This is a genomic window from Streptomyces sp. 4N509B (genome assembly GCF_052245655.1).
Classification (GTDB): domain Bacteria; phylum Actinomycetota; class Actinomycetes; order Streptomycetales; family Streptomycetaceae; genus Streptomyces.
The window spans coordinates 1-57,671 of sequence record NZ_JBQQBZ010000033.1 but is presented as its reverse complement, the minus strand read 5'-3'; the positions used below and the strand labels follow the sequence as shown (position 1 = coordinate 57,671).

Here is a 57,671-nt window from a genome sequence, read left to right as displayed (position 1 = left end):
TGGTGGGCGCGGGCCAGCACCGGCGGCGCTCCGCGAGCCGCGCCCGAGCCGCCCATCAGCTCGGCGGGGGAGTGCTCCTCGGGGAGCGGCTCGCCCGTGGCGCGCTCGTGGGCGATCTCGTTCATCCGGTTGCACAGGCGTTCGGCGAGGCGACGGGAGTTGACGAAGACGATCGTCGAGCGGTGGGCCTGGACGAGGTCGACGATCCGCTCCTCCACCGGGGGCCAGATCGACGGCCGCTCCGGCGCCTCGCCCGGGGTCTGCGGCATGACGTCCCGCACGGGGGAGCCGCCGAGCTCGCCCATGTCGGGCACCGGCACCTCCACCGACAGCCGGAACTCCTTCTCCGAGGGCGGCTGGACGACCTTCGCCGTGCGCTGCGGCGACAGGAAGCGGGCCACCTCGTCCACGGGCCGCACCGTGGCCGACAGGCCGACGCGCCGGGCGGGCCGCTCCAGGAGGGCGTCCAGCCGCTCCAGGGAGAGCGCCAGGTGCGCGCCGCGCTTGGTGCCGGCCACCGCGTGCACCTCGTCGAGGATCACCGTCTCCACGCCGGCAAGCGCCTCCCGCGCCGCGGACGTCAGCATCAGGAAGAGCGACTCGGGCGTGGTGATCAGGATGTCCGGCGGCCGGGTGACCAGCGCCCGGCGCTCGGCGGCGGGCGTGTCCCCGGTGCGGATGCCGACCCTGACCTCGGGCTCCGCCAGGCCCAGCCGCACCGACTCCTGGCGGATGCCGATCAGCGGACTGCGAAGGTTGCGCTCCACGTCGACGGCGAGGGCCTTCAGCGGCGAGACGTACAGCACGCGACAGCGGCGGCCGCGCTCGGCCGGAGGCGGCGTGGCGGCCAGCCGGTCCAGCGAGGCGAGGAAGGCCGCCAACGTCTTGCCCGACCCCGTCGGCGCGACCACCAGCACGTCCGACTCCTCCGCGATGGCCTGCCAGGCGCCCCGCTGCGCCGGCGTCGGCGCGCGGAAGGCGCGGGCGAACCACGCGCGGGTGGCCGGGGAGAAGCCGGCGAGCGCCGCGTCGGGCGCCCCACCGGGCTCGTCGGACGTGTCGGGGGTGGTCATACGCCCATCGTGCACCTCCGCACTGACAGCGGCCCGCCGCGGGGTCTGAGCGCCGCCGCACCAAGGGTTCCGCGGGGTTCCGAGGGGTTCCGTGGGGTGCCGCGGGGTTCAGAGCCTGCCGTAGGCGCGCAGCGTGCGCAGCGCCTCGACGGTGACGATCGCCCGCCGGGTGGCCGTGCTCCCCGGCGGCCAGGCGCGCCGCCCGAGCGGCCAGCCGCCGTCGTCCTGCTGCTGCGCGGCGAGCAGGTCGAGAGAGCGCTCCAGCTCGCCGTCGGTGAACCAGCGCCTGGCCAGGGAGGTGGGGCTGCGGGCGACGGCGCAGGCGAGGGGGTGGCCGCGACGGTCCTGGCCGGTCACCACCAGCCTCCGGTGGCGCACCGCGCGGCCGAGGCGGTCGCCCAGGGCCTCGGCGCGGGGACGGTCGGGCGCGCCGTCGAGGAAGGCGAGCGCCGCCAGCACCCGGCGTGGGTCGCGCGCCTCGCGCGCCTGGCGTTCCACAGCCGCCCAGGCGAAGTCCGTCGCCCGGAACAGCCAGGCGTGCCAGACACCGTTGCGGTGGAGCAGGCCGGCGACGGGTCCGGTGGCCAGCAGGTCGCCGGTGACGTGGCCGGCACCCGCCGGGGAGGCGTCCGCCCCGCCTCCCTGGCCGGTGGCGGAGCCGGCGAGCCAAGGGGCGACGGGGGCGTCCTCCCGCGTGGGGTGGAGGGTGGGCAGGGCGCCGTCGGGGGCGGAGACGCCGGTGAGGTAGTGGCAGATCCGCTCGGTGCGGCGGGCGTCGCAGCGGCCGATCTCGTCCAGGGCGCGGAGCGCGACGACGGCGTGCAGGGGTTGGCTCGCCGGCTCGCGAACGTCCGGGTCGAGGGCGTGGCCGAAGCCGTGGTCGGGGTTGCGGTAGGCGCCCAGCGCGGACTCGACGGAGTCGGGGTCGCCGTCGCGGAAGTGGTAGGCGAACCGCCGTCGTTCCAGGACGCGGGCGGTCAGCCACAGGAAGCGTTCGGCGCGGGCGAGGAGGGACGTTCGGCTGGCAGGCATCAGCCGACCGTAGGGCCGGGACGGGCGGGTGGGCAGGGGATCGGGCCGGGTTGCACCCGCGCGGCGGGATACTGGGGGCATGCGGTTGACGGACTTCTGGGAGCGGATGGAGGAGCACTTCGGCGGTGCGTACGCCGACTCCTTCGCCCGGGACCACGTCATGTCCGAGCTCGGTGGACGGACGGTGTACGAGGCGCTGGAGGCGGGCTGGGACGCCCGGGAGGTCTGGCGGGGGGTGTGCGCGGCGGTCGATGTGCCGGAGCACCTGCGGTAGCCGGGTGCCCGGGTAGCCGGGTGGCCCGGGTGGCTGCCGGGCCGTTCGCTTGACACGAAAATCGAACAGCCTTTCTCATGGTGGGACGCGAGACGGCGCCCTGTTCGGCTGATCGCCGCTCGGCGGCCGGTGGTCGGCGGTCGATTGTCAGTGGGGGGCGCTAGCGTCCCTGATTGTGAAGCGAACGAACCAGACGGACCGGGTGGCACCCATGGCAGGTACGGACCGCGAGAAGGCGCTCGACGCCGCGCTCGCGCAGATCGAGCGGCAGTTTGGAAAGGGCGCGGTGATGCGCCTGGGCGAGCGGCCGAATGAGCCGGTCGAGGTGATTCCCACCGGCGCCACGTCGTTGGACATCGCCCTCGGCGTCGGCGGGCTTCCGCGCGGGCGGGTCGTCGAGGTCTTCGGGCCGGAGTCCAGCGGCAAGACCACGCTGACGCTGCACGCGGTGGCGAACGCTCAGAAGGCCGGCGGCACGGTGGCCTTCGTGGACGCGGAACACGCGTTGGACCCCGAGTACGCCAAGCGGCTGGGGGTCGACGTCGACCAGCTGATCCTCTCCCAGCCGGACAACGGCGAGCAGGCGCTGGAGATCACGGACATGCTGATCCGCTCCGGAGCGCTGGACCTCATCGTCATCGACTCCGTCGCCGCCCTGGTGCCGCGCGCGGAGATCGAGGGCGAGATGGGGGACTCCCATGTGGGCCTGCAGGCGCGGCTGATGAGCCAGGCGCTGCGGAAGATCACGGGCGCGCTCAGCCAGTCGAAGACCACCGCGATCTTCATCAACCAGCTCCGGGAGAAGGTCGGCGTGATGTTCGGCTCCCCCGAGACGACCACGGGTGGGCGGGCGCTGAAGTTCTACGCCTCGGTGCGGTTGGACATCCGCCGCATCGAGACCCTCAAGGACGGCACCGAGGCGGTGGGCAACCGCACGCGGGTCAAGGTCGTGAAGAACAAGGTCGCCCCGCCCTTCAAGCAGGCCGAGTTCGACATCCTCTACGGCGTCGGCATCAGCCGCGAGGGTGGACTCATCGACATGGGCGTCGAGCACGGCTTCGTCCGCAAGTCCGGCGCCTGGTACACCTACGAGGGCGACCAACTCGGCCAGGGCAAGGAGAACGCGCGGAACTTCCTGCGGGACAACCCCGACCTGGCCAACGAGATCGAGAAGAAGATCAAGGAGAAGCTGGGCGTCGGGCCCAAGCCGGCGCCGGAGGCTGAGCCGGGCGCCGACGCGGCCGGAGCGGGCGCCGGATCGGCGGCCACACCGGCTGGAGCCACGAGCACCGCGGGTGCGGCGGCGGGCCGTGCCACGGCGAAGACGTCCGCCGGCTCCGCCCGTGCCACCGCCAGCAGGGCGGCCGCGGTGGCCAAGAGCTGACCGTGACCCGTCGCAGCGAGTGGCCCGAGGAGTCCTCCGAGACCTCCTTCGATGACTGCGGTGGCCTCGCCCCGTCGAGGGCCGGGGCGGGGTCGCCGCGCAGCCGGGAGGTCCCGCCGGAGGAGCGGGCTCGGGCGATCTGCCTGCGCCTGCTCACCGTGGCGCCGCGCACCCGGCGCCAGCTCGCCGACGCGCTGCGCGCCCGTGAGGTGCCCGAGTCCGCCATCGCCGAGGTTCTCGACCGCCTTCAGGAGGTCGGGCTCGTCGACTACGAGGTCTTCGCGGCCGCATGGGTGGACTCCCGGCACCACGGGCGAGGGCTGGCGCGCCGCGCCCTGGCCGGGGAGCTGCGGACCCGGGGGGTCGACGCCGCCATCATCGAGCGGGCCGTGGAGCGCCTGGACGGCGAGCAGGAGGAGGAGACCGCGCGGGCACTGGTCGCTCGCAGGCTGCGCGCGACGCGAGGGCTTGAGGAGGGGAAACGCGTGCGGCGGCTGGTCGCGATGCTGGCCCGCCGGGGGTACGCGGAGGGCACGGCCCGGCGCGTGGTCCGTGAGGCGCTCCGCGAGGAGGGCGAGGACCCCGAGATACTCGACCGGCACCTCCCGGACGCCGCGGGCTGACCCGCCACGGCGCCGCCGCACCAAGGCCCGCCCGCGTTCTCGTGGTGCGTCGCGCCCTCGGGGTCACCACGCGCCCGGTCCGTCCACTGCCGGTTCCTGGGTAGTAGGCAGCAGGCAGCAGGCAGCAGGCGACTGGCGGTCCCGGGGTGTGTCCGCACAGTCGGGTGGCGTTGGATCGGGCCACGGAGGGGACGCCGTCAGTGGCTGCCCGGGCTCTCCGTCGTGTCGGAGGCGGCTCCCGCGGGTGGCGTGTCCGGCGCGGCGGCGCCGCGCAGGGCGTGGACGCAGGCCCGCAGCCCGTCCCGCTCGGTGCCGGGCAGCGCGGCGGCCAGGTGCCCGTCCGGGCGCACCACCAGCAGGGTGTGGGGTCCCGCGCCGGGGTAGTCCTCGGTCACCAACACGTCGGCCGGCATCGGCAGCCCTCCGGCCGTGGTGGCGAGCGCGGGCATCAGTCCGGCGGACAGCCAGTGCCGGGCGTCCCACACCCGGGCACCGGGCGCGGTCAGGAGGAGGAGCACGCGGCCGCCCAGCAGCTCCCGTAGGCGGCCACGCGAGCCGTCGAGCGCCGTCACCGGCACGTCGGCGACGGCCGCCCCCGGCGGCGTCCCCGTGGCCGCGGTGCGCGCCGGAGCGGGCGCCAGGGGAGAGGTCGTGTACCGGGCGGGCGCCCCGAGCGTGCCCCGCCCGAGGTGGCCGTCGTCGATCAGCGCCAGCCAGCCCTGGCTCCGCCCGGCGAGCCGCGACGCGAGCCCGCCGCGCCCCCGCACCACCGGCAGGGCCTGGTCGACGGCCCGCAGCCGTTCGCCGACGGCCGTGCGACGTTCGGCCTCGTAGCTGTCCAGCAGGGTCTCCGCGTCCCCCTCGTGACAGGCGACGGCGAGCTTCCAGGCGAGGTTGTCCACGTCCCGCAGCCCCTCGGCGACCTGCTGGGTGCCGAGCGCGCCGAGCAGGTGCGCGGCGTCACCGGCGAGGAAGACCCGCCCGTCCCGCCAACGACGCGCCAGCCGCTGGTGGCAGATGTGCACCCCGGTGTCGAGCAGCTCGTAGGCGGGCACGTCGCCGTCGTGCCACGCGGCGAGCGTGCCGTGCAGCCGGTCCAGCACCGTCTCCGGCGTCACCAGCCCGCCGTCGGCGGGCAGCGGCCAGTCGAGCCGCCACCGCCCCCCCACGAGGGGGCGGACGGTCACCTCGCCGTGGGGCAGGCCGCGGTGCACCCCGCCCTCACCGGCCGGCCAGGGCAGCTCGGCCCCGAGCGCCGCCACCGCGTACCGCTCGACGGCCGTGCGGCCGGGGAAGGCGACGCCCAGCAGCTTCCGGACGGTCGACCGGGCGCCGTCGCAGCCCACCGCGAAGCTGCCGCGCCACCGCCGCTCCCGCCCCTCCGGCGTGTTGGTCTCGGCGGCACGCACCAGGACGCCGTCCCCCTGCTGCTCCAGTCCCGCGAGCCGGTGGCCGGCGACGACCCTGACCAGCGGCTCCTCCCCGACCACGGCGCGCAGCGCCGCCTCCAGAGCGTGCTGCGGCACGTGGAGCGGCGAGTCGTGCGCGGCGTCGCACTCCACACGCCGCACCGTCCGCCCCCGCCGCGTGCTGTGCCACGCCGTCCACCCCGTGGCCTCCGCGGCCACCCCCGGCAGTCTGGCCCAGTGGGCCAGGTCTGGTGGCAGGACACAACTGCGGGCCCATCGCCGGGGCGATGGGCCCGCCTGGTTGTCGAGCACGAGGCTCGGGACGCGGTAACGGGCGAGGGCGACCGCCAGCGCCAGCCCGGTGGGCCCCGAGCCGGCAATGATCACGGGCAGCACAGCACGTATGGAACCCAGCGGGTGTTCACCCGTCAAGTCAGCGCTGGTGGACGGCACCGAGTCCGGTCAGCCCGCCCGGTCCTCCTTGTCCTCGTCCTGTGCCCCCACGCCCACGGCGCCGCCGCCGACAGCCACCACGCCCTGGCCTGGGCGCTCCGCGTCGAGAGCGTCCCCGACACCCGCCACCAGCACGGTGCCGGTGGAGCGCTTGCCGCGCCTGATCCGGCCCTCCAGCCAGCTCGCGAAGCTCGTGAGCAGGAAGTTCACCAGGATGTAGATCAACGCCACCACGGTGACGGCCGCGATGAGGTTGGCGTAGTTCGCGCTGATCAGGGAGACGGTGCCGAGCAGTTCCGTGGTGCTGAGCATCGCGCCGCCGAGCGCGGTGTCCTTGAGGATGACCACCAGCTGACTGACGATCGCAGGCAGCATGGCGGTGACCGCCTGCGGCAGCAGCACGCTGACCATGGTCTGGCTCCTGCGCATGCCGATGGCCATCGCCGCGTCGCTCTGGCCCCGTGGCAGTGCCAGGACGCCGGCCCGCACCACCTCGGCGAGCACCGAGGCGTTGTAGAGGACCAGGCCCGTCACCATGGCGTACATCGGCCGCGACGCGGGGTCGAGGTCGGTCCACATGGCGTAGGCCTCGTTGGCGAAGAGCATCAGCACCAGGACGGGGATGGCGCGGAAGAACTCGACGACGACGCCGGCCGGCAGCCGGATCCACCGGTGCTCCGACAGCCGCCCGATGCCGAGGACCGCGCCCAGCGGCAGGGCGATCACCATGGCGAGGAACGCGGCGACGAGGGTGTCCCACAGGCCCGGCAGCAGGAAGGTGGTCCAGATGTCGGAGTCCGTGAAGAACGGCTTCCACAGGTCCCACTCCAGCTGCCCCTTGTCGGACAGCACCCCCCACACCCACCAGGCACCGAGCGCGAGGAGGCCGAGGAAGACGACGGTGTACAGCGTGTTCCGCGCGCGGGCCCTGGGGCCGGGGGCGTCGTACAGAACGGAGAGGTCACTCATCGCTTCACCGCCGCGCGCTTGGCGACCAGGCCCAGGAGCAGGCCGGTCGGGAGGGTCAGGATGATGAAGCCGAGGGCGAAGATGCTGACGATCGGGATCAGCTGCGCCTCGTTCTCGATCATCTCCCGCATGAGGAAGGCCGCCTCGGCGACGCCGATCGCGGCGGCGACCGTGGTGTTCTTGGTCAGCGCGATCAGTACGTTGGCCAGCGGGCCGATGACGGAGCGGAACGCCTGGGGCAGCACGATGAGGGTCAGCACCTGGAAGAAGCTCAGCCCCAGCGCACGGGCCGCCTCGGCCTGGCCGACCGGCACCGTGTTGATGCCGGAGCGCAGCGCCTCGCACACGAAGGTCGAGGTGTAGAGGACGAGACCGAGCACCGCCATCCGGAACGCGAGGGTGTCGGTACCGAAGTCGGCCCACATCGTCATGCTCAGCGTGTACGCCAGCAACTGGGCGCAGGCCACCAGGACGAGGGTGAGGGGGGTGTTGCGGAAGACGTGCACGTAGATCGTGCCGAACGCCCGCATCACCGGGACGGGACTGACCCGCATCGCGACCAGGATCGTTCCCCAGATCAGCGAGCCGATCGCGGAGAAGACGGTGAGCTGCACCGTCGTCCAGAACGCCCCGAACAGGTCGTAACGGTCTAGATCAAGGAAGTCGAACACGAGTTCTCGCAGGTTCGCCTAGGGGATCTCGGAAAAAGGAACGTGGCGCGCCCGCCACACGTCGGGCGGTGGGCGCGCCACGCGTCATGCGCCGCTCTTCAGCCGCGCCTCAGGTCACTCCTCCTCGAGGAAGGAGAAGTCCCCGATCGTCGGCGGCTGCTCGTACTCGTAGTTCGCCGGGCCGAAGTTGGCCTCGACGGCCTCCTCCCACGCGCCCTCGTCGATCATGGTCTGGAGCGCGGTGTTGATCTCCTCGACCAGCGCCTCGTCGTCCTTCGCCACACCCACGCCGTAGTACTCGTCGCTGAGGCTGAAGCCGGCCAGCTTGAACTGGCCCTCGTACTGGTCCTGTGCCGCGTAGCCCGCGAGGATCGAGTCGTCCGTGGTCAGCGCGTCGAGCGTGCCGTTCTGCACGGCCGGCAGGCACTCGGAGTAGGTGTTGTACTCCTGCAGGTCGGCGTCCGGCGCGATGGAGTCCACGACGTTCTGCGCCGAGGTGGAGCCGGTGACCGAGCACAGCGTCATGTCGTTGATGGCGTCCTCGCTCACCTCCTGGTCGGTGCGGACCAGGAGGTCCTGGTGGGCGAGGAAGTACGGGCCGGCGAAGGACACCAGGTCCTGCCGCTCGGTGGAGATGGAGTAGCTCGCGACGATGAAGTCCACGTCGCCGCGCTGGAGCATGGACTCGCGGTCCGGGCTCGGCGCCTCCACCCACTCGATGTTCTCCGGCTCGACGCCCATCTCGCCCGCGATGAAGGTCGCGACGTCGACGTCGAAGCCGGAGTAGCCGCCGCCGGGCTCCTGCAGACCCAGGCCCGGCTGGTCGAACTTGATGCCGATGCGGAGCTCCTCGGCGCCCCCGCCGCCGGAGCCGCCGTTCCCGCCGCCACCGTCGCCGCCGTCGTCGTCGGAGCCGCAGGCCGTGGCGGCCAGCGAGAGAGCGAGAACGGCGGCGGCCAGGGCGCCAGCCTTGCGGATTCTCATGCGTTAGTCCTTGTGGTTGAGGTCTGGTCTTCAGCTGTGGTCACGGACGAGAAGGTCACGGACGAGGCTTTGCCGACCAGTCCGGCGTACTAGTGCTGAAGGATCTTCGACAGGAAGTCCTTCGCCCGGTCACTGCGCGGATTGTCGAAGAACTGGTGGGGGTCGGCCTCCTCGACGATCCGGCCGTCGGCCATGAATACCACGCGGTTGGCGGCGGAGCGGGCGAAGCCCATCTCGTGGGTGACGACCACCATCGTCATCCCCTCCCGCGCCAACTGCTGCATGACCTCCAGCACCTCGTTGATCATCTCGGGGTCGAGCGCCGAGGTGGGCTCGTCGAAGAGCATCACCTTCGGCTCCATCGCCAGCGCGCGGGCGATGGCGACGCGCTGCTGCTGGCCACCGGAGAGCTGCGCGGGATACTTGTCCGCCTGGTTCCCGACGCCCACCCGGTCCAGCAGGCCGCGGGCCCGCTTCTCGGCCTTCTCCTTGGGCTCCCGACGGACCTTGACCGGGCCGAGCATCACGTTCTGCAGCACGGTCTTGTGCGCGAAGAGGTTGAAGGACTGGAAGACCATGCCCACGTCGGCACGGAGCCGGGCCAGCTCCCTGCCCTCCTGCGGCAGCGGTTCGCCGTCGATGCGGATCGTGCCCGAGTCGATGGTCTCCAGCCGGTTGATGGTCCGGCACAGGGTGGACTTGCCGGAGCCCGAGGGGCCGATCACGACGACGACCTCGCCCCGCTTGATCGTGAGGTCGATGTCCTGCAGCACGTGGAGCGCACCGAAGTGCTTGTTCACGCTGTCCAGGACGACCAGGTCCTCCGCCGTGGGCTTGGCGTCCTCCGGGTCCTTGGTCAGCGATGCGTCGCTCATCGTGGGGCTGCTCCATCCTCGTTGGTTGCAGGGACCTTAACGACGGTGCCATACCGCGTCAGCAGAGTTGAGCGGAAATTGAGGATAACGATCTGGTCGAGCGCTGCTGCGTTCGGTGAGTGTGCCGGGGATCCTCGGAGGACCACGGAAGGACGTGGGGCGAGGAAGAATAGCCCGAGAGTGCCGAAGAAGCCCGAAAACGGAAGATCACCCGAAGAAGGGGGTGAGGAGTGCGCCTGCTCCTGGTCGAGGACGACGAGCACGTCGCCGCCGCCCTGGTCGGCGTGCTCGGCAAGCACGGCTTCGAGGTGGTCCACACCTCCTCCGGCGAGGAGGCGCTCGACCTGCTCCGTGAGGGCCCCTTCGCCGTGGTGCTGCTGGACCTCGGCCTGCCGGACGCGGACGGCTTCGAGGTGTGCGGCAGGATCCGTCGCGCCAGCCAGGTCCCGGTGATCATGGTCACCGCACGCGCCGACGTCAGGTCCCGCATCCACGGCCTGAACCTCGGCGCCGACGACTACGTGGTCAAGCCCTACGACACCGGCGAGCTGCTGGCCCGCATCCACGCCGTCAGCCGGCGCACCGGCGGCGGACACGCGGGCGGCCACCCCGCCGAGACCGCCGCGGGCGCGCCCACCGGCAACGGTGCCGGCCGCGTCGACGGCGTGCTGGCCCTCGGCCCGGTCACCGTCGACCTCGCCACCCGCCGGGTCCGCGTCGACGGCGACCCCGTGTCGTTGACCCGTAAGGAGTTCGACCTGCTGGCCCTGCTCGGCCAGCGGCCCGGCGTCGTCTTCCGGCGCGAGCAGATCATCAGCGACGTCTGGCAGACCAGCTGGGAGGGAACGGGACGCACCCTGGAGGTCCACGTCGCCTCGCTCCGCGCCAAGCTGCGCCACCCCGAGCTCGTCGAGACCGTCCGTGGCGTCGGCTACCGGCTGGCGCCGCCCCCCGCCCCCTGACCGCCCCCCGTCCCTCGCCCCCCGACCGCACCCGGCCGCGCCCACCCGCGCCCGGACCCGAGGCCCACCCATGCACTCACGCCTCCTGCCCCTGCTGACCTGCCTGCTGACCGGCGTGCTCCTCGCCCTCGGCGTCCCGCTGGCCATCAGCCTGGCCGGCTCCGAGCAGCAGCGGGTCGTCGTCGACCGGATCGACGACAACGCCCGCTTCGCGTCCCTGGCGCAGTTCGCCGCCGACGCCAGGCCCGGCACGGTCTCCGCCGGCACGGGTGACCCGCTGACCACGCTCCGCCAGGAGCTGGAGCGCTACCACGAGGTCTACGGCATCCGTGCCGGCGTCTTCTACCGCGACGGCCGCCCGATGACCACCGCCCCCCACGGCTGGGCGGTCCCCGGCGGGGTGACGGGCAGGGACTTCGCCGAGGCCCTCGCCGGCCGCCGCAGCCACCAGCCGGGCCAGATCTGGCCCTGGGACACCGACCGGCGGCTCGTCGTCGCCTCCCCCGTGATCCGGGACGGCGACGTGATCGCCGTCGTCGTCACCGACTCGCCCACGGGGCCGCTGCGCTCGCGCATCCTCGCCGGCTGGCTGCCCATCGCCGCGGTCGAGGCCGGCGCCATGCTGATGGCCGTGGGCGCCGCGTTCCGCCTCACCCGCTGGGTGCTGCGGCCGGTCCGCGTGCTGGACCGCGCCACCCACGACATCGCCACGGGCCGGCTGACCTCGCGCGTCGCCGCCGCCGGCGGCCCGCCCGAGCTGCGGCGGCTGGCCCGCTCCTTCAACGAGATGGCCGACCACGTCGAGGCCGTGCTGGAGCAACAGCGCGCCTTCGTCGCCGACGCCTCCCACCAGCTGCGCAACCCGCTCGCCGCGCTGCTGCTGCGCATCGACCTGCTGGGCATGAAGCTGCCGGAGGACGGCGAGGCCAGCCGCGAGGTCGCCTCGGTGCGGGCCGAGGGCAAGCGGCTGGCGCGGATGCTGGACGACCTGCTCGACCTCGCGCTCGCCGAGCACAGCCGCGCCGATCCGCGCGTCACCGACGTGGCGGCGCTCGCCGCCGACCGCATAGCCGCGTGGCGGCCCGTGGCGGAGCGCCGTGGCGTGACGCTGCGGCGTTCGGGCCCCGGGGCCGTGACCGGCTGGGCCGACCCCGTGGCCCTGGCCAGCGCCCTGGACGCCATCGTCGACAACGCCGTGAAGTTCACCCCCGGCGGTGGCCGGGTGACCGTCACCGTGACCTCCGAGGGCGGCCGGGTGGCGATCGAGACCGTCGACGACGGCCCCGGACTCACCGACGAGGAACTCGGCCGCATCGGAGACCGCTTCTGGCGCAGCGGCCGCCACCAGAACGTCTCCGGCTCCGGCCTCGGCCTGTCGATCGTCGCGGCGCTGCTGGCGGCCGGCGGCGCCACCATCTCCTACGCCCGCAACGAGCCCCACGGCCTGAGGGTGACCGTGCGGCTGCCCCGCGAGCCCGCCGACGACCCGCATCCGCCGCCCCCGGCCGAGCGCCGGGCGCTCACAGCTTGACCGAGCGGTAGTACGTCACCGCGCCCGGATGCAGGTCGAGCGGCTGGGTGTGGATGGCGGTGCGCAGGTCCACCCGCTGCGCGGCGTGCACCTCCCCGCCGATCCGGTCCCGTCCGTTGATCACCGACCGCGTGACCCGTTCGATCAGCGCCTCGTCGGCCGCGGCCGTCGTCACCAGCAGGTTCGCCACGGCGATGGTGTCGACGGCCTGGCCGCCGGCGATCCGGGGGTAGGCGTCGGGCGGCATGACCGCCGCGCGGTAGTACATGCGGTGGCCGCCGCGTTCGCGCAGCTCGGGCAGCAGGTCGCCGAGCGGCACCAGCCGGACGTCCGAGAGCCGGGAGAGGTGCTCGACGCTGGTGGTCGGCAGCCCGCCCGACCAGAAGAACGCGTCGAGCCGTCCCGCCTCCAGCATCCGCGGGGTCGCGTCGATGCCCTTGCGCACGGCCGTGAGGTCCCTGTCCATGTCGAGCCCGGCGGCGGCCAGCAGCTCCCGGGTCACCAGCTGCACCCCCGACCTGTCCTGACCGACGCCCACCCGCAGGCCGGCCAGGTCGGCGGCGGTGCGCACCGGGGAGTCCTCGGGGACGACGAGCTGGAGGTAGTCGTCGTAGAGCCGGGCGCAGGCCCGCAGGCGGTCCGCCCCCTCGCCGCCCGAGCGCTGGTAGGCGGCGAGCGAGTCGGCGGTCGCGATGGTGACGTCGGCCTCGCCGGCGACCAGCCGGGCGATGTTGTCCACCGATCCCTCGCTGTCGCGCAGCGTCACGGTGAGCTCGGGCTCCTCCCGCGCCAGCTGCTCGCGCAGCAGCTGGCCGTACCGGGTGTACACGCCGCTGGAGGTGCCCGTGCTGACGACGATCTCCTCCGGCAGCCGGGGCCCGCCCCCGAACAGCGGCCGCCACAGCAGCGCCCCCAGCACCACGAGCATCACGCCGACGCCGAGCGACACCAGCAGGCGCCGGCGGCGCGGCGGGGACAGGGAGAACATGCCGTCGATCCTGCGGGCAGACCACCAGCCTGGGCAAGCCACGGCGGCCACGTAGACTTTCCAGACGACCGGTCGCGCTCCGCCGCGGCCGTTCGCATCTGATCCCGGATCGACACGGATTGAGCCTCACGCCATGCCGGAAGCCGCGCGCACGTACCAGCTCAGGACGTTTGGCTGCCAGATGAACGTCCACGACTCCGAACGCATGGCCGGCCTGCTGGAGCAGGCCGGGTACGTCCGCGCCGAGGCCGGAGCCGACGAGGCCGACGTGGTCGTCTTCAACACCTGCGCCGTCCGGGAGAACGCCGACAACCGCCTCTACGGCAACCTGGGCCAGCTCGCCCCCCGCAAGGCCGCCCACCCCGGCATGCAGATCGCCGTCGGCGGCTGCCTGGCCCAGAAGGACCGCGACGCCATCGTGCGCCGCGCCCCCTGGGTCGACGTCGTCTTCGGCACCCACAACGTGGGCCGCCTGCCGGTGCTGCTGGAGCGCGCCCGCGTCCAGCGCGAGGCGCAGGTCGAGATCGCCGAGTCGCTGGAGGCGTTCCCCTCCACGCTCCCCACCCGCCGCGAGAGCGCGTACGCCGCCTGGGTCGCGATCTCCGTGGGCTGCAACAACACCTGCACCTTCTGCATCGTGCCGGCGCTGCGCGGCCGGGAGAAGGACCGCCGTCCCGGGGACATCCTCGCCGAGGTCGAGGCCCTCGTCGCCGAGGGCGTCATCGAGATCACCCTCCTCGGCCAGAACGTCAACGCCTACGGCTCCGACATCGGCGACCGGGAGGCGTTCTCCAAGCTGCTGCGGGCCTGCGGCCGGGTCGAGGGCCTGGAGCGGGTCCGCTTCACCTCCCCGCACCCGCGGGACTTCACCGACGACGTGATCGAGGCGATGGCCCAGACGCCCAACGTCATGCCGCAGCTGCACATGCCCCTGCAGTCCGGCTCCGACACGGTGCTGCGCGCCATGCGTCGCTCCTACCGCCAGGAGCGGTACCTCGGCATCATCGAGAAGGTCCGCGCGGCCATCCCCGACGCCGCCATCACCACCGACATCATCGTGGGCTTCCCCGGCGAGACCGAGGAGGACTTCGAGCAGACGCTCCACGTGGTGCGCGAGGCCCGCTTCGCGCAGGCCTTCACCTTCCAGTACTCCAAGCGCCCCGGCACGCCGGCCGCCGAGATGGACGGGCAGGTCCCGAAGGAGACCGTCCAGCACCGCTACGAGCGGCTCGTCGCGCTCCAGGAGGAGATCTCCTGGGCGGAGAACCGGCGCCAGGTCGGCCGGACCGTCGACGTGCTGGTGGCCGAGGGGGAGGGCCGCAAGGACGAGGCCACCCGCCGCATGTCCGGTCGCGCCGCGGACAACCGCCTGGTCCACTTCACCCGCCCGCAGGACCCGGGCCTCACCCCACGCCCCGGCGACGTCGCCACCGTCACGATCACCTACGCGGCGCCGCACCACCTCCTCGCCGAGGGCCGGGTCGACGCGGTGCGCCGCACCCCGGCCGGCGACGCCTGGGAGCGGCGCACCCAGGCACCGCGGCAGGACAGCGGCCCGGGTGTGATGCTCGGCCTGCCGACCGTCGGCGCCCCACCGCCCCAGCCCCAGCCGGCGCACGGCGGCTGCGCGCTGTCCTGATCCCGTGCTCACCGCCGCCGCCGTCTGTCCCTGCCCGCCCCTGCTCGTTCCCCAGGTGGCGCGGGGCGCCTCGCCCGAGCTCGACGAGGCACGCGCCGCCTGCCGCGACGCGCTGGCCGTGCTCGCCGACGCCCGGCCCGACCGGCTGGTCGTCGTGGGCCCCGCGGAGGGGCCCGGCCGGAGCGTCTTCCCGGCCGGCACGCGGGGCTCGTTCCGCGGCTTCGGGGTCGACCTCGACGTCACGCTGGGCGGGGTCGGGCCGGGCCGGCAGGGCGAGCCGGCCGGGTCGGAGGAGCACCCGTTGCCCCCGTCCCTGGCCGTCGGCGCCTGGCTGCTGGCCGACGCCGGCTGGAGCGCGGCCCCCGTCGAGGGCCTCGCCCTCGGCGCGTCGCTCGACCCGGCGCGGTGTCTCGCCGCGGGCCGCGAGCTGGCCGCCGGCAGGCGTCGCCTGGCGCTGCTGGTGATGGGCGACGGCAGCGCCCGTCGCTCCCCCCGCGCCCCCGGCGCCCACGACGACCGCGCCGCCGCGTTCGACGCCGCCGTCGCCCGCGCGCTCGCCACGGCCGACAGCGCGGCCCTGGCCGCGCTCGACGCGGAGCTCGCGGCGGAGCTGATGGTCGCGGGCCGGCCCGGCTGGCAGCTGCTGGCGGGCGCCGCCGAGGACGTCACCCTCCGCGGCCGGCTGCTGCACGACGACGCGCCCTACGGCGTCGGGTACCTCGTGGCCTGCTGGTCCTGAGTCCCGCGGCCCCCCGGGCGGCTCCCGGTCGGCCGGCCCCCGGCGAGAGCCCTCCGACGCACCGGGGTCTGCGAGACTGGCCGCGTGTCCCCCCGTACCGCCGCCGCCGCGCGGCTCGTCGCCGTCGTCGGCCCCACCGCCGCGGGCAAGTCCGACCTCGCCGTGGACCTCGCCGAGCGCCTGGGCGGCGAGGTCGTCAACGCCGACTCCATGCAGCTCTACCGCGGCATGGACATCGGCACCGCCAAGCTGACCGAGGCCGAGCGCCGTGGCGTCCCGCACCACCTCCTCGACGTGTGGCCCGTCACCGAGACCGCCAGCGTCGCCGAGTACCAGCGCCTGGCGCGGGCCCGGATCGACCAGCTGCTGGCGGCCGGCCGCACCCCCGTCCTCGTCGGCGGCTCCGGCCTCTACGTCCGCGGCGCGATCGACGAGCTCGACTTCCCCGGCACCGACCCCCAGGTCCGGGCCCGCCTGGAGGCGGAGCTGGCCAGCGAGGGCAGCGGCGCGCTCCACGCCCGCCTCGCCGCCCTCGACCCGCCGGCCGCCCGCGCCATCCTGCCGAGCAACGGCCGCCGCGTCGTGCGGGCACTGGAGGTCATCGAGCTCACGGGCCAGCCGTTCACCGCGCGCCTGCCCGCGCCGGGCGAGGACCGCGCCGTCTATCCGGCCCTTCAGCTGGGCCTCGCCGTGGAGCGCCCCGAGCTCGACGAGCGGATCGCGCTGCGGGTGGACCGGATGTGGCGCGCGGGTCTGCCCGAGGAGGTACGCGCGCTGGAGCGCGTCGGCCTGCGCGAGGGCCGCACCGCCTCGCGCGCCCTCGGGTACCAGCAGGTGCTGGCGGCGTTCGCCGGCGCGTGCACCCTCCAGGAGGCGCGGGAGGAGACCGTGCGGGCCACCCGTCGCTTCGCCCGGCGCCAGGAGTCGTGGTTCCGTCGCGACGACCGTGTCCACTGGCTGGACGCCGAGCAGGCCGCCTCGGGCGAGGCGACGAAGCGGGCCTGGGAGCTCGTCGAACGGACGGTCACATCCTGATCACGTGATGGCATCGGGACGCTCCTGGCGGGCGGTGCCGGGGGCGGAGCGTGCCATCATCGACCAAGGCTGCGGCCGTAGGGCGTTCACAAAGGAGGGCGCGTGGCGATGGAGGCCGGCCCTCGGGAGAGCGACGGCAGGACGGATGGCATTCCGGGGCGGCGCCTGGAACGCGATCCGCTCGACGACGCGCCGTCACTGGACACGACGCCCCTGGACAGCGCCCGGCTCGACGGCGAGGCCGCCCTCGCGGGCGAGGGCGCCGGGGAGTCCTACGGCGAGCTCCGCCCCTCGCGCCGGCTGCGGCTGACACAGCTCGCCCCCATCGTGCTCCTGGGCCTGCTCGGCTCCCTGATGTTCGCCTTCCCCCTCGCCTTCGCGTTCGACGAGACGGGCGCCGTGGTCGCCATGCTGGGCCTGCTGCTCGGGTGCAGCGCCGCCGGCTGGGGCATGATGGCCGCCCGCCGCGTCGGCCACACCTGGCCAGGGCTGCCGGCACGCGGCTCGGACGCCCGCCCCGACTGGCGGATGGTCCTGCTCTACGCGGCGATCGTGGGCGTTCTCGCCGCCCTCGCCGTCTGGCGCGTCGCCGCCCTCCGCTGAGCCGGAGCCCACGGACGGCCGCTCAGACCACCTTCTTTCAGCCAGCTTTGATGGGACATTCGTCACTCACAAGGGTGATGTGCCGCGAGACGGGCGGGAGTTGGACGGCGGCACCTCGCGCGCTCGGTAGCATCAAGCACCGGCGCCGCTGCGGGGACCACCCGGGGACCATCTGACACGGGACTCACGGATGCCACGGGGAAACGGCCGCGGTCCGGTCCACGACCGCGGGAGGTGCCCCCCATGACCGCAGAGGCGACCACGCCCAGCGACGCCGCTCCCGGCCGCGCCACCAGGCGACGCGGCCACCGCCGCGACGTGCTGGGACTGCGCAAGCTCGGCCGCGCCGCGTTCCTCCGCGCCGGCACGGCGACCGCGCGGGACCGGCTCCCCGACGCCATCGAGCACGTCGCCCAGGTCCACCGGCGTCACCACCCCCGCGCCGACCTCGACGCGCTGCGCCGCGCGTACGTGCTGGCGGAGGCCGCGCACCGGGGCCAGATGCGCAAGAGCGGCGAGCCGTACATCACCCACCCGCTGGCCGTGACCCTCATCCTCGCCGAACTCGGCGCCGAGACCACGACCCTGACCGCCTCCCTGCTCCACGACACCGTCGAGGACACCGAGGTGACGCTCCAGCGGGTCCGTGCCGACTTCGGCGAGGAGGTGGCCCACCTCGTCGACGGCGTGACCAAGCTGGAGAAGGTGGACTACGGCGCCGCGGCCGAGCCGGAGACCTTCCGCAAGATGCTCGTCGCCACCGGCAGCGACGTGCGGGTGATGTCGATCAAGCTCGCCGACCGGGTCCACAACATGCGCACCCTCGGCGTCATGCGCCCCGAGAAGCAGGCCCGCATCGCCGGGGTCACCCGCGACGTGCTCATCCCGCTCGCCGAGCGGCTCGGGGTGCAGGCGGTCAAGACCGAGCTGGAGGACTTGGTCTTCGCCATCCTCAACCCCGAGGAGCACGCCCGCGCCGAGGAACTGCTCCGGCTCCACCAGCGGCGGCCCGACCCGCTGCGGGAGGTCGCCGAGGAGGTCCGGGCCGTGCTGCGGGAGGCCGGGATCGCCGCCGAGGTGAAGATCCGGCCCCGACACGTGCTCTCCGTCCACCGCCTCCGGCTCAAACGCGGCGAGCCCGGCCCGTGCGACTTCGGCCGGCTGCTGATCCTCGTCGCCGAGAACGCCGACTGCTACGCCGTCCTCGGTGAGCTGCACACCTGCTTCACCCCGCTGACCGCGGAGTTCAAGGACTTCATCGCGGCCCCGAAGTTCAACCTCTACCAGTCGCTGCACACCGCCGTCGCCGACGCCTCGGGGCGCGTGGCCGAGGTGCTCGTCCGCACCCACCGCATGCACCGCGTGGCGGAGCACGGCGTCGTCGCCCTCGGCGACCCGCACCGGGCGGGCGACGCCGAGACGGGCGAGTCGGCGGAGGGCGCCGACCCCACCCGCCCCGGCTGGCTGTCGCGCCTGCTGGAGTGGCAGCGGCAGGCGCCCGACGCCGACACCTTCTGGACCGAGCTCCGCGACGACCTCGCCAGGGACCGCGAGATCACCGTGTTCGCCGAGGCCGCCGAGGCGACCGAGGCCCCCGAGGAGGGGCCGCTGCACCTGCCGGCCGGCGCCACCTGCGTCGACGCGGCCTACGCGCGCCACGGCCACGCCGCCCACGCCTGTGTCGGCGCCCGGGTCAACGGGCGGCTGGCGACACTGCGCACCGTCCTGCGCGACGGCGACACCCTGCGGCTGCTGCTCGCTCCGGAGGGCACCTCGGGACCCTCGCCCGAGTGGCTGGAGTACGCCACGACGCCGGCCGCGCGGATCCCGATCCGCCGCTGGCTGGACGCGGAGCAGGCCGAACGGGCCGAAGAGGCGGCGAGGGCCGGGGAGACCGGGAAGGCGGGGAAGGGCGGGGAGCGTGCGGCGCCGCCCGCCGGCAGGGCCACGGACGGTGCCCCCACCCCCGTTGGCCAGGACCGCGCCCGTCCTCCCGCCGGCACACGGAGCGACGCAGACGGGCGCGATGCCGACGCAGACGCCGACCAGGCGGGTCACGAGCCGGCGGCCGAGGTCGCCGGCGTGCCCGACGCGCGCGTGCGGCTCGCCGGCTGCTGCACCCCCGTGCCGCCCGACACGGTCCGTGGCTTCGCCGTGCGCCGCGGCACGGTCACCGTCCACCGCGACGGCTGCGCGGCGGCCGTGCGGATGGTGGCCTCCGGCCGCCCCGAGCTGCCGGTGAGCTGGCGCTCGGCCTCAGTCGGCTGCCGGGTCACCCTGCTGGCCGAGGCGCTGGGCCGGCCGCACCTGCTGGCGGATCTCACCGAGGCCCTGGCCGTCCACGGTGCCGCCGTGCTCCACGCCGAGGTCACACCCCCCCGCCAGCAGCGGGTCCGCCACACCTACACGTTGCGCCTGCCCGACGCGTCGGGCCTGCCCCGGCTGATCCGCGCCATGCGCAGCGTGCCCGGGGTCTACGACGTCACCCGCGCCTCGCAGGCCACCGGCTGACCGGCGCGCGCCGGCGGCGCGAGGCGCTCCTCCTCGCGCTTCGGCGCGCTAATCGACGTGACCTCGCCGTGGGCCCGTGCCACCATGGGCGTGCGTGCCGAGCGCGACCTGCCGGCGCCCCGCTCGGAATCTTCCACGCCCCTCGGGCGTTGAACGGGACAGCCGGAATCCCCTCACCCTTAAGGACCGCATTGACCTTCTCTTCCCTTCCTCAGGACACACAGCGTCCCGTCGTGAGCCGCCGGGCCGACGCCCTGATGGATGAGGACGCGGCCATGACCGACCCCCAGGCTCCGCAGACGCCGGACGGCGAGCAGTTCGACCGCGAGGAGCGCGCGGCGCTGCGGCGCGTAGCGGGCCTGTCCACGGAGCTCGCCGACATCACCGAGGTCGAGTACCGGCAGCTGCGCCTGGAGCGCGTGGTGCTCGTCGGTGTCTGGACCTCCGGCACCGTCGACGACGCGGAGAACTCCCTGGCGGAGCTCGCCGCCCTGGCCGAGACCGCGGGCGCGCTCGTGCTCGACGGCGTGATCCAGCGCCGGGACAAGCCGGACCCCGCCACGTACATCGGCTCCGGCAAGGCCCAGGAGCTGCGTGACGTCGTGCTGGAGACGGGCGCCGACACGGTCGTCTGCGACGGTGAGCTCAGCCCGGGTCAGCTGATCCACCTGGAGGACGTCGTCAAGGTGAAGGTGGTGGACCGCACCGCCCTGATCCTGGACATCTTCGCCCAGCACGCCAAGTCGCGCGAGGGCAAGGCACAGGTCTCCCTGGCGCAGATGCAGTACATGCTGCCGCGGCTGCGCGGCTGGGGTCAGTCCCTCTCGCGCCAGATGGGTGGCGGTGGCTCCAGCAGCGGAGGCGGTGGCATGGCCACCCGCGGCCCCGGTGAGACCAAGATCGAGACGGACCGGCGTCGGATCCGCGAGAAGATGGCGAAGGTCCGTCGCGAGATCGCGGAGATGAAGACCGGCCGCGAGATCAAGCGCCGCGAGCGACGACGCAACCGCGTACCGTCCGTGGCCATCGCCGGATACACCAACGCCGGGAAGTCCTCCCTGCTCAACCGCCTCACCGGCGCGGGCGTGCTCGTGGAGAACGCCCTGTTCGCCACGCTCGACCCCACCGTGCGGCGCGCGGTGACGCCCGGCGGTCGGGCGTTCACGCTCACCGACACCGTCGGGTTCGTGCGGCACCTGCCGCACCACCTGGTCGAGGCGTTCCGCTCCACGATGGAGGAGGTCGGCGACGCCGACCTGATCCTGCACGTGGTGGACGGCTCGCACCCGACTCCCGAGGCGCAGCTGGCGGCGGTGCGCGAGGTCGTCCGCGACGTCGGCGCCCAGAAGGTGCCCGAGATCGTCGTCGTCAACAAGGCGGACGCCGCCGACGAGCTGACGTTGCAGCGGCTGCTGCGCGCCGAACAGCGCGCGATCGTCGTCTCGGCCCGCACCGGGCAGGGCATCGAGCAGCTGATGGAGTGGATCGACCAGGAGCTGCCGAGGCCGGGCCACGAGGTCGAGGCGCTCGTGCCGTACACGCAGGGCGCTCTCGTCTCGCGCGTGCACGCCGAGGGCGAGGTGCACTCCGAGGAGCACACCGAGCAGGGCACCCTCCTGAAGGCGGAGGTGTCGCAGGAGCTGGCGGCCCTCCTGGAGCCGTACGTGCCGGCGCGTCCCTGACGCACGGCCCACGGCCGCCCTGATCCGGTCTCCTGACCCGTGCCCTGGGCCTGCCCCCCTGCTGGGGCAGGCCCTAGCATGGGGCAGGCCCGTCGGCGCGCATCTCCACGGAGAGCGCGACCTTTCGTCACAGGGAGTACGTGCATCGTGTTGCGCACCATGTTCAAGTCGAAGATCCACCGTGCCACCGTCACCGAGTCCGACCTGCACTACGTGGGCTCGGTCACCGTCGACGCCGCGTTGATGGACGCCGCCGACCTGCTGCCGGGCGAGCTGGTGCACATCGTGGACATCGACAACGGCAACCGGCTGGAGACGTACGTCATCGAGGGCGAGCGCGGCTCCGGCGTGATCGGGATCAACGGCGCCGCCGCCCACCTCGTCAAGCCCGGTGACCTCGTCATCCTGATCAGCTACGCGCAGGTGGACGACGCCGAGGCACGCCGCCTGCGCCCCACCGTGGTGCACGTGGACGAGCACAACCGCGTCGTCGGGCGCGGCACGGACCCCTCCGAGCCGGTCCCCGGCGCGCCGTTCACGCGCGGCCCGCACGCCGTCGCCCGCTCCTGACAGCCGTTCCCGACGGCCGCACACGCCAGGCGGCCCGGCACCCCCGCGAGGGATGCCGGGCCGCTGTTCGTGGCGCGTGCCGTGGACGTGCCGCGGGACCTGGGACCTACTGGCTGCTCACGTCGTCGAAGACGCCGCGCGCCTCGTCCTCCAGCCGCGGGCCCGCCAGGTAGGTGGACTCCATGTCGCCGATCGAGTTGACCGAGATCAGTTCGAGGCCGCCGCCGTCGCCGGTGCGCAGCCACGGGCCACCGGAGGAACCACCGGTCATCGAGCAGCCGGCCCAGTACATGACGGGCATGGTCGCGTCGAGCGACAGCCGCGCCGGGGTGCCCGCGCAGCTGTACATCAGCTCACCGTCGTACGGCGCGGCCGCGGGGTATCCGTAGAGGGTCACATCGCCGAGGCCGGAGACGGCCGGGGCGTCGAAGTTGACCGGCACGGAGCCGCCGACCAGCTCCTCCAGGGACTGGTTGCCGCCCTCCTCGGGCTGGACCGACATGACGGCGAAGTCGCCGTGGGCGCCGCCACCGCCGACCGCCGCGCCGTTGTCCACCCAGTACTGCGTGGTCGACACGTAGTCGGCCCACCAGATGCCGTGGGGCGCGACCTCCTCGAAGGGGGCCTGCGCGAGCTCCTCGGCGGAGAGGGCACCGGGGTTGTAGTACGGGACGAAGATGACGTTGCGGTACCAGCCGCCGCCGGTGCCGGCATGCACGCAGTGGCCCGCCGTCGCGACGAGGTTGGACTGGCCGGGATTGGCGGGATCCGAGACGACCGTGCCGGAGCAGACCATCGGGCCCTCCGGGGTGTCGAAGAAGACCCGGCCCGCGGGCACGCCGAGGTCCTGGTACGGGGCCGGCACGGCGGCGGCCTCGACGTACTCCGGCTGCGGGTCGGTGATGCCGCGGTCGTCGTCGGGGTCGTCCGACTCCGGCGGGCTCGGGTCCTCCTCGATCTGCTCGTCGTCGATGTCCTGGTCGGGGTCCTCCGCCTCACCGAAGCGGTCGGGGTTCCACAGGTCCTCGATGATCGGGTTGATGAAGTCGCCGAGCTCGCTCAGCCACCGGTCCTCGTCCCAGTTCCGCCACTCGCCCTCCGTCCAGGCGTCGAGGTCCACCTCGAACGGCAGGTTGTCGAGAATGTCCTGGACTCGGTCGTCTGCCGCGGCGTCGTCACTCGGATCCGTGACGTCTCCGCCGCCACCGGGTTCGTCATCGCCGCTGCAGGCGGTGGCGGTGAGCGCGAGGCAGGCGGCCAGCGCCGTGGCTGCCATGGCGGCGCGGCGGCGCCCTGGCCGCCTGCGAATCGATGACATGGGTGAACTCCCCCTGATTGGTGCTTGTTGGGTTGGGACGTCCTGGCACGCGCTCCACCGGGGCGGAGCGCCCTCCACTATGCCGTTGACCATCCAGACGGCCGTGGCGGGGTCCCCGGTTCCGGCCCGGGCCGCGAAGGATCTTGCCACGGGGCCGTGATCCCGGAGGCGCGGTGTCGTTAACACGAATGGCGGCACGCCCTGGGTGCGCCGCGACCAGCAACGTCAGGGAACGACCAGGCGACGAAGGAGGCAGGCACCGCGTGGCCGCGCCGACCGGGCGCGCCGAGCGCAGGTGCCGTATCCCGCATGACCGCATCCTCCCGCCGCGACCGCGGCCCAGCCCGTGAACGCCAGCCGTCGCGCCACCGGTTGACCCGGCTGGCGGAGACCGCCGGCCTCCGCCAGCCGCGGCACGCCGCCGTCACCACGGCTCCCGAGCCCGCCGCCGCGGGCGCGCACGCGCGGGAGGGAGCGCACGAGCCGGCCGACCCGTTGGACCATCCCGACGCGGACCGCGCCGCCGACGCCGCCGGCGTGGAGAACCTGCTGCGCTGCTGGCTGCGCGAGCGCGGGATCGCGCGGCCCGCCGACGGGTGTCTGCGGCTGGCGCTGGCGGCCTCGGGCGTCACCCTCCTGGTGCCGGTGCTCTACTGGTCGGCGACGGGCTGGCACCGCTTCGGTCGTCCCGTCCTGGCGGGTGCCGCCCCCCGGGCCGCCGCCGTGGACGCCGTCACGCTCGCGGTGCTCCTGGCCCGCGAGGCCGCCGCGCCGTCGGACGTCGGCGGTGGCGGTGGGGGTACGGCTGGCGGAGGCGGCGGGGGAGGCGTCGTCGACCTGGCCGGCCGGGTCGCCGACTCGGTGCGCCGCACGGGCGTCTTCCTCGCGGCACGTCGCACCGCCGACCTTCCGACGGCCGGCCGTCCCCCGTTCCTCCTCGCCGAACAGTCCCTGGTCCTCGGCCACCCCCTGCACCCCACGCCCAAGAGCCGCGAAGGGCTCGCCGGCGCCGAGGCCCGCAGCTTCTCACCCGAGCTCGGGGGCGCCTTCCGGCTCCACTGGATGGCCGTGCACCGCTCGGTGCTCGCGGCCGACTCGGCCTGGCGCGAGGACGGCGCGACCGTGCCGGCGCCCGCCCTCGCCGCGCGGCTCGCGGGTGGCGAACTCGCGCTCCCTCCGGACACCGTGCCCCTGCCTCTCCACCCCTGGCAGGCGCGCGAGGTGACGCGGCGTTCCGCCGTCGCCCGGCTGCTGGCCGACGGCAGGCTCCACGACCTGGGGGAGCACGGCGAGCCGTGGTACCCCACATCCTCCGTGCGGACGGTCCACCAGCCGGGCGCCCCGGCCATGCTCAAGCTCTCCCTCGGCCTGGACATCACCAACTCCCGCCGCGAGAACCTCCGCAAGGAGCTCCACCGTGGCGTGGAGGTGCACCGGCTGCTCAGCGGCGGCCTGGCCGGACGGCGCCGTGACGCGTTCGGCCGGGGCCACGGCTTCGACGTGCTGCGCGACCCCGCATGGCTCGGGGTGAACGACGAGGACGGGCGGCCGTTGCCCGGCATGGACGTCGTGCTGCGGCAGAGCCCGTTCGGCCCGGAGGACGACGTGACGTGCGTGGCGGCCCTGACGACGCCGCGCCCCTGGCCCGGCCAGCCGAAGGCGGGGACGCACTCCCGTCTCGCCCGGCTCGTGGGCGCACTCGCCGACCGCGCCGGCCGCTCCACCAGCGCGGTCGCCGTGGAGTGGCTGCTGCGGTACCTGCGCGTCGTCGTCGAGCCCGTGTTGTGGCTCGACGCCGAGGCCGGCGTCGCGTTGGAGGCGCACCAGCAGAACACCCTCGTGCTGCTCGACGCCGACGGATGGCCCGCCGGCGGCTGGTACCGGGACAACCAGGGGTACTACTTCCGCGCCTCGCACCGCGACGCGCTCCAGCGGCGACTTCCCGGGATCGGTGACGCCTCCGACACCTTCGTGACCGACGCCGTCGCCACCGAGCGCTTCGCGTACTACCTCGCGATCAACAACGTCTTCGGCCTGATCGGCGCCCTGGGCTCCGAGCGGCTCGCCGAGGAGGAGCTGCTGATCGCCGCGTTCCGCCGCTTCCTCGGCGAGACCGCGCGGGGCGGAGGGCCCGTCTCGCCGCTCACGACCCACCTGCTGGAGTCCCCGACGCTGCGCTGCAAGGCCAACCTGCTGACCCGGATCCACGGCCTCGACGAGCTGGTCGGGCCGGTGGACGGTCAGTCCGTCTACGTCACGATCCGCAACCCCCTCGCCGCCCGCTGAGCCCGGCGCCGCCGGCCCCGCCGGCTCCACCGGCCCTGGCCTCCGCCGGCCGTCCGTCCCACCGCACCGTGCCCCCGAGGCAGGAGACCCGATGTCGTCGCCGTTATCCCAGGCACCCCCGCCCTCGTCCCCGTCGCCCCCGCCATCGCCGTCCCCGGTGACCGGTCGGCCGCCGGGCGGCCCGCCACCGACCGTCGACCCGCTGGACGGGGTCGCGCGCTGGGGTCCCGTCGTCACCTCGGCCGGCTCCTTCCGGCTGCGGCCGGTCCGGCTGGCGCGGGACCTGCCGCTCCTGGCCGCGTGGATGAACGACCCGGTGGTCGACGCGTTCTGGGAGCTGGCCGGGCCGGCCGAGCGCACCGCCGCCCACATCCGTCAGCAGCTGCGGGGGGACGGCCGTAGCCTGCCCTGTCTCGGCGTGCTGGACGGCACCCCGATGAGCTACTGGGAGCTCTACCGCGCCGACCTCGACCCCCTCGCGCGCCACTTCCCCTGCCACCCCCACGACACGGGGGTCCACCTCCTCATCGGCGGCGCCCGGAACCGTGGTCGGGGTCTTGGCACGGTGCTGCTGCGGGCCGTGGCCGAGCTCGTGCTCCGGCACCGGCCGCGGTGCGGGCGGGTGGTGGCCGAACCGGACGTGCAGAACGCGGCGAGCGTCGCCGCCTTCCGCGCGGCGGGATTCCGCAAGGTCGCCGAGGCCGAACTGCCCGACAAGCGCGCCGCGATCATGCTGCGCGCCCGCTGACCGGGCCCGCACCCGCCAACCGACCGGCGAAGGCCCCGGCAACGGCCCCTCCAGCACCGAAACCGCTGACACCGAAACCCTTGGCAACGACGCAACCCACCGGCAACGAGAGGAGAACCCGATGCCCCCGATCCCGCCAGCCGGGCCCGAGGCCGCGGCGTGGCACGAGGCGGCACGCCGCCTGTTCGCCAAGATGCTGGGCGAGTTCGCCTACGAAGGCATTCTCACCCCCGAGCACGACGAGGCCGCGCCCGACGCCTACCGGCTGCCCGTCACCCCCCAGCTGAGCTACCGCTTCCGCGCCCGACGCGGCGCCTACGGTCACTGGCTCGTCGACGCCGCCTCCATCACCCCCGAGGCCGACCCGCTGGCCTTCGTCGCCCACGCCCACGACGGCCTCCTCGGCCTCGCGGGGGACACCACGGGCCACCTCATCCGCGAGCTCACCGCGACGCTGAGCGCCGACGTGGTGCTGGACGCGTCGGCGCCCAGCGTCGCCGAGCTCGCCGACCTCGACTACGCGCGGCTGGAGGGCCACCAGACCGGTCATCCCTGGCTGGTGGCCAACAAGGGCCGCCTCGGCTTCTCCACCTCCGACGCGACCCGCTGGGCACCGGAGGCCCGCGCGCCCAGGGCACTGCCCTGGCTCGCCGTCCACCGTGACCTCGCCCAGTACCGCGGGGTGCCGGCCCTCGCCACGCCCGACCGGCTCTACGACGAGGAGCTGGCCGAGCCCACGCGCGCCACGTTCGCGCGGACCGTCTCCGACCAGGGACGCAACCCCGACCACTACCTGTGGCTGCCGGTCCACCCCTGGCAGTGGGACGAGACCATAGCCCCGCTCTTCGCGCCACAGATAGCCGAGCGTGCCCTCATACCGCTGCCCAGCGACGGCGAGCTGCGGCTGCCGCAGCAGTCCATCCGCACCTTCCTCAACGTCTCCCGGCCCGCCGCCCGCACCGTCAAGCTTCCGCTGTCCATCCTCAACACCCTCGTCTGGCGCGGCCTGCCCACGGAACGCACCCTCGCCGCCCCCGCCGTCACCGGATGGATCCACGGGCTCCGCGACGGCGACCCGTTCCTCGCCGAGGAGACGCGCGTGATCCTGCTCGGCGAGACCGCGTCCGTCGCCGTCCGGCACCCCCTCTACGACGGGCTGCCCGGGGTGCCCTACCAGTACCGCGAGCTGCTGGGCTGCATCTGGCGCGAGCCCCTCGGGCCCTACCTGGAGCCGGGGGAGCGCGCCCGCACCCTCGCCGCGTTGCTGGCCACCGACCCGGCGGGCGGCTGCCTGTCCGCCGAACTGGTCCGCCGCTCCGGGCTCGCGCCGGTCGACTGGCTGCGGGCCCTGCTGGAGGCCCTGCTCCCGCCGCTGCTGCACTTCCTCTACCGCTACGGCACCGTCTTCTCGCCGCACGGTGAGAACACCATCGTCGTCTTCGACGAGCGGGACGTCCCCGTGCGGATGGCCGTCAAGGACTTCGTGGACGACGTGAACGTCAGTGCCGAGCCCTTCGAGGAGACCGCGTCGATGCCGGAGGCGGTGGCCAGGGTGCTGCTGCGGGAGCGGCCCGACTTCCTGACGCAGTTCATTCACGCCGGACTCTTCATCGGGGTGTTCCGGTATCTCGCGCCGCTGTGGGAGGAGCATCTCGACGTGCCGGAGGTCGAGTTCTGGTCACTCGTCCGGGCGGAAGTTCTCCGCTACCAGCGGCGCTTCCCCGAGCTGAAGGATCGTTTCGCGGCCTTTGACCTGCTCACTCCTCGGATCGCGAGGCTCTGCCTGAACCGCAACCGCCTCTACCTCGACGGATACCGCGACCGGGCCGAGCGTCCGCACGCCGCCGTGCGGGGGACCGTCCAGAATCCGCTGCACCGTGTCTGAAGCCGTCGAGATGGCGCGGCGGTGTCGGTGGCGGCCGTTAGGGTGGCAGCCGACATGACTGAGGTAACTGAGGTAACCGAGCTGTCCGCGAGCACTCCTGACGAGACGCCGACCGCCGGCGCCGTACCCACCGTGACCGAGCTGCTCGGGGCCGCCGTGGCCGCCGTGGGCGGCAGCGAGCGGCCCGGCCAGGTCACGATGGCCGAGGCGGTCGCCGAGGCCGTGGCCGACGGGACCCACCTGCTGGTCCAGGCCGGCACCGGGACCGGGAAGTCGCTCGGGTACCTGGTGCCGGCGCTGGCGGAGGGCGAGCGGGTCGTCGTCGCCACGGCGACGCTCGCGCTCCAGCGGCAGCTGATCGAGCGCGACCTGCCCAGGACGGTGGAGGCACTGCGCCCGCTGCTGGGCCGGAGCCCCGAGTTCGCCACCCTGAAGGGCCGTTCCAACTACCTCTGCCTCCACCGGCTGCACGAGGGGGTGCCGCAGGACGACGATCAGGGTCTCTTCGACCCCTTCGAGTCCGCCCAGCCCACCAGCAGGCTCGGCAGGGACCTGCTGCGGCTGCGCACGTGGTCGCAGGAGACGGAGTCGGGGGACCGGGACGAGCTGACGCCGGGCGTCTCGGACCGCGCCTGGTCCCAGGTCTCGGTCTCCTCCCGGGAGTGCCTGGGAGCCAGCCGCTGCGCGTACGGGGCGGAGTGCTTCGCCGAGGCGGCCCGGGAGCGGGCCAAGCTGGCCGAGGTCGTCGTCACCAACCACGCGCTGCTCGCGATCGACGCCATCGAGGGCGCCCCGGTGCTGCCCGGTCACGAGGTGCTGATCATCGACGAGGCGCACGAGCTGGTCTCCCGGGTGACCGGGGTCGCCACCGGGGAGCTCAGCCCGGGCGGGGTCAACCGCGCGGTGCGCCGCGCGGCCAAGCTCGTCGACGAGAAGGTGGCCGACCAGCTGATGACCTCGGCCGAGGCGTTCGAGCGGCTGCTGGAGGTGGCGGCGCCCGGCCGACTGACCGAGATCCCCGAAGACCTCGGGTACACGCTCGCCGCGCTGCGGGACGCCGCGCGTGCCGTCATCACCGCCCTCGGCACCACGCGGGACAAGGGCGTGGCGGACGAGGACGCCGTGCGCAAGCAGGCACTCGCCTCGGTGGAGTCGGTGCAGGAGGTCGCCGAGCGCATCGTGCAGGGCTCGGAGCACGACGTCGTCTGGTACGAGCAGCACGACCGGTACGGCGCCTCGCTGCGTGTGGCGCCGCTGTCGGTGTCCGGGCTGCTGCGGGAGAAGCTCTTCACCGAGCGCTCCGTCGTGCTCACCTCGGCCACCCTCCGGCTCGGGGGTGACTTCAACGGCGTGGGCGCCTCGCTGGGGCTCGCGCCCGAGGGACAGCACGGCGAGGACTTCCCGCCCTGGCGCGGCATCGACGTGGGATCGCCGTTCACCTACCGCAAGCAGGGCATCCTCTACGTGGCACAGCACCTCTCGCCCCCCGGGCGGGAGGGGAGCCGCGCCGACATGCTGGACGAGCTCGCCGAGCTGATGGAGGCGGCCGGCGGGCGGACGCTCGGCCTGTTCTCCTCCATGCGCGCCGCGCAGGCGGCGGCTGAGGCGCTGCGGGGCCGGCTGGACCTGCCGATCCTGCTGCAGGGTGAGGAGACCCTCGGCGAGCTGATCCGCACCTTCGCCGACGACGCGCGCACCTGTCTCTTCGGCACGCTCTCGCTCTGGCAGGGTGTCGACGTGCCGGGTCCGAACTGCCAGCTCGTGGTGATGGACCGCATTCCCTTCCCGCGTCCGGACGACCCGCTGGTCAGCGCGCGCCAGAAGGCCGTGGAGGAGGAGGGGGGCAACGGCTTCATGGCGGTGGCGGCGACGCACGCCGCGCTGCTGATGGCCCAGGGCGCGGGCCGTCTGGTCCGGACGACGGAGGATCGGGGCGTGGTCGCGGTGCTGGACCCGCGGCTGGCCAAGGCCAGGTACGGCAGCTTCCTGCGTGCCTCCATGCCCGACTTCTGGCAGACCACGGATCGGAACCAGGTGCGCCGCTCCCTCGCGGCGATCGACGCGGCAGCGCGAGCCGCCGCGTCGTGATGCACCTCGTTCAGGCCCGCGGGGGCCGGTGGGTCCGGGCTCCGCGAGCGCTAGACCCGACGCATGACCGCGACGACCTTGCCGAGGATCGTCGCCTCGTCTCCGGGGATCGGCTGGTACGCGGTGTTGTGGGGGAGGAGCCAGACCTGGCCGTCCTCCCGCCGGAAGCGCTTGACCGTGGCCTCGCCGTCGAGCATCGCGGCGACGATGTCGCCGTTCTCCGCCACGGGCTGGCGACGCACGGTCACCCAGTCGCCGTCACAGATGGCCGCGTCGATCATGGAGTCCCCCACGACCTTCAGGACGAAGAGCTCGCCGTCCCCGACGAGCTGCCGGGGGAGGGGGAAGACATCCTCGACCGACTCCTCGGCCAGGATGGGCCCACCCGCGGCGATCCGGCCGACCAGGGGAACGTAGGAGGCGGCGGGCTTGCCGGTGGTGTCGGGGGCGGGAGGGGGCGGCGTCTCGGCGCCGCGCACCTCGTACGCGCGGGGGCGGTGGGGGTCCCGGCGGAGGAAACCCTTCCGCTCCAGGGCCATGAGCTGGTGGGCGACGGAGGAGGTGCTGGAGAGCCCGACGGCCTGGCCGATCTCCCGCATCGACGGAGGGTATCCACGGCGCTGCACGGAGTCGCGAATGACCTCGATGACGCGCCGCTGACGGTCCGTGAGCCCGGAGCTGTCCGCCCGGATGCCCGGCGGGCGTCCCGGCATCGGCCGCGCGGGCGCGGGCCCGGCCGCGGTGATGCGGTCCTGGCGGCGCTCGGCGGCGGTGACGGCGTCGTCTGCTGCGGTGGTCATGTGGACCCCTTCTCAGGCTGATACTCCCTAGTCACACAACGGTAGTTGCTATCGAAAGGTTGCGCCAAACACACGTTCGAGTGAAAAATGACTGATCGCCTGTCGTGATCAATCGATCGGGTGTATGGCGGCAAACGGTAACCCACCGTGGCCGCCGCGAGCGGAGCAGGGTGCGATAGCCTCGTCGCGCCCTCGCTGGCCCATCGTCGCCTCCCTGCCGCCGCTGACTGTCGCTGATAACGCGCCGCGGTCCGGCGGCTACCCTAGATCTAGTGGTCTTCCGCGTCAACGCCCCCACAAGTTGTGGTGTCGTGGCATCATCGAGGGCACGCATCGCCTATGCTGGACGGCGTCCCGCGAGGCGGCCCTGATGTGTCAGGGGATGCGTCAGGGTGCGCTCGGTCATACCGTCGCGCCCGGGACTGTCACTCTGCGTCATTGATGCTGTGAGGAGGGAGAGTAGCGATGCACTGCCCCTTCTGCCGGCATTCCGACAGCCGGGTCGTCGACAGCCGCACCGCCGACGACGGCACGGTGATCCGCCGACGCCGCCAGTGCCCCAGCTGCTCCCGCCGGTTCACCACGGTCGAGACCGCCTCGCTCATGGTCATCAAGCGCAGCGGCGTCACCGAGCCGTTCAGCCGGGACAAGGTGATCGCCGGTGTCCGCAAGGCCTGTCAGGGCCGCCCGGTCACCGAGGACGCCCTCGCCCAGCTCGGCCAGCGGGTCGAGGAGGCCGTCAGGGCCACCGGCAGCGCCGAGCTGTCCACGCACGACGTCGGCCTCGCGATACTCGGCCCGCTCCGCGAGCTCGACCTGGTGGCCTACCTGCGGTTCGCGTCCGTCTATCGGGCGTTCGACTCGCTGGAGGACTTCGACGCCGCCATCGCGGAGCTGCGCGGGAGCATCCAGGACGCCGTGCCCCAGCGGCGCGCCGCCGACTGAGCGGCACACGGACCAGGCCGCGGCGCACCGTCGCGCCCGGCCGCAGAACGACAGACCGTGACGCGTGAACGACCGCGTCACATCAGGGCGATCACGCCCGCACAGGGAGGCGGAATGACTGAGACGACGAGCGGCCCGGCACGTGGTTCCCGCGCCAAGGGCGGCAAGGGGAGCAAGGGTCTGCGGATCGAGCGCATCCACACGACGCCCGGCGTGCACCCGTACGACGAGGTGGTCTGGGAGCGCCGTGACGTCGTCATGACCAACTGGCGCGACGGCTCGGTCAACTTCGAGCAGCGCGGCGTCGAGTTCCCCGACTTCTGGTCGGTGAACGCGGTCAACATCGTCACGAGCAAGTACTTCCGCGGTGCCGTCGGCACCCCCCAGCGGGAGCACAGCCTCAGGCAGCTCATCGACCGCGTCGTGAAGACCTACCGCGCCGCCGGTGAGCGCCACGGGTACTTCGCCTCGCCCGAGGACGCCGAGATCTTCGAGCACGAGCTGGCCCACGCCCTGCTCCACCAGATCTTCAGCTTCAACTCGCCGGTGTGGTTCAACGTCGGCACCCAGCAGCCCCAGCAGGTCAGCGCCTGCTTCATCCTCTCGGTCGACGACTCGATGGAGTCGATCCTCGACTGGTACAAGGAGGAGGGGATGATCTTCAAGGGCGGCTCCGGCGCCGGTCTGAACCTCTCGCGCATCCGGTCCTCCAAGGAGCTGCTCTCCTCCGGGGGGAACGCCTCGGGGCCCGTCTCCTTCATGCGCGGCGCCGACGCCTCCGCCGGCACGATCAAGTCGGGCGGCGCCACCCGCCGCGCGGCGAAGATGGTCGTGCTCGACGTGGACCACCCGGACGTCGAGGCGTTCATCGAGACGAAGGTCAAGGAGGAGGAGAAGATCCGCGCCCTGCGGGACGCGGGCTTCGACATGGACCTCGGCGGCGACGACATCACGTCCGTCCAGTACCAGAACGCCAACAACTCGGTCCGTGTCACGGACACCTTCATGAGGGCCGTGGAGTCGGGCTCCTCCTTCGGGCTGCGGGCACGCCTCACCGGAGAGACCATCGAGGAGATCGACGCCCGGTCGCTGTTCCGCAAGATGGCGGAGGCCGCCCACGCCTGCGCCGACCCCGGCATCCAGTACGACGACACCATCAACCGCTGGCACACCTCGCCCGAGAGCGGCCGGATCACCGCCTCCAACCCCTGCAGCGAGTACATGCACCTGGACAACTCCTCGTGCAACCTCGCCTCCCTGAACCTGATGAAGTTCCTGAGGGACGACGACGAGGGCCACCAGTCCTTCGACGTCGAGCGGTTCACCCGGGTCGTCGAGCTCGTGATCACGGCGATGGACATCTCCATCTGCTTCGCCGACTTCCCCACCCGGAAGATCGGCGAGACCACGCGGGCCTTCCGGCAGCTCGGCATCGGGTACGCCAACCTCGGCGCCCTGCTGATGGCCACCGGGCACGCGTACGACTCCGACGGCGGGCGCGCCCTGGCCGGCGCCATCACCTCGCTGATGACCGGCACCTCCTACCGGCGCTCCGCCGAGCTCGCCGCCGTCGTCGGCCCGTTCGACGGGTACGCGCGGAACGCCGACGCCCACAACCGCGTGATGCGTCAGCACGCCGAGGCCAACGACGCCGCCCGGCGCATGGACGACCTCGACACCCCGGTCTGGGCGGCGGCGACGGAGGCGTGGCAGGACGTGCTCCGCCTCGGCAGGAAGAACGGTTTCCGCAACGCGCAGGCCTCGGTGCTCGCGCCGACCGGCACCATCGGCCTGATGATGGACTGCGACACCACGGGTATCGAGCCCGACCTGGCGCTGGTGAAGTTCAAGAAGCTGGTCGGCGGCGGCTCGATGCAGATCGTGAACAACACGGTCCCCAAGGCGCTGAAGCGGCTCGGGTACCAGGCCGAGCAGATCGAGGCGATCGTCGCCCACATCGCCGAACACGGCAACGTGGTGAACGCTCCCGGCCTCAGGCAGGAGCACTACGAGGTCTTCGACTGCGCCATGGGTGAGCGCTCGATCGCCCCGATGGGCCACGTGCGGATGATGGCGGCCACGCAGCCGTTCCTGAGCGGCGCGATCTCCAAGACCGTCAACATGCCGAGCACGAGCACCGTCGACGACGTGGCGGAGATCTACCTCCAGGGCTGGAAGCTCGGTCTGAAGGCGCTCGCGGTCTACGTGGAGAACAGCAAGGTGGGCCAGCCGCTGTCCGCCAAGAAGAAGGACGAGAAGGCCGCGAAGGCCACCGGCTCCGCCGCCGTGGACGGGGCCGAGGCCTCCTCGGCGAAGCCGGCGGAGAAGGTCGTGGAGTACCGGCCGGTCCGCAGGCGGCTGCCGAAGGGTCGGCCCGGCATCACCACCTCGTTCGCCGTGGGCGGCGCCGAGGGGTACATGACGGCCAACTCCTACCCGGACGACGGCCTCGGCGAGGTCTTCCTGAAGATGTCCAAGCAGGGGTCCACCCTTGCCGGGATGATGGACGCCTTCTCCATCGCCGTCTCCGTCGGCCTCCAGTACGGCGTGCCGCTGGAGACGTACGTCTCGAAGTTCACGAACATGCGCTTCGAGCCGGCCGGCATCACCGACGACCCCGACGTGCGGATGGCCCAGTCCATCGTGGACTACATCTTCCGTCGCCTGGCGCTGGACTTCCTGCCGTTCGAGACGCGGTCGGCACTCGGCATCCACACCGCCGCCGAACGGCAGCGCCACCTGGAGACCGGTACGTACGAGCCCGCCCAGGGCGAGGCGGACGCCGGGGAGCTTCCCCCGGCCGCCTCCCCGGCGGCGGAGCACACCCCGGCCGACGGTGGTGGCGCGTCCGGGGAGTCCGGGCAGTCCACCGTCGCCACCGAGGCGGCCCGGGAGCGACCGGCCCCCACGGAGGCGCACAGCTCCACGGAGCTGCTGGAGATGCGCCTCGGGCTCAACGCGGACGCGCCGCTGTGCCTGTCCTGCGGCACGAAGATGCGTCCCGCCGGCAGCTGCTACGTGTGCGAGGGCTGCGGCTCCACCAGCGGCTGCAGCTGACGGCCGGCCGCCGCCCGCTCACACGCGGCACCGCGTGCGAGCGGGCGGCGGCACCGCACCGGTCTCCCGGGCACCGAGGAGGAACACCCAAGGAGCAGGAAGGAGACCACCGTGAACCGCACGATCCTCGTGACGGGCGGCACCGGAACCCTCGGCCAGCACGTGGTGTGGCGGCTGTTGGAGGACGAACACGAGGTCCGGGTCCTCAGCCGCCACGACCGACCACCCAGCGACCGCACCCCCACCCGGTGGACCCGCGGCGATCTCCGGTCCGGGAAGGGCCTCGACGCGGCGCTGCGGGGCGTCGACGCGGTCGTGCACTGCGCCACCACCCGTGGTCGCGCGGACCTCGCCGCCACCCGGCATCTCCTGGCGGCGGCCCGGCGCGCCGGCGGCGCCCACACCTCCCCCGGCGGCGGCCCTCACCTGGTGTACGTCTCGATCGTGGGCGTCGACCGCGTCCCGGCCCTGTCGTACTACCGCACGAAGCTGGCCTGTGAGCGGCTGGTCGAGGAGTCCGGCATGCCGTGGACGACGCTGCGGGCCACGCAGTTCCACGAGTTCCTGGCGGCCGCGGTGCGCGCGCAGCGCAGGCTGCCCGTGACGGTGACGCTGGGCGGCGGGGTCCGCTTCCAGCCCGTCGCGGCGCGCGAGGTCGGTGAGCGCCTCGCCGCGTTGGCGGTGGACGAACCCGCCGGCCACGTGGCCGACATGGGGGGTCCCGAGGTCCGCACGGCCGAGGAGCTGACGAGGGTGGCGCTGCGGATCGACGGCCGGCGGCGCCCGGTGCTGCCGGTGAGGCCGCCGGGACGGGTCGTCCGGGCGCTGCGCGAGGGGGCGCTGCTGACGCCGGAACACGCCGAGGGCGTCGTCACCTTCGAGGAGTACCTGGATCGGGGTGCCCCGGCGGGCGGGTGATCGTCGGATCGTCCGTTCCGCGCGTTCACGCCCCCCGTTGGCCGTACGATGGCGCGGTGCTGGTCAAGTGGATGCGGTGCTCCGTGGTGGACCGAGTGGGTTTCGAACGCGGGCAGCGGAAGTGGGCGGGGCTGCTGGGCGAGCCCGGATTCCGGGCGCAGGGCGGCGGCTGGAGCCGCGCCCAGCCGGGGGTGGCCCACCTCTTCGGCTTCTGGGAGAGCCGGGCGTTCTACGACTCCTTCATGGCACGGTCGCACGACCGCCTCGCCGCCTCCCAGGCCGGCACGTACCAGGACATGCGGGTACGGCTCTTCGAGTACCGCTTCGACGTCAAGATGGGCTTCGAGCCGCACTTCGCGGACTCCGACCTGCTCCGCGTGGCGCACTACCGCGTGCACCGCGAGCGCGCCGAGCACTTCGCGTTGATGCAGGAGAAGGTCTGGAACCCGGCGATGGCCGGTTCGCCGGGGATGCTGCGCGGCGTCTTCGCCGAGGCGGAGCCGGAGTGTGAGTTCCTGGTCCTGTCGATGTGGAACTCGGCGGCCGAGCGCGCCAAGTACCGCACGGAGCGGGTGGAACGGCTCGCGCTGCGCGCGCAGACCGGTGCCGACGTCGCGGCGATCAACGGCGACGTCATCGACATGGAGACGTCCTGGACGGTCTGACCCGCCACGGCGGAGGACGTGAACGGGGCGACCGAACCAACGCGTAGGGTGGGCGGTGCCATGCCCTACGAGCCTCCCACCCACAGCGTCGAACGATCGATCCGCGCGAAAACCGGCGCCCGCCTGGTCGCCGGGATCGACGAGGTCGGGCGCGGCGCCTGGGCCGGCCCGGTCACCGTCTGCGCCGCCATCACGGGTCTGCGCAGGCCACCGGACGGCCTGACCGACTCCAAGCTGTTGACGCCGGCGCGCCGCGAGGCCCTCGCCGAGGTGCTCGGCACCTGGGTCACGGCGCACGCCCTCGGCCACGCCTCCCCCCGAGAGATCGACACGCTCGGGATGACGGCCGCGCTGCGGCTCGCCGCGACCCGGGCGTTGGGAGGGCTGCCGGAGCGCCCCGACGCGGTCATCCTCGACGGCAAGCACGACTACCTCGGCGGCCCGTGGCGGGTGCGGACCGTGATCAAGGGGGACCAGCGGTGCGTCGCCGTGGCCGCGGCCTCCGTGCTGGCCAAGGTGCGGCGCGACGCCATGCTCGCGTCATTGGCCACCGAGCATCCCGAGTACGGTTTCGACACCAACGCCGGCTATCCCTCGCCGGTGCACCGGGCGGCCCTCGCCGAGTGGGGGCCGACGCCGCACCACCGCATGACCTGGGCCTTCCTGGAGGCGCTGCCGCGCTGGCGCCATCTCAGGCTGCCCCCGCCCCGCCTCGCCCCAGCCGACCGCGGTGAGGCCGACCGTGTCGAGGAGGACGCGGTTCAGCTCGGCATCTTCTGAGGCGCCCCGATTCGTATGACAAGCGGCGGGGCCTGTGGATGACGCACGTCGCCGAGGGGCCTCGAAGCCGCACGCTCGTGGCATGACTCGACACAGCGACATCGACCGAGAACTCACCGTCGCCGACCACCACGTGATCCTGCGCGGCCCCGCCGACCTGGCCGACGCCCTGCCGTACCTCCTGGGATACCGCCCGGAGGACTCCGTCGTCCTCCTCGGACTGCACGGTCCACGGGGGCGGCTCGGCGGGCGCATCCGCACCGGCATCCCCGAGGACCCGGGCAGCTGGCCGGCCGTCGCGGAGCAGCTCGCCTCCTGCCTGGTCGAGGGCGGCCAGGCGCGCGGCGGCCGTCCCGACGGGGCCGTGGTCTACCTCTGCCGGCAGCCCGCTGACGAGGACGGGGCCAGGCGGACGATGGAGCGGCTGCGTCCCCTCGCCCAGCTGCTGCGGACCGCCTGTGGGGCGCGGGAGGTGCCCGTGTTCGAGGCGTTGTACGTCTCGGACACCCGGTACTGGTCGTACTGCTGTCCCTCGGGGGAGTGCTGTTCGGAGGAGGGCGGCGAGCTGCCGGAGGCGGGCACCTCGCCGATGGCCGCGGCGGCCGCGTACGCCGGACTTCGCCCACCGGGCTCGATCCGGGACCTGGAGCGGCGGCTGGCAGCGGTGACGGGCCCGGCGGCGGCCCGGCAGGCGGAGGCGTTCGACGTCGCCGCCGCCGAGCTGACGCCCCGTCTGCTCGGGCCGGCCGAGCAGCGCACGGCGGTGCGGGAGGACACCGTCTCGCTCGCCGAGCGGCTGATGGAGGGACTGCGTCGGTCGCCGGTCCCCCCACGGGAGGAGGAGACAGCCGTCGACGCCGGCGACGACGCCCTGGTCAGCTGCGAGGACGCGGCGCGCCTCGTGCTGGGGCTGCAGGACCGGCAGGCCCGCGACCGGGCGGCGGAGTGGATGGAGGGAGACGAGGCGCCGTCGGCGCTGCGCCTGTGGCGGGCGCTGTCCCGCCGCTGCGTCGGCGCCTACGCCGGGCACGCGGCGGCCCCTCTCACCCTGGCCGGCTGGGTGGCCTGGTCGGTGGGAGACGAGCCGGCGGCGCGTGTCGCGCTGAGCCGTGCCCTGGCGGCCGATCCGGAGTACGTCTTCGGCAGGCTGCTCTACCAGGCGCTCAACGAGGGGATCAGCCCTGAGCCGTTGCGGCGCAGCATGCGGCAGCAGCGAGCCGCACGCGGGCTGTGACCGCGTGACTCTGACCCAGGGTGGTCGGGACCCTATGATCACGGCATGCCCTACGACCCGTCGGACTATCCGCCGTTCGCCGTCACCGTGGACCTGGTCGTGCTCACCGTCCGGCGGCATGCCCTGTGCGCGCTCATCGTGCGCCGTGGCGAGGAGCCCCACCGCGGGGAGTGGGCCCTGCCGGGGGGCTTCGTGCGGGCCGAGGAGGACCTGACGGCGGCCGCGGTGCGGGAGTTGGCCGAGGAGACGGGGCTGCGGGTGCAGGAGGGCACCGGCCACGGCCTGTCGGGTGTCCATCTCGAGCAGCTCGCGAGCTACGGCGACCCGCACCGGGACCCGCGCATGCGGGTGGTGAGCGTCGCCCACCTGGTGCTCGCGCCGGACCTGCCGTCGCCGATTCCGGGGGGCGACGCGGGCGGCGCGGAGTGGATGCCCGTGGACCGTCTGCTGGGCGACGCGGCCACGCCGTCAGGGCGTCTCGCCTTCGACCACGGCACGATCCTGGCGGACGGCGTGGAGCGGGCCCGTTCCAAGATCGAGTACTCGTCTCTGGCGGCGGCGTTCTGCCCGGCGGAGTTCACGGTGGGGGAGCTGCGCCGCGTCTACGAGGCGGTCTGGGGCGTGGCTCTCGATCCTCGGAACTTCCACCGCAAGGTCACGGGGACCCCGGGGTTCCTGGTCCCGGTGGGCGGCACGACCACGCGTCAGGGCGGGCGCCCGGCGCAGCTGTTCCGGGCGGGCGGGGCCACGGTCCTCAACCCCCCGATGCTGCGGCCGGAGGTCTGACCGCGCGTCACCCACGGCGCCTCGCTAGAAAATCCGACATGTCCCGTTATCGTGCGAGCGTGTCATGGCAGTGGGGCACCTGCGGGTGACGAGCGGGAGGCGCGATGATCCAGGCCGTCGGCCTGACCAGCACACCCCGGCGCGGCCGGCCACCGGCCGTCGACGACCTCACCTTCGAGGCGTGCGCGGGTGAGGTGACCGTGCTGCTCGGCCCGGCCGACTCCGGAGCGTCGGAGGTTCCGCGGCTGATGCTCCAGCTCTCCCCGGGCCGCGGGGTCGCCCTCTTCCGAGGGCGACCGTTGTCGCGGGTGCCCCACCCCCCGCGCGAGATCGGCGTTCTCCTGGGGGACGTGCCGGGCCACCCGCGGCGCACGGTCCGTGGGCAGCTGCGCCTGCTCGCCGCGCTCGCCGGCGTTCCCGACCGCCGTGTCGAGGAGGCGCTGGAGGCGGTCGGCATGAGCGGCCTGGCGCGCACGCGCCTGGCGGCCCTCTCGCGCGGCATGGAGCGCAGGCTCGGTCTCGCCGTCGCGCTCCTCGGCGATCCCCACACCCTCCTGCTCGACGATCCCGCACGCGGCCTCGCCCCCCGCGAGCGGGCCTGGCTGGCCGGCCTGCTGCGCACTCACGCCGACCAGGGCGGGACCGTCCTCCTCACCTCGGACGACTCCCGGGAGGCGGCGCTCCTGGCCGACCGCGTCGTCAGTCTCGACGGCGGTCGACTGCTGGCGGACCAGCGGGGCGAGGACTTCGCCCGCACCCGGCTCCGCCCGCGGGTCGTGGTCCGCACCCCGCACGCCGACCGCCTCGCCGCGGCCCTCACCGGCGCCCTCGAGCCCGGGCTGCCAGCGGGCGCCGGAGCGAGGCCGGAGGTGGTCAGGGAGTCGGGCACCGTGCTCACGGTGTACGGCAGCGAGGCCCCCGTCGTCGGCGAACTCGCGCACCGCCACCGCGTCCTCGTGCACCACCTCGCCGAGACGCGGGGGCGGACGGGGGACCGCTGGTCCGTCGGCCCGCTGCGCCGGGCCGACGGCAGGGAGGCGGAGCGCCTGCCCGGTGCCGGCTCCCCGCCCGCCCCGGCCCTCGGGCGTGCCCCCAAGGGCACGGTGGACTCCACGGCGGGCGATGGAACGGAAGGGAAGCCGGTGCGCGGCGCCGGCAGCGCGAGGCCCGGCGCCGGGCGGACGCGGTCCAGGGGCGGATCGTGCGGCGGTGGAGGCGCCGCCCTGCCGCCCCGGCTGCCGGCCGCCACCGCGGCCCGTCCGCTCTGGCTGCTCTGGCCGCTCCGCTACGAGCTGCGTCGATGGCTCGGCCTGGCGCCCGTCTGGTGGCTCGCGGCGGCCACGCTGCTGGTCGGGCTCGCGGCGGCGGGCGTAATGGCCGCCCCGGACGCGCGGCCACCCGTGCGGACCCTGGCCGGCTGGCCCGACCCGTGGCCGCTGCCGGTCGCGGCCCTGGCAGCCGGGGCGACGGGGGCGGTCTCCTTCGACCGGGAGCGCCGCCACCCCGTGCTCGCCGCCGCGTGCCGCCCCGCCTCCCGCCGGCTGTCCCTGCTCGGTGCCGGGCTCGTGGTCGGCACGGCCGTCGCGCTGGTGCTGTGCGGCGCCACCCTCGGCCTCAACGTCACCGCCCTCACGCTGCTCCTCGCCGCCGAGGGCGCCGACGGCGCCGAGGGGGTGGGGGCGCTCGGCGCCGTCGCGTGGGCGTCCGCCCTGCTCGACCCCGCCGTGCCGGCCGTCGGCTGCGCCTGGACCGGGGTGCTGGCGGCGCACCTGTGCCGGTCGTCCCTGGCGGGTCTGGCCGCCGTCGCCGCCCTGCCGCCGCTCCTCGCGTCGCCGCCGTGGCAGACGCTGGCGGCCTCGGCGCCGCGCCCCCTCGGCGAGCTGGCCGACCGGCTCGCGTCGATGACGGGCGTGCCGTTCCTGTCGTGGGCCGACCCCTGGGTGCTCGCCCCGGCGCACCTCGCCCCCCAGCCCGTCGGCTGGGCGCTCGCCCTCGCTCTCGCCGCCGTGCTGGGCGGGTACGCGTACGTCGCCCTGCGGGGTGGCACACGATGAACGGTGAACATCCGTTTTCTTCTGGTTAGCCGTCAATTATGAGGGAGGCGCCGATCACCCTTTCGTGTGCTTTTCACCAAAGACCTCAAGGTGTCCACGGGCACCGCCGACAAAGGAGGCGTGACTACCCTTGCGCACTCCATGATCGCCACCGCTCGCTCCACGGAGACCGGCTCGTCCGGTCCGGGCGAGTTCGACCGCTACTCCTACGCGGAGTCCTCCGGCGCCGCCCGGACCACCAACGCCCCCGCATGGGAGGGGCCCGACCCGGAGATGGGCCGCGTCGGCCGCCGCGCCGCGGGCAGCCGCGGCCGCGGCCTGCACGGGCAGCTCGTGCAACAGCTCGGCCAGATGATCGTCTCCGGCGACCTCGGTGCCGACCGTCCGCTCGTCCCCGAGGAGATCGGACAGCGCTTCGAGGTCTCCCGCACCGTGGTGCGCGAGTCGCTGCGCGTCCTCGAGGCGAAGGGGCTCGTGAGCGCCCGGCCCAACGTGGGCACCCGGGTGCGCCCCGTCGGCGACTGGAACCTCCTGGATCCCGACATCATCGAGTGGCGCGCCTTCGGCCCACAGCGCGAGGACCAGCGCCGCGAGCTGTGCGAACTGCGCCTCACGATCGAACCGTTCGCCGCCCGGCTCGCCGCCGGCGACAGCCGAGAGGAGATCCGACAGCGCCTCGGCGACATGGTCGACATCATGACCCACGCGCTCGGACAGTCGGACGCCCTGACCTTCTCCCGCGCCGACGCCGAGTTCCACGCCCTGCTGCTTCAGGCGGCGGGCAACCGCATGCTCGAACACCTCTCGGGCATCGTCGCCTCGGCGCTGCAGGTGTCGGGCGGGGCCCTCTCGGGCTGCGAGCAGCCCACGGAGGCGTCGATCGCGCTGCACCAGCGCATCGTCGACGCGATGACCGCCGGCGAGCCCGCCGCGGCCGAGACCGCGATGCGGCAGCTGCTCCAGCCATCGGAGCAGGCCACCGGCTCGGGTGGCGCCGCCGCCACCGGCGGAGCGGACCACGTGGTCCCCGCCCCCCGCGAGCACTGACGCGACCGTCATCACGCACGTCGTCACGTCAGGTAACAGCGCGTCGCCGGAGCCGGACGGCAGGGCTCCGGCGACGCATGCGCTCCGGCCCGCTACAGTCGAGCGTGCGATGTGACTCGGGACACGCGAAAGCTGCGTAACGCTTCGGGGAGCAGCGCGATGATTCAAGAGGTGGCCGTGGTAGCCGGGCAAGCCGTCCGGCGCCGCACCACCGACGCCGCTGGCCCACCCACGCCGGCGGTCACGGTCCGCTTCCATCGGGCGGATCCCAAGCCGTTCCCAGAGTTCCGAGAGGTTGTTCGTGTCGGCCAGCACTTCCCGTACTCTCCCTGCGGAGATCGCCGAGTCCAATTCTGTGATGGCGCTCATCGAACGGGGAAAGGCTGAGGGGCAGATCGCCGGCGATGATGTCCGCCGGGCCTTCGAGGCTGACCAGATCCCGTCAACCCAGTGGAAGAACGTTCTGCGCAGCCTCAACCAGATCCTCGACGAGGAGGGCGTGACGCTTATGGTGAGTGCCGCCGAGGCGCCCAAGCGCACCCGGAAGAGTGTCGCCGCGAAGTCGACGGCCAAGCGCACCGCGACCAAGACGGTCGCCGCCAAGGCCGCCTCCACCAGGAAGACCACGACCAGCCAGGACACGGCGGTCGCGGACGCCGAGAGCGCCGAGGAGGCGGGCGGCGCCCCGGGCAGGACCGCGGCGAAGAAGGCCACGGCCAAGAAGGCCGCGAAGAAGGCGCCGGCGAAGAAGGCCGCCGCCAAGAAGGCCACCCCGGCGAAGAAGGCGGCTGCCAAGAAGTCCGAGAAGGCCCCCGAGTCGGCGAAGAAGGAGCTCTCCGACGAGCTCCTGGAGGCCGAGGACGCGCCCGAGCGCGCCGCCGGGGCAGAGCCCACTCCCGAGGGTCCGGACGCCAAGCACGAGAACGAGGGCTTCGTCCTGTCCGACGAGGACGAGGACGACGCCCCCGCCCAGCAGGTGGCGGCCGCCGGAGCGACCGCGGACCCGGTCAAGGACTACCTCAAGCAGATCGGCAAGGTCCCGCTGCTCAACGCCGAGCAGGAGGTCGAGCTCGCCAAACGCATCGAGGCCGGCCTGTTCGCCGAGGACAAGCTCGCCAGCTCGGACAAGATCGCTCCCAAGCTCCGCCGCGAGCTGGAGATCATCTCCGAGGACGGCCGCCGCGCGAAGAACCACCTCCTGGAGGCGAACCTCCGGCTCGTGGTCTCCCTCGCCAAGCGGTACACCGGGCGCGGCATGCTCTTCCTGGACCTGATCCAGGAGGGCAACCTGGGCCTGATCCGCGCGGTCGAGAAGTTCGACTACACCAAGGGATACAAGTTCTCGACGTACGCGACGTGGTGGATCCGCCAGGCGATCACCCGCGCCATGGCCGACCAGGCCCGCACCATCCGCATCCCGGTGCACATGGTCGAGGTCATCAACAAGCTGGCCCGTGTGCAGCGTCAGATGCTCCAGGACCTGGGCCGTGAGCCCACCCCGGAGGAGCTGGCCAAGGAGCTCGACATGACCCCCGAGAAGGTGGTCGAGGTCCAGAAGTACGGCCGCGAGCCGATCTCCCTGCACACCCCGCTCGGCGAGGACGGTGACAGCGAGTTCGGCGACCTCATCGAGGACTCCGAGGCCGTGGTTCCGGCCGACGCGGTCAGCTTCACCCTCCTCCAGGAGCAGCTGCACTCGGTGCTGGACACGCTCAGCGAGCGCGAGGCGGGCGTGGTGTCGATGCGGTTCGGTCTGACCGACGGGCAGCCGAAGACCCTCGACGAGATCGGCAAGGTCTACGGCGTCACCCGGGAGCGCATCCGGCAGATCGAGTCGAAGACCATGTCGAAGCTCCGCCACCCCTCCCGTTCCCAGGTGCTCCGCGACTACCTGGACTGAGGCAAACCACTCTAAACGCCCCTGACCTGCGAATTTTCAGGTTCGGGGCGTTTTTCTTCCCTAGCGCAACGCTCTCAGTCCAGATAGTGAAGTACGCTCGGACAGCGTGAACGATTCGGACATGCGTGCGCTTCTGGACTCCTGGCTGCTCCACCTCGCCGCCGAGCGGAAGAGCGCCCAGACCCTGAAGACCTACGGCGACGGCGTGCGCGCCTTCCTCCGCTGGTGCGACCAGAACGACATCCACCCGGATCTCGACCGCCCCACGGTCAACTCCTTCGTCTCCGCCCTCCTCGACGCCGGAGCCGAGCCCGCCACCGCCCGGTCCCGCCAGCTCGCGGTGCGCCGGTACTCCGCGTGGCTGGCGGAGGAGGGGGAGATCGACGCCGACCAGCTCATCAGGCTGAAGCCGCCCAAGCTCGACCACAAGATCACGCCGGAGCTGACCGACGACGAGCTGAAGCTGCTGATCAAGGCGTGCTCCGGCAAGGACCTCCGCGACCGCCGCGACGAGGCCATCGTGCGGTTCATGACCGAGACAGGCGCGCGGGCCGGCGAGGTGGTGGCGATGCGCGTGAACGACATGGACCTCAAGGACGGCGCCGCGATCCTCCACAAGACGAAGAACGCCAGGGCCCGCCGTGTGCCCTTCGGCCCGCAGACCGGCCGCGCGATCGACCGCTACCTGCGCCTCCGCCGTGCCCACCGACTCGCCGACACCGATGCCCTCTGGCTGGGGGACCGCGGGAAGGGCTTCACCTACTACGGGCTGCACAGCGCCCTCGCTTACCGCGCCGAGTTCGCCGGCATCAAGAACTTCCATCCCCACGTCCTGCGCCACACCGCAGCCGCCCGCTGGCTCGCCGCCGGCGGCTCCGAGGGCGGTCTGATGGCGGTGGCAGGATGGACTCGGCGGGACATGTTGGACCGCTACACGCGGGCGTCCTCCGAGCGCCGCGCCGCCGAGGAAGCCCGCCGGCTCGGGTTGGGTGATCTGTGATGAGCGAGGCGGTGCGGATACTCACCGTCTGGTGCAAGGACTGTGAGGACGAGAAGCGCCCCGACCGTCAGCGGCTGGGGGTCGTTGAGCGCACCCCTAAGGGCGCCGTTCGGTGGCGCGTGGAGGCGAAGCGTCTGTCCCGCCTTAACCGGCCCGGCCGCTGGCGTGGCTGGAGGGGAGGCTCCACCCTGGAGCACCCCGCCTACTCGCGGCTGGACCCGCCGGAGCACTTGGTGGCCATCTGCCCCCGCCACGGACGCGGCTACGTGCGCCGGGCGGACGTCGAGGACGCGATCGGACGATCTGATAGCGTATCGTTCAACATATCTGTCGGCGGCCAAGCCGCGTGACCGGAGTCGGCAACCCGGACTAAGCCCAGGAGGGCTGGTTCGTGTCTGCCTTGACTCCCGAGCAGCGCCATCTTCGCGCTTCCATCGCTGCCCACGAGATGTGGGCCAATTGCGGTGACACCACCGCTCGCACCCTCCCAGCCCGCACGGCCTTCCTCGACAAGTTCGAGAAGCAGGCCGACCCGGACGGCACCCTCACCCCTGCGGAGCGCGCACGCCGCGCCGAGCACCTCAGGAAGGCGCACTTCCAGCGGCTCGCCCTGGCGTCCTCCCGCGCCCGCGCTGCCAAGGCAGCACGCCGCGCGCAGCAGTCCCAGCACGGGGGTGCGGTGGCGTGAACAGCGGAAAGGGCCCCGGCCAGGGCCCCATCCAGAGTGCTGCATCGATCGTACGCCGCGACCCCATCGTCGACCAGCCCACGCTGCCCCTCCCCGATGCCGACGCCATGCGCGCATGGCTGAAGCTCCTGTACGGGAGCGTGCCGGGCCTCATCAGCGTGTGGTCCGACGCCGACAAGGCTGGCCGCCGCTTCCCCACCGATGGCCGAGGCATCGAGGCCGCCGTCGCGTACGCCATGGGGCTGGATCAGCGCCGCCCGCAGGGCATCTATGTGCAGGTCACCACGCTGCGGGAACACCCGCCCGAGGGGAGGCGTGGCGGCGAAGACCTCGCTCACGGTCTGACCCACCTGTGGGCCGACGGCGACTTCGGCACCATCGGCCACAAGCCCGGCCCCGACGACCTGCCCGCGCCCCCGAACGCCGACGCCATCATCGAGATCGTCGCCCAGTCCGGCCTCCCCGAGCCGTCCGGATGGGCCCACTCCGGTGGCGGCTACAACCCCGTGTGGATCCTCACCACGCCGCACCTCATCGACGGCGAGGAGGACCGCGCCCGCATCAAGCAGCTCACCACCGGGTGGCAGGTCATCCTCGCCGCCCATGCATACCGCCGCGGCTGGTCGTGGGACGGCGAGGTGGGCAACCTCGACCGGTTGATGAAGCTGCCCGGCACCATCAACCGCAAGGAGGGCATCGAGCGGCTCGCCAGCATCGGACCCGGTGCCGGCACCCGCTACGACCTCGACTATCTCATCGCGGTCGCCGACCGGCTGGCTCCCGCCGCCCGGGAGCTGTTGGAGCAGGCCGCCGAGGAACAGCAGCAGCGCCGCGCAGAGCGCCAAGGCACTCCCGCCGCGTCGACCGCGGCATCCAAGTTCAGCCAGCCCTTCGCTGGCCCCGCGGACCACGACGGCCCCTTCGACGTCCTCCAGGACACCGCGTCCTGGGCGGACATCCTTCAGCCTGCGGGCTGGAGCTACCAGGGTACCCACAGCGACGGCCGCGAGATGTGGCTGCGACCCGCCGGGGCCGCCGGTTCAGCAAGCAGCGAGTACAGCCTGCTCTGTAACGAGCACGTGGCCGTCAACTGGTCTGAGCGGTCCGACTTGCCTGTCGGCCGGCAGGCGCCGGGGAACAAGCTGACGAAGGGTCGGCTGTTCGCCGAGCTCCACTACGGTGGCGATACCAGTGCCGCGGCTGCGGACCTTCTGTGCGCGGCGGCCGGCACGACCATCGACGGGCCCGGCGGACGGCTCCCCCGCCATGTCCTCGACGAGGTGGCTCGCCGCTGCCAGCCTGCGGGAGGCGCGCGCGACCTCGGCACCGGATGCCAGGCCACCACCGTGATCGTCGACCCGGCGCACGCTGCCACCCGCCCGTGGCCCGTGCTGCCGGAGGAAGCCGTCTATGGCTTCCCGGGGGAGATCGTGCGGACGATCGGGCCGGAGACCGAGGCCGACCTGGCGGCGCTGCTGTTCACCCTCTACGCCGCCGCCGGCGCGATGATCGGTCCCCGTCCACACATCTTCGCCGGGGACTGCGAGCAGGGCGCGCGCATCTGGCCGCTGATCATCGGCAAGACCTCCAGCGGGGTGAAGGGCACGTCCTGGTGGGCCATCCGGCGGATCTTCGTCGCCGCAGCCAGGCAGCGTCCGCTTGAGGCCGGCGCTTTCGTCGACCAGAAGATCGTCAACGGCCTCTCCTCCGGAGAAGGGCTGATCAACCTGGTCCGCGACGGCAACGGCATCGCCGACCCGAACAACTCCAAGTTCGACGAGGGGGTCCCGGACAAGCGCCTTCTCGTCGTCGAGTCGGAGTTCGCCTCCGTCCTGGCCCAGGGCAAGCGCGAGGGCAACGTGCTGCTGACCACGCTGCGCCAGGCATGGGACGGAGGGAACCTTCGCACCGAGACCGTGAACCCCAGGAGGGCGACCGGCACGCACATCGCCGTCGTCGGTCACATCACGCCCTCGGAGCTGCGGGTCAAGCTGAGCGAGGTCGAACGCAGTTCCGGCACCGCGAACCGCTTCCTGCCGGTCCTCTCCCGACGTTCCAAGCTCCTGCCCTCGGGCGGGAACCTGCCGGAGGAGACCGTGGAGCGCCTCGCTGAGACCCTGGTGGATCGGATCGTCTCCGCCAGCAAGGTCAACCGCATGTACCGCACGACGGCGGCGGAGGAGCTCTGGGCCAGTGAGTACGCCCGGCTCGCCCGGGACGTGAACGACGGGCAGGTGGCGGAGACGATCGGCCGCGCCCGCCCCCAGGTGATCCGCCTCTCGCTGATCACCGCCTTGCTCGATGGACGCCGCGAGGTCGATGCCGAGCACCTTCTGGCAGCGCTGGCGATGTGGGCGTACGTGGAGGACTCCGCCTGGTACGTGTTCGCCAACGGGTCCGGAAACCCGGACCTCGATCGGCTGAAGGAATTCGTGGACGCGGCCGGGGATGAAGGAGTCCCGCGCACGGCGATCACCAACGAGTGCTTCAACAAGCACCGGAAGAAGGAGCAGATCGACGCCCTCGTGGCCGAGCTGATCAGCCTCGGCGACTACGAAGAGTACGAGATCCCGACCGCCGGTCGGCCCGCCAAGCGGGTGCGGCGGAGGAAGCGGAAGTAGCGGATTAAGCCACTGACCTGCCAAGGCCCGAATCCCTTTCTCCGCACCTGCGGAAAAAGGGATTCGAGGTCCAAGGTCCTGACCAGCGAAAACGACCTTCTGCCGCTTCTTCCGCTTTCTCCGCGCCACCAGAGCCGCTGTTCCAACCCGAAGGGAAAGATCAACCATGGGACGCCATAAGCCGAACCGCTCCCGTCGTCCCCGCCCGGACCGCAGCGCCGCGATGGCCTATGCCGACGCCTACCGCTGCGGGCACTGCCACAGCGAAATCAGCCTCCGCGCTCCCGACCCGGACGGGATCGACCACATCGACGTGGCGCACGACGCCGGCTGCCCGGTGCTGAACGGCACCCTGCCCGATCTCCCCGACTCGATGCGTGCCGCGCACGAGACCGGTGGCACCGTGGTCATCGACAGCAGCACAGGAATGCACTTCACGATCTTCGTCACAGACAATCGATAACATCTCCATTGCTATGCATACGAATGCCTTGCTCTAGTGTGAAAAATGAACGACTTGCCACCTTTCCTGTCTTGGTCAGAACGTCGTTCAAAGCCATTGCATCAGTAGGCAAGCCCTTGTTCTTCGTGCTCGTGTAATCCGCTTCCCTGTCGTCCATTGATCGTAGTTGTCGATGCGCATGTGCCGTCCTTGAGAGCCAGCTCGCGGATATTCCGTAGTGTGTGGTATCGCGTCCAGGCTCACACCAGTGGCCCGCTCGCCATCGGGTTCACGGTCCCTATCTCCTACCTCTCGCCCCGAGGGGTAGGGGGTGGTGGTTGACTTAAAGGATGCGAAGATTTAACGACCTCGACAACGGATAGATACTCCCATGGCTGCCTCGGCACGGCACACCTTCTCATCGGAAAGGTAGGGGGGCGGGGTGCCGACGCGGGAATGAGATGATTAAGGACCCCGCTATGGAAAGATTTCTCTCTCCGAGGTAAATTTCTGGGAGAGATGATCTTGGAGGGGGATTTCCAGATGAGACTCACGTGCACAGAATGCGGGGCGCCGTTCGAGCAGCTCCGGGGGAGGCCCGCGAAACGGTGCCCGCGCCACCGCCGGACACGGTACGGGGCTGAGCATCGCCGGCTGGTCGCGGAGACGCGGGAGACGGCGTACGGCACGCCCTGCGTCCGCTGCGGCGGCATCATGCTGCTCGGCGACCAACTCGACCTCGACCACCACGACGACGGCGAGGGATACAGGGGATGGTCGCACGCCGCGTGCAACCGCTCCGCCGGGGCGGTCAAGGGGAACCGCCTGCGTGCGGCCTATCGGGCGGGGGCGGGCCTGTGGGAGCCCTCCACGACCCGCGCGCGGACTCCTGTGCGCCGTCCGGCAGGGTTGGACTCCTCCCGCTGGACGGACGAGGAGCTGGCAAGCATGCCCCCCATACCGGACAGGCTGATGGGGGCGGAACTGCACGGCGTCCTGGTGTGGTGGGCGGTCGGCAACTGCTGGGGTCACTGCTCGCGAGCGTGGTAGCCGGGCCGGCCGTGCGTCCGCTGCCTCCGCAGGCGAGCGCAGACATGGACACGTCCGTGAGGGAGGACGCGCGTCGCGAGCGCCGACCTCGTCCACTCGCCCAGCGTTTACGCAGATCGGCTTACACCCTGCACCTGCCGCTGAGCTCCAGCGCGATCTCGCGTGGCCGAGCACGAGGCACACGCAGTCGCGCTCAGGCCACTGTCAGTGGCTCTAGGTAGTCTCCTGCGGTGATCCTCTACCAGAACGCAGCCGTCAACCCTCCGCGCTTCGAGGACAAGGAGCTGAGGAAGGCGATCGGCGAAGCCATCGGCCAGGCCGGCTATGACGACCTCCTAGCCGCCTTCCTGTGGGTCCACGAAGGACACCTCGCGCGCTCCATCCGCCAGCAGCTCAGTGAGCACTATGAGACGGTCAAGCGGGAAAGAGATCACGCCGAGAAGCGGGCAGAAGGCTACGGCTGGGCAGACGTACCGTCGACCCTCGCCTACTGCGACATCGCTCAGGAGACCTACGACCACCTCGGCGAGGAACTCTCGCGCGCCGAGCAGATGCTCCAGCAGGCAACCACGGCGTGGCGGGAGATGAGCGAGGACTACGGCCGCATCGAGGAACTGCGCCAGCGCTACGACCGACGCGAGAAGACCGAGCCATCCCCTCTCGAAGCCCTTGCCGAGCTTCCACGCCAGTGCCTCCGGTCCCAGCAACGCGTCAAGGAGATCCTTGCCGAAGACCGCAACCAGACGCACGCCCTCGCGTTGCGCGAGGCCAGGCTGACGGCCTTCCGCCAGTCTCCGGCCAGTGTGAGCCGCAAACGGATCGACGCCATGCATCACACGGAGTTCGAACGCACCGTCGCCGCCCTTGCCCGGCGTGACGGTTTCCGCCTCGTACGGGCCCACGGCGGGACCGGTGACCTGGGCGCCGACGTCATCGCCGTCGCGCCTGACGGCCAGACTCGGGTGGTCATCCAGTGCAAGCACACCCGCAGAGGCGCGACCAAGGTGGGGTCTCCGGCCTTGCAGCAGCTCAACGGCACCGCGCGGCAGGTCCACCAGGCCGATGTCGTCGTCGCAGTGACGAACGGCCGCTTCTCCTGGCCGGCGACGCGCTTCGCCTACGCGCAGAACATCCACACGATCGACTGGATGGACTTAGAGCACTGGGCCACCTGGGGCGTACCGCTCGCCGAAATCCTGGACCTCAAAGCCCTCTCGAACTCAAACAACGCCGATCAAGACTGCTATGGCGGTGGAGGAGCAATGGGCCAGGTCGATCAACAGATCGACGCTCCCGCGACGGCGTGACCGGACCGAGCCGGAACCATCTCAGCCGACGGGAGCGAGGAGAGTCCTGAGCGAGCAAGCGACCTGCGCGATCAGCGAGACGAGGTGGTAGAAGGATCGTCGGGAAGCGGGGCAGCGGGAGGAGGAGAAACAGCGGGAGCATCTTTCTGCCGGAAGCGCCTGGCAGAGACCGGTTGATCCCCGGGAGCTGGCAGGATTTCCAAGAGTCGTTGTCTGCTCACGGTGGTCATGGCAGGGTCATCGTGATCGTTGATCAGTCGAGTGCGAGGGGGAGGCCGTGGAAGCACGGATGTGGGATGCGCTGGTCGGCTCGATGAGGAGCGCCTACACCGCGTCGCTCGCAGAAGGTGTGGTGCCCAGGCCCGTCATCATGCCGTTGGTGCGCGGCGAGCTGGTGGGCCTGATCTGGGCACGCCCGCTCTATGTCGGCGAGGACGCGCTGAAGGGGATCGCCGAACTATCGAATATCGCCTCTGCGGCCGGCGCCGATGAAGCGGTCCTGGCATGGGAAACCCACGATGTCGCCACCGCCTGCCAACTGCCCGTCGTCGGCCCGGCACCCTGCCTGAACCTGGTGCACGCCACCATGCGACGGGCATGTCCTTCATCAGTTCCCCTACAACGAGCAGCTGATCAACCGGAGTCCGGAGGGCCGGTCTTCGGTCGAGCCGCAGTGGGCACAGGCACTGGCACCTCGAACCGACGGTGAGCTTGTCCCTCCCATCCGGGTCGTGTCGACTTCGCCTTCACTCCACTCAGCATCGACGACCCCGACCCACTCGCCGCGACTGCCGCCTACATGGAGTCTCTGGGCTACAGCCTGCGTCTGACCGAGACATTTGCTCGTTGATCAACATGAAGGTCAGATCTGTGGTGGACTGTGGCAGTGAATGAGACTGGATTCACTCAAGGAGGTCGAGCGCAGGGAGTGCATCCACGATTCGTACGGTCTCCACGCTGACCGTCACGATCTTCTTGATGAGATCGATGACGTACCGCGGGTCATCAGACCAGTCATTGGGATCGTTGATGATGCCGCTCGCCTTGTCGGTCTTCACCTGGTAACGATCAACGGCCCATTCGATAGCCGACCGAGGCCCAAGACGATACCGGTGTGCCTCCTCGGGGATGCCCGTGAGGACAACGTTGCTGTTGTAGACGATCAGCGACTGATCACCCTTCGGGCCGAAGCGGGGCTTCTGTACGCGATACAGGTTCTCGACCGAAGCGGAAGATGCATTAGTGACTCTCTCTTCGAGAGGGTACGGGTCGACAGACTCATAGCCGATATGCAAATCCGCCAGCTTGCGGCCGGCCTCTGCGAAGCCGTGGAAATTGTGGACCTTGGGTATGTGCGGGAGAGACTTCTTCAGATCCGCATCGAATTGGTCCCGGTATTGCTGGCTGTGCAGCAGGCCATAAGCATAGTAGAAGATATCGTCCTTCGTCACTTCCTTGCCGTAGGTCTCCTGATAGCTCACGAGGGCGCTGTCGGTGATGTTGTCGATCCGTTCGAAACCGGGCGCCTCTGAGCTTCCGAAGAGATCGTCTGCGGCACCGACCTCGCGGTAGCTGTATCGCGGAAAGAACTGCCCTCCCTTTCCGAATACGTCAAGGCAGGGAATATCATTCATCGCGAGTACCGCGACTTCGCTGTGGGCGTGAAATCCGTTCACATAGAAGCCGAAGTTCGGCAGTTCCGGCCCCGGGAAGATCTTCGGCAGCTGGCCAACGCGATGGTTGAGATCCTTGTCGAAGTAGAGCGCTTGCCTGTTGAAGGGACGGTATGTGCCGGTAACAACATGCTCGCTCTGGTACTCGATGCGTCGGCCTCGCGCCACCTTGGGAATGAGACTTGATGACCAGCTGATCTGTGCTGGGTCGCGGTTGATAAACGATTCTACATGGCTATTTGGTTCGGTGATTCCGTTTGTTTCGCAAAACTCAAGGAAGGCATCCACCTGGCTGTTGTAGAAGTCGATGGTTCGTTCGACATTCGCGACGAGCTTATCTTGCGAGTAGTTGTATACCCAGGCATCCCGATTTGTTCCCAAGCCGAGGGAGTAGGTCTCGAAGACCGTAACCGGTTTGGGTTGCCCCTTCGGTACCTTCATCCCGAGTGGCGTGAAGTTGCTGAAGGCGTCGTTTCGCTTATTTATCCAGTCGCCCTCAGGGCTGGGAGAGATCTGCTGCCATTCGACTGTGTCGAGATCCTGCTCCCCGAGAATGGCCAGCTTTTGCTCACGGCTGAGGTAGTCGCCGATGTCACGATAGAAGAGCTTGCAGTCGGTGGCAGAGCTGGCAGCCCTGTTGCGCTTGACTAGGAGAAGGATTGCGACGGTGCTCCGACTGCCTGAGTCGAAGATCTTGCCGCCTTCCCTTCTCGACTGCTCGCCTACTGTGCGTTGGTTGCCGCGCAGGTTGTAGCAGTAGATTGCATCGAACTCCTCTGCCAAGCTCAGACGCAGGCCAACCGCAGTGTTGCTGTCGATGTAGCCGCCGTTTGATACGAAGCAGATGATGCCCTCGTCGCTAATTCGGTCCGAGGCCCATCGAATGGCCTTCACGTATGAGTCGTAAAGCGTCCGCTTAGAAGACGCGCTAGACAGCTTCGCGTACGTCGTTTCGATGCGTCGGTCAAGCGTGGGATAGGACTGGTTTTGGTTGTCGTCATTCTGGCTCGTCTGTCCGGCTGAATACGGCGGGTTTCCGATGATGACGCGGATATCCTGGGCCTGTTGCCGTTGCACGCGCTCGCTGTTGTCGCCGAACATTACGATTTCCAGCTGCTCGTTGTCTTCGGCAAGCTGGAACGTATCCGTGAGCACGATGCCGTCGAATGGTGTGTAGTCGCCGCCCTGATATTGCTGGTGAAAAGCGGCCTCGATGTTGACAGCAGCAATGTAGTACGCGAGAAGCACGATTTCGTTGGCGTGCAGCTCGCTCGTGTACTTGCGCAGTAGGTCTTCCGGTTTGATTAAACCAGATTGGAGCAGGCGCACGATGAATGTGCCCGTTCCAGTGAATGGGTCGATGATGTGGACGCCTTCGTCCGACAGGGAGCCGTCGAAGTATTTGCTCAGGGCTTGGTTGGTTGAACGAAGGATGAAGTCTACGACCTGAATCGGGGTATAGACGATGCCAAAAGCGTCAGCAGTCTTGGGAAGGGCGGTCTTGAAGAATTTCTCGTAAAGCTCGGTGATGACCTTCTGACGGCCCTCGTGGTTGTCGATGCCCTCGGCGCGGGTGCGGACGGAGGCGTAGAAGGACTCCAGGGTCTCGGCCTCCTTGCCGATGGCCTGGTCCTCCAGGGTGTCGAGCATCCGTTGCATGGCCTGGGAGACCGGGTTGCGGGTGGAGAACTCGTAGCCGGCGAAGAGGGCGTCGAAGACCGGCTTGGTGATGAGGTGCTGGGCCAGCATGTCGATGGCGCTGGTCTCATCGATGCCGGGGTTGATGTTGGCCCGAAGCTCCTTGAGGAACTGCTCGAAGGCTGCGCGCTTGGCGGGGTCGGTCAGGGCGGCCTTGATGCGGGCGACGTGGCGGTCGGCGATGACGGCGACGTCCTTCGCCCAGTCCTCCCAGTAGTGGCGCTCGCCGACCTTGGTGACGATCCTGGTGTAGATCGCGTCGCGCCACTCCTCGATGGGCCACTGGATCGGGAGCTGGCTATCCGGCTTGTCGCCGCCGCTGCCGTCGCCGATGACCTCGTCGCCGGGACCGACGTGGCCGACGAGGATGTTGTCCGGGCGCTTCTGGTTGAGGTCGATCTGGTTGACAGTCGCGTTGAAGCGGTCGTCGTGGGCGCGGAGGGCCTGAAGGACTTGCCAGACGACCTTGAAGCGCTTGTTGTTGGCGAGGGCTGTCTCCGGGGGCATGCCGGCGGGGATGCCGACGGGCAGGATGATGTATCCGTAGTCCTTGCCGTCAGCCTTCCGCATGACTCGACCGACCGACTGGACGACGTCGACGACGGAGTTGCGCGGGTGGAGGAACAGGACGGCGTCGAGATCCGGGACGTCTACGCCTTCGGAGAGGCAGCGGGCGTTGGACAGGATCCGGCAGGTGTTCTCGCCCGGGTCCTCCTTGAGCCAGTTCAGGCGCTTGTTGCGTTCCAGGGAGTTGAAGCTTCCATCGACGTGCTGGACTTCGCAGCGCAGGAAGTCCTCGTCAGTCCGGTCGTACTGCTGGACGACCTCGGCGAAGCGGTCGGTGATCAGCTTGGAGTCGGCGATGTTGCGGGCGAACGCGACGGCGCGGCGCATGGGTGGCTCGCCGTGCGTGAAGCCACTGCCGTCCAGGGCGTGTCCGCTGCGTTTGGCGAGGCCGTTCCAGCAGCCCACGATCTTGGCCGCGTCGTCGAGGGTGAGTTCGTTGTTCTCGTCGGCGAACTGTGCTTGCAGAGAGGTCGCGACGTACTGCTCATCAACGGAGAGGATGAGGACCTTGTAGTCGGTGAGCAGACCATGCTCGACGGCCTTGCCGAAGCCGAGGCGGTGGAACTCCGGGCCGTAGAGCGTTTCGTCGTCCATGGAGCACAAGACGGCGTCGTTCTGCTTGGCGGTGCTCTTGGTGTTGTCGTCGAACAGCCGCGGGGTGGCGGTCATGTACAGGCGGCGCTTCGCTCTGATGACGTCGTTGTCGTGCACCTTGACGAACTGCGACTCGTCTTTGCCGGCCAGGGTCACGCCGGTCGTGCGATGGGCCTCATCGCAGAAGATGATGTCGAAGTCCGGCTGCCCCTTCCTCTGTGCCTCGGCAACCGTGGTGATCGACTGATAGGTGGAGAAGATCACGGTCAGGCCGCGCATGGTCTCGACCCGCGTCATCTGCTGGAGCAGCCGATCGGGGTCGGTCGTGGCCGGGAGAGCCAGATCATGGGTGTTCATGTCCTGGCTGTCGCTGTCCCGCCCCTGCTTGCTGACCTTGGTGTCCGAACAGACCGCGAAGCTGTGCAACACGGTCTGGCACTCGGCGGTCCACTCGCGCAGGCTCTGGGAGAGCAGCGAGATGGACGGGACGAGGAAGAGGACGCGCGTCGTTTCGCCCTCACCCTTCTCCGCTGCCAGGCGCTCGGCCACCTTCAACGAGGTGAACGTCTTGCCGGTGCCGCACGCCATGATCAGCTTGCCACGGTCGTGATCCGCGAAGCCGGAGAAGACCGCGTCGACCGCTTCCGTCTGGTGGGGTCGTAGCGACTTCTTGTGCCCAAGGCGCAGCTCGATCTTCTCGCCGGGCTTGGGCCAGACGATGTCCCAGTCGACGGGACTGGCGGCGATGTCGGCCAGCCCTATGCGGGTGACGGGTATCTGCTGTCCAGCCAGGGCCTCCTCGGCGTGGGAGCCCCACTTCTCCGTCGTGGAGATGATCAGTCGGCGACTGAAGAAACCCTTGCCCGACGCGGTGAAGAAGGAGTCGATATCACCCTTCTGAACTGTGTGGTCAGGTTCGTAGAACTTGCACTGTATGGCGCAGTAGCCGCCCGTCTCGATGTCCCGCGCGACCAGGTCGATGCCGACGTCACGCTTGTCCTCACTCGCGAGGGGCGAGTCAGCCCACATCCACACGTTGCTGAACTGCGAGGACCACTGCGGATCCGTGCGCAGGTACTGAACCATGAGCTCCTCGAAGCGAGTCCCCCGCTCACGGTTCGTCTCCGAGCTGTCACGGAACAACCTGAGGATGTCGTGCACCGTCGTGGCCACTCCGCTGCCCCTCCCAGCCAGTGCGCAAGAACCGCGCACCCAAACGATCGCACTTGACGCTCTTTCGGAAGACTAACGCACCGAGTTCCAGCGGCACTTCAGCGTGTTTGTTCAGACTGGTTGGCCACGGTCTGACCTGATTCTCCATCAGTGTCCGGATGAGGCTTTGGCCGACGGTCGATCGAGGGCACCCCCCTTGCCATGCTGCGTCACTGAGCCTTTTCCAACCTGTCTGAGGCCGTGGGGCGTTGAGGTGGGGGCTGGGTGCGGGAAGGGGTGAAGCTCCTGGTAGATGGGTTGTCGACCAAGATCAACCTGTCCGCCCGGAGCTTCACATGCT

The 57,671-nt window shown here is 71.6% G+C and carries 44 protein-coding genes (1 of these 44 running past the window's edge); 33 read left to right on the top strand and 11 right to left on the bottom strand.

All coding sequences use genetic code 11. The features are described from left to right. Together ACTWP5_RS25195 and ACTWP5_RS25190 are read right to left on the bottom strand one after the other, a co-directional pair. On the bottom strand, nt 1–1,073 hold the 5' portion of the coding sequence (locus tag ACTWP5_RS25195; protein ID WP_443223398.1) for an ATP-dependent helicase. The gene continues 3,655 nt to the left of window position 1, outside the view; only the first 1,073 of its 4,728 coding nucleotides appear in the window; the start codon lies at nt 1,071–1,073; its stop codon lies beyond the left edge, outside the window. A 108-nt stretch (nt 1,074–1,181) separates the two neighbouring features. Then, nucleotides 1,182–2,105, bottom strand: a complete 924-nt coding sequence (locus tag ACTWP5_RS25190) for a hypothetical protein (protein ID WP_443223397.1) — start codon at nt 2,103–2,105, stop codon at nt 1,182–1,184. Between the two features lie 79 nt (nt 2,106–2,184). Here ACTWP5_RS25190 and ACTWP5_RS25185 point away from each other — a divergent pair, with 79 nt between their 5' ends. The 3 genes from ACTWP5_RS25185 to ACTWP5_RS25175 all read left to right on the top strand — a co-directional run bounded on the left by ACTWP5_RS25185 (nt 2,185) and on the right by ACTWP5_RS25175 (nt 4,386). Further along, nucleotides 2,185–2,379, top strand: a complete 195-nt coding sequence (locus tag ACTWP5_RS25185) for a DUF3046 domain-containing protein (RefSeq protein WP_443223396.1) — start codon at nt 2,185–2,187, stop codon at nt 2,377–2,379. A 211-nt stretch (nt 2,380–2,590) separates the two neighbouring features. Further along, nucleotides 2,591–3,763 carry a recombinase RecA gene (gene recA / locus ACTWP5_RS25180; protein WP_443223395.1) on the top strand — a complete coding sequence of 391 codons (1,173 nt, stop codon included), beginning with the start codon at nt 2,591–2,593 and terminating at the stop codon, nt 3,761–3,763. Nucleotides 3,764–3,765: 2 nt separating this feature from the next. After that, entirely contained in the window at nt 3,766–4,386 is a 621-nt protein-coding gene (locus ACTWP5_RS25175) for a regulatory protein RecX (RefSeq protein ID WP_443223394.1), read from the top strand. A 197-nt stretch (nt 4,387–4,583) separates the two neighbouring features. Here ACTWP5_RS25175 and ACTWP5_RS25170 read toward each other — a convergent pair whose 3' ends face one another. The 5 genes from ACTWP5_RS25170 to ACTWP5_RS25150 form a co-directional block, all read right to left on the bottom strand. Beyond that, nucleotides 4,584–6,191 carry an FAD-dependent oxidoreductase gene (locus ACTWP5_RS25170; protein WP_443223393.1) on the bottom strand — a complete coding sequence of 536 codons (1,608 nt, stop codon included), beginning with the start codon at nt 6,189–6,191 and terminating at the stop codon, nt 4,584–4,586. Between the two features lie 66 nt (nt 6,192–6,257). Next, entirely contained in the window at nt 6,258–7,217 is a 960-nt protein-coding gene (locus tag ACTWP5_RS25165) for an amino acid ABC transporter permease (RefSeq protein ID WP_443223392.1), read from the bottom strand. After that, nucleotides 7,214–7,888: an amino acid ABC transporter permease gene (locus ACTWP5_RS25160; RefSeq protein ID WP_443223391.1), complete on the bottom strand. Its 675-nt coding sequence runs from the start codon at nt 7,886–7,888 to the stop codon at nt 7,214–7,216. Before ACTWP5_RS25160 ends, ACTWP5_RS25165 begins: the two co-directional genes overlap by 4 nt. 114 nt (nt 7,889–8,002) lie before the next feature. Then, nucleotides 8,003–8,872, bottom strand: a complete 870-nt coding sequence (locus ACTWP5_RS25155; RefSeq protein ID WP_443223390.1) for a glutamate ABC transporter substrate-binding protein — start codon at nt 8,870–8,872, stop codon at nt 8,003–8,005. An 89-nt stretch (nt 8,873–8,961) separates the two neighbouring features. Further along, nucleotides 8,962–9,747 carry an amino acid ABC transporter ATP-binding protein gene (locus ACTWP5_RS25150; RefSeq protein WP_443223389.1) on the bottom strand — a complete coding sequence of 262 codons (786 nt, stop codon included), beginning with the start codon at nt 9,745–9,747 and terminating at the stop codon, nt 8,962–8,964. A 230-nt stretch (nt 9,748–9,977) separates the two neighbouring features. Here ACTWP5_RS25150 and ACTWP5_RS25145 point away from each other — a divergent pair, with 230 nt between their 5' ends. Both ACTWP5_RS25145 and ACTWP5_RS25140 read left to right on the top strand, forming a co-directional pair. Further along, a complete protein-coding gene (locus ACTWP5_RS25145; RefSeq protein ID WP_443223388.1) occupies nt 9,978–10,709 on the top strand; it encodes a response regulator transcription factor in 732 nt (243 codons plus the stop codon). 70 nt (nt 10,710–10,779) lie between these two features. Beyond that, on the top strand, nt 10,780–12,240 hold the full coding sequence (locus ACTWP5_RS25140) for a sensor histidine kinase (protein ID WP_443223387.1): 1,461 nt from the start codon (nt 10,780–10,782) through the stop codon (nt 12,238–12,240). Here ACTWP5_RS25140 and ACTWP5_RS25135 read toward each other — a convergent pair. Beyond that, nucleotides 12,230–13,228 (bottom strand): TAXI family TRAP transporter solute-binding subunit, encoded by a 999-nt coding sequence (locus tag ACTWP5_RS25135; protein WP_443223386.1) that lies wholly within the window; start codon nt 13,226–13,228, stop codon nt 12,230–12,232. The genes ACTWP5_RS25140 and ACTWP5_RS25135 overlap by 11 nt on opposite strands. A gap of 133 nt (nt 13,229–13,361) precedes the next feature. Here ACTWP5_RS25135 and miaB point away from each other — a divergent pair, with 133 nt between their 5' ends. From miaB to panD, 7 genes are all read left to right on the top strand, one after another. Further along, on the top strand, nt 13,362–14,867 hold the full coding sequence (gene miaB / locus ACTWP5_RS25130) for a tRNA (N6-isopentenyl adenosine(37)-C2)-methylthiotransferase MiaB (protein WP_443223385.1): 1,506 nt from the start codon (nt 13,362–13,364) through the stop codon (nt 14,865–14,867). Between the two features lie 4 nt (nt 14,868–14,871). Then, the gene (locus ACTWP5_RS25125; RefSeq protein ID WP_443223384.1) at nt 14,872–15,606 is read left to right on the top strand and encodes a hypothetical protein; all 735 of its coding nucleotides are present in this window, start codon (nt 14,872–14,874) and stop codon (nt 15,604–15,606) included. Nucleotides 15,607–15,690: 84 nt separating this feature from the next. Beyond that, nucleotides 15,691–16,641, top strand: coding sequence for a tRNA (adenosine(37)-N6)-dimethylallyltransferase MiaA (miaA, locus tag ACTWP5_RS25120; protein ID WP_443223383.1), 951 nt, complete (start codon nt 15,691–15,693; stop codon nt 16,639–16,641). A 108-nt stretch (nt 16,642–16,749) separates the two neighbouring features. Next, nucleotides 16,750–17,244: a hypothetical protein gene (locus ACTWP5_RS25115; protein ID WP_443223409.1), complete on the top strand. Its 495-nt coding sequence runs from the start codon at nt 16,750–16,752 to the stop codon at nt 17,242–17,244. Between the two features lie 243 nt (nt 17,245–17,487). Continuing rightward, complete coding sequence (locus ACTWP5_RS25110; RefSeq protein WP_443223382.1) at nt 17,488–19,755, top strand: RelA/SpoT family protein; 2,268 nt, start codon at nt 17,488–17,490, stop codon at nt 19,753–19,755. 257 nt (nt 19,756–20,012) lie between these two features. Next, the gene (hflX, locus tag ACTWP5_RS25105) at nt 20,013–21,437 is read left to right on the top strand and encodes a GTPase HflX (RefSeq protein WP_443223408.1); all 1,425 of its coding nucleotides are present in this window, start codon (nt 20,013–20,015) and stop codon (nt 21,435–21,437) included. Nucleotides 21,438–21,584: 147 nt separating this feature from the next. Beyond that, a complete protein-coding gene (gene panD, locus ACTWP5_RS25100) occupies nt 21,585–22,007 on the top strand; it encodes an aspartate 1-decarboxylase (RefSeq protein ID WP_443223381.1) in 423 nt (140 codons plus the stop codon). Nucleotides 22,008–22,113: 106 nt separating this feature from the next. On the opposite strand, the gene ACTWP5_RS25095 is transcribed toward panD, so the two are convergent. Continuing rightward, nucleotides 22,114–23,325: a trypsin-like serine peptidase gene (locus ACTWP5_RS25095; protein WP_443223380.1), complete on the bottom strand. Its 1,212-nt coding sequence runs from the start codon at nt 23,323–23,325 to the stop codon at nt 22,114–22,116. Between the two features lie 309 nt (nt 23,326–23,634). On the opposite strand from ACTWP5_RS25095, the gene ACTWP5_RS25090 reads away from it, so the two are divergent. The 4 genes from ACTWP5_RS25090 (at nt 23,635) to ACTWP5_RS25075 (ending at nt 30,332) form a co-directional block, all read left to right on the top strand. Beyond that, entirely contained in the window at nt 23,635–25,611 is a 1,977-nt protein-coding gene (locus ACTWP5_RS25090) for an IucA/IucC family protein (protein ID WP_443223379.1), read from the top strand. Between the two features lie 91 nt (nt 25,612–25,702). Beyond that, a complete protein-coding gene (locus ACTWP5_RS25085) occupies nt 25,703–26,359 on the top strand; it encodes a GNAT family N-acetyltransferase (RefSeq protein WP_443223378.1) in 657 nt (218 codons plus the stop codon). A 121-nt stretch (nt 26,360–26,480) separates the two neighbouring features. Then, entirely contained in the window at nt 26,481–28,244 is a 1,764-nt protein-coding gene (locus ACTWP5_RS25080; RefSeq protein WP_443223377.1) for an IucA/IucC family protein, read from the top strand. A 54-nt stretch (nt 28,245–28,298) separates the two neighbouring features. Beyond that, nucleotides 28,299–30,332 carry an ATP-dependent DNA helicase gene (locus ACTWP5_RS25075; RefSeq protein ID WP_443223376.1) on the top strand — a complete coding sequence of 678 codons (2,034 nt, stop codon included), beginning with the start codon at nt 28,299–28,301 and terminating at the stop codon, nt 30,330–30,332. Nucleotides 30,333–30,382: 50 nt separating this feature from the next. Here the strand turns inward: ACTWP5_RS25075 and lexA are convergent, their stop codons facing one another. After that, the gene (gene lexA / locus ACTWP5_RS25070; protein ID WP_443223375.1) at nt 30,383–31,132 is read right to left on the bottom strand and encodes a transcriptional repressor LexA; all 750 of its coding nucleotides are present in this window, start codon (nt 31,130–31,132) and stop codon (nt 30,383–30,385) included. A 465-nt stretch (nt 31,133–31,597) separates the two neighbouring features. Here lexA and nrdR point away from each other — a divergent pair, with 465 nt between their 5' ends. The 17 genes from nrdR to ACTWP5_RS24985 all read left to right on the top strand — a co-directional run bounded on the left by nrdR (nt 31,598) and on the right by ACTWP5_RS24985 (nt 52,335). Further along, a complete protein-coding gene (gene nrdR / locus ACTWP5_RS25065) occupies nt 31,598–32,077 on the top strand; it encodes a transcriptional regulator NrdR (RefSeq protein WP_443223374.1) in 480 nt (159 codons plus the stop codon). Between the two features lie 114 nt (nt 32,078–32,191). Further along, nucleotides 32,192–35,134: a vitamin B12-dependent ribonucleotide reductase gene (locus tag ACTWP5_RS25060; RefSeq protein WP_443223373.1), complete on the top strand. Its 2,943-nt coding sequence runs from the start codon at nt 32,192–32,194 to the stop codon at nt 35,132–35,134. 111 nt (nt 35,135–35,245) lie between these two features. Then, the gene (locus tag ACTWP5_RS25055) at nt 35,246–36,052 is read left to right on the top strand and encodes an SDR family oxidoreductase (protein WP_443223372.1); all 807 of its coding nucleotides are present in this window, start codon (nt 35,246–35,248) and stop codon (nt 36,050–36,052) included. 56 nt (nt 36,053–36,108) lie between these two features. Further along, a complete protein-coding gene (locus tag ACTWP5_RS25050; protein ID WP_443223371.1) occupies nt 36,109–36,717 on the top strand; it encodes a YdbC family protein in 609 nt (202 codons plus the stop codon). 60 nt (nt 36,718–36,777) lie between these two features. Further along, complete coding sequence (locus ACTWP5_RS25045) at nt 36,778–37,497, top strand: ribonuclease HII (protein WP_443223370.1); 720 nt, start codon at nt 36,778–36,780, stop codon at nt 37,495–37,497. A gap of 82 nt (nt 37,498–37,579) precedes the next feature. Next, a complete protein-coding gene (locus ACTWP5_RS25040) occupies nt 37,580–38,731 on the top strand; it encodes a DUF4192 domain-containing protein (RefSeq protein ID WP_443223369.1) in 1,152 nt (383 codons plus the stop codon). A 45-nt stretch (nt 38,732–38,776) separates the two neighbouring features. Next, nucleotides 38,777–39,517, top strand: a complete 741-nt coding sequence (locus tag ACTWP5_RS25035; protein ID WP_443223368.1) for an NUDIX hydrolase — start codon at nt 38,777–38,779, stop codon at nt 39,515–39,517. Between the two features lie 104 nt (nt 39,518–39,621). Continuing rightward, a complete protein-coding gene (locus tag ACTWP5_RS25030) occupies nt 39,622–41,571 on the top strand; it encodes an ATP-binding cassette domain-containing protein (RefSeq protein WP_443223367.1) in 1,950 nt (649 codons plus the stop codon). A 66-nt stretch (nt 41,572–41,637) separates the two neighbouring features. Next, entirely contained in the window at nt 41,638–42,618 is a 981-nt protein-coding gene (locus ACTWP5_RS25025) for a FadR/GntR family transcriptional regulator (protein ID WP_443223366.1), read from the top strand. A 301-nt stretch (nt 42,619–42,919) separates the two neighbouring features. Further along, entirely contained in the window at nt 42,920–44,518 is a 1,599-nt protein-coding gene (locus tag ACTWP5_RS25020) for an RNA polymerase sigma factor (protein ID WP_443223365.1), read from the top strand. Nucleotides 44,519–44,639: 121 nt separating this feature from the next. Then, nucleotides 44,640–45,518 (top strand): tyrosine-type recombinase/integrase, encoded by an 879-nt coding sequence (locus ACTWP5_RS25015; protein WP_443223364.1) that lies wholly within the window; start codon nt 44,640–44,642, stop codon nt 45,516–45,518. 448 nt (nt 45,519–45,966) lie between these two features. Then, nucleotides 45,967–46,206 (top strand): hypothetical protein, encoded by a 240-nt coding sequence (locus ACTWP5_RS25010; RefSeq protein WP_443223363.1) that lies wholly within the window; start codon nt 45,967–45,969, stop codon nt 46,204–46,206. Continuing rightward, nucleotides 46,203–48,827, top strand: a complete 2,625-nt coding sequence (locus ACTWP5_RS25005; protein ID WP_443223362.1) for a DUF3987 domain-containing protein — start codon at nt 46,203–46,205, stop codon at nt 48,825–48,827. Before ACTWP5_RS25010 ends, ACTWP5_RS25005 begins: the two co-directional genes overlap by 4 nt. 166 nt (nt 48,828–48,993) lie before the next feature. Continuing rightward, nucleotides 48,994–49,290, top strand: a complete 297-nt coding sequence (locus tag ACTWP5_RS25000) for a hypothetical protein (protein WP_443223361.1) — start codon at nt 48,994–48,996, stop codon at nt 49,288–49,290. A 693-nt stretch (nt 49,291–49,983) separates the two neighbouring features. Next, nucleotides 49,984–50,319, top strand: coding sequence for a hypothetical protein (locus tag ACTWP5_RS24995; RefSeq protein ID WP_443223360.1), 336 nt, complete (start codon nt 49,984–49,986; stop codon nt 50,317–50,319). A gap of 230 nt (nt 50,320–50,549) precedes the next feature. Beyond that, nucleotides 50,550–51,626, top strand: a complete 1,077-nt coding sequence (locus ACTWP5_RS24990; protein ID WP_443223359.1) for a restriction endonuclease — start codon at nt 50,550–50,552, stop codon at nt 51,624–51,626. Nucleotides 51,627–51,903: 277 nt separating this feature from the next. Then, nucleotides 51,904–52,335: a hypothetical protein gene (locus ACTWP5_RS24985; RefSeq protein ID WP_443223358.1), complete on the top strand. Its 432-nt coding sequence runs from the start codon at nt 51,904–51,906 to the stop codon at nt 52,333–52,335. 193 nt (nt 52,336–52,528) lie between these two features. Here the strand turns inward: ACTWP5_RS24985 and ACTWP5_RS24980 are convergent, their stop codons facing one another. Further along, the gene (locus ACTWP5_RS24980) at nt 52,529–57,331 is read right to left on the bottom strand and encodes a DEAD/DEAH box helicase (protein WP_443223357.1); all 4,803 of its coding nucleotides are present in this window, start codon (nt 57,329–57,331) and stop codon (nt 52,529–52,531) included. Between the last annotated feature and the right edge of the window lie 340 nt (nt 57,332–57,671).

Bases quoted from the DNA above. Each gene is read 5' to 3' on its own strand.
- ACTWP5_RS25135 (WP_443223386.1), bottom strand. From the start codon at position 13,228: ATGTTCTCCCTGTCCCCGCCGCGCCGCCGGCGCCTGCTGGTGTCGCTC.
- ACTWP5_RS25185 (WP_443223396.1), top strand. From the start codon at position 2,185: ATGCGGTTGACGGACTTCTGGGAGCGGATGGAGGAGCACTTCGGCGGT.
- recA (WP_443223395.1), top strand. From the start codon at position 2,591: ATGGCAGGTACGGACCGCGAGAAGGCGCTCGACGCCGCGCTCGCGCAG.
- ACTWP5_RS25165 (WP_443223392.1), bottom strand. From the start codon at position 7,217: ATGAGTGACCTCTCCGTTCTGTACGACGCCCCCGGCCCCAGGGCCCGC.
- ACTWP5_RS25095 (WP_443223380.1), bottom strand. From the start codon at position 23,325: ATGTCATCGATTCGCAGGCGGCCAGGGCGCCGCCGCGCCGCCATGGCA.
- ACTWP5_RS25000 (WP_443223361.1), top strand. From the start codon at position 48,994: ATGGGACGCCATAAGCCGAACCGCTCCCGTCGTCCCCGCCCGGACCGC.
- ACTWP5_RS25010 (WP_443223363.1), top strand. From the start codon at position 45,967: ATGTGGGCCAATTGCGGTGACACCACCGCTCGCACCCTCCCAGCCCGC.
- hflX (WP_443223408.1), top strand. From the start codon at position 20,013: ATGGATGAGGACGCGGCCATGACCGACCCCCAGGCTCCGCAGACGCCG.
- ACTWP5_RS25150 (WP_443223389.1), bottom strand. From the start codon at position 9,747: ATGAGCGACGCATCGCTGACCAAGGACCCGGAGGACGCCAAGCCCACG.
- ACTWP5_RS25140 (WP_443223387.1), top strand. From the start codon at position 10,780: ATGCACTCACGCCTCCTGCCCCTGCTGACCTGCCTGCTGACCGGCGTG.
- lexA (WP_443223375.1), bottom strand. From the start codon at position 31,132: ATGACCACCGCAGCAGACGACGCCGTCACCGCCGCCGAGCGCCGCCAG.
- nrdR (WP_443223374.1), top strand. From the start codon at position 31,598: ATGCACTGCCCCTTCTGCCGGCATTCCGACAGCCGGGTCGTCGACAGC.
- ACTWP5_RS25035 (WP_443223368.1), top strand. From the start codon at position 38,777: ATGCCCTACGACCCGTCGGACTATCCGCCGTTCGCCGTCACCGTGGAC.
- ACTWP5_RS25155 (WP_443223390.1), bottom strand. From the start codon at position 8,872: ATGAGAATCCGCAAGGCTGGCGCCCTGGCCGCCGCCGTTCTCGCTCTC.
- ACTWP5_RS25115 (WP_443223409.1), top strand. From the start codon at position 16,750: ATGGAGGCCGGCCCTCGGGAGAGCGACGGCAGGACGGATGGCATTCCG.
- ACTWP5_RS25075 (WP_443223376.1), top strand. From the start codon at position 28,299: ATGACTGAGGTAACTGAGGTAACCGAGCTGTCCGCGAGCACTCCTGAC.
- ACTWP5_RS24995 (WP_443223360.1), top strand. From the start codon at position 49,984: ATGCTGCTCGGCGACCAACTCGACCTCGACCACCACGACGACGGCGAG.
- ACTWP5_RS25080 (WP_443223377.1), top strand. From the start codon at position 26,481: ATGCCCCCGATCCCGCCAGCCGGGCCCGAGGCCGCGGCGTGGCACGAG.
- ACTWP5_RS25060 (WP_443223373.1), top strand. From the start codon at position 32,192: ATGACTGAGACGACGAGCGGCCCGGCACGTGGTTCCCGCGCCAAGGGC.
- miaB (WP_443223385.1), top strand. From the start codon at position 13,362: ATGCCGGAAGCCGCGCGCACGTACCAGCTCAGGACGTTTGGCTGCCAG.
- ACTWP5_RS25090 (WP_443223379.1), top strand. From the start codon at position 23,635: ATGACCGCATCCTCCCGCCGCGACCGCGGCCCAGCCCGTGAACGCCAG.
- ACTWP5_RS25190 (WP_443223397.1), bottom strand. From the start codon at position 2,105: ATGCCTGCCAGCCGAACGTCCCTCCTCGCCCGCGCCGAACGCTTCCTG.
- ACTWP5_RS25030 (WP_443223367.1), top strand. From the start codon at position 39,622: ATGATCCAGGCCGTCGGCCTGACCAGCACACCCCGGCGCGGCCGGCCA.
- ACTWP5_RS25110 (WP_443223382.1), top strand. From the start codon at position 17,488: ATGACCGCAGAGGCGACCACGCCCAGCGACGCCGCTCCCGGCCGCGCC.
- ACTWP5_RS25045 (WP_443223370.1), top strand. From the start codon at position 36,778: ATGCCCTACGAGCCTCCCACCCACAGCGTCGAACGATCGATCCGCGCG.
- ACTWP5_RS25015 (WP_443223364.1), top strand. From the start codon at position 44,640: ATGCGTGCGCTTCTGGACTCCTGGCTGCTCCACCTCGCCGCCGAGCGG.
- ACTWP5_RS25040 (WP_443223369.1), top strand. From the start codon at position 37,580: ATGACTCGACACAGCGACATCGACCGAGAACTCACCGTCGCCGACCAC.
- ACTWP5_RS25085 (WP_443223378.1), top strand. From the start codon at position 25,703: ATGTCGTCGCCGTTATCCCAGGCACCCCCGCCCTCGTCCCCGTCGCCC.